Here is a 44,379-nt window from a genome sequence, read left to right on the forward strand (position 1 = left end):
ACATCAATATCAAACTGAACATCACCTAATCGGAATTTTATCTCTACATCCATATCAAGCTTTCCTGCAGTTTCTAACGTCACGTTTGAAATCTTATGCTGAGAATATGGATAACGATAAAGTGTGCGTTTTGAGGATGCAGCGCTTTGACCATCCACATGAATCAATGCTAAATTCGTAAAGCAATATTCATCAGCCTTTGTTTTGATTAAGAAGTAAATTCTTTCATTATCCTCATGCATAACGTAATCGTCAGCATCTGTCTTGTCAAAATCCTTTGGGTCAATGATCTTACCAATATCCGATAATCCTAAAGCATCAGCAGCTATTTTTTTAAACAACCTCATCATCCTCCTGGAAATTATGTACTATTCCATTTTAATTCCAAATGTAGGAATTATGAATACTTTTTCAATGTAAATACTAAAAACCAGACCCAAAATGAGTCTGGTTAGAATAAGTTAAAATTTTTTCTTTCCTGCTAAAAACATCAATCCATGATAGATAAGAGCTAAAGCAAAAATAAGGACAGTTAAAACTCCAATGCCATCGATTAGTGGATCAAGAGGCGCTAAGAAACCGCTTACAGGAACGCGTAACAATCCAAAACCAGCAAGCATAGCAGCTAAGAATAATAATGGATAACTATTCAACATAAATCCCTCCTTTCAATATTATGTATATTCTTGTAGTGGGACATATGTTAAAAGAGTTCACAAAATTTTGCTGAATACGAGGAATAAAGACAAGCATAGTTGAATAGCGAGAAGAGTACTATTAAGAAATAAAAGCCTAATGCGAAGTAGAAAAATCAATCTGAATTGTTACTTGAAGACATTGCCTGTGACCGAAAGCTAATGGCTTTTAAAATAAAGATTTTGTCTTGAGCAGTAAGCATCTTCCAGCTTTTGACCTTAATCTTCATAACACCACTCCTTAATATTTGTCACTTCAACCTAGGTATCAAGTACTCATTATTTACCACCCTTCATGTATAAATAAACAAACAAAACTTCTACAAAGTCCGACAATAAGACAAGTTATCGCCACAATACCGTATATATAAAATCCGCATTTGCCTAGTTTACTTTCACACCATGCAAGGGAAAAGTAAACTATAAACTGTTGAGGTGATATATATGGTTAAGATTTTTATTGATCCAGGTCATGGGGGAGTAGATCCTGGTGCAGTAGGAAATGGTATTCAAGAAAAAAATATTACTCTACAAATCTCCAATAACCTAAGAGAGATTCTCGTTAATGAATATGAAGGTGTATCTGTTAGGATGAGTAGGTCTGGAGATGAAACTCTTACCTTAAATCAAAGAACAAATATAGCCAACCAATGGGGAGCAGATTTTCTTTACTCAATCCATATTAATTCAGGTGGTGGAACAGGTTATGAGGACTATATATACAGTGGCTTATCTGGCAGTTCTCGTACTGCTCAAATGCAACGGACGATACACTCGGAAATTATGGCAAGAAATAATATGATCGACAGAGGCATGAAGAAAGCTGATTTTCATATGCTTCGTGAAACCAATATGGATGCAGTACTAACAGAAAATGGGTTTATTGACAATCCGAGTGATGCCGCAAAAATGAAGAGTGCTACTTGGATTGAGTCTGTAGCCAGAGGACATGCAGTTGGTTTAGAGAAAGTTTATAACCTAACTAAGAAATCAGGGGTTCAATCTCAACCCCAAACAACAGTAGCATCTGGATTAATAAGATATATCTATACCGGAGGCTTTGCTCATCAACCCTTACAGGATGTACACACCTACCTATTTACAACAGGACATAACTTTGATTGTAAAAGGGGTGCGGATGGCTCAATTGTCTTTTTAATTGGTCCCTTTGATACTTCACAACAAAACTATAGAGACTGTAAATACTTCCTTGATAAAGCTGGCCACTATAACAAATTATTAACAAGAGAAGAGGCCGCTAACTTTAGATGATTTCAAACAAGCTATTCCAAGAGTTAGAATGTAAGACATTCCCTAATAAAGTAAAAAGCCCTTCCATCTTATTTATATGAAGGGCTTTTCTCATTTTAGGGATCATGGTGAAACTTACTGTCCATTCCACACGGACAAATTATTAAAAGTGTCCACGAGCGGTGACAGACACCCTAAAAAGACAAATCACCTAAAAGTGTCCACGGAGGGTGTCTGACACCGAGCATCTCAGTCTTGAGACCTAGATGTAAATACAAAGGAAGTCCATTTTGAATATGGTCAATTTCGGTTATATTGGTTATAGAGAGAAATTTAGTTGGGTCAAAAACTAGATTCACGCAAACTTGAAACTTTTTTTACAATTGGTTCGTATTACTTAACATAGAAATCCCGAGAGGTCAGGAGTCGATTACAGTGAACTTCTTAATTGCATTGCTTATATTTTTCTTTATCTCCCTGCCAGCGACCATTACGACATGGCTTGTTAGCTTTTTTGCTTTGAATAATGGGTTCCTTACAGCTTCAGGAATCTCACTTGTAGCTGGTGTCGTAGCTTATTTGATCGCCAATGGAATCGTAAAGGCAAAAACATTCAAGAAATATAACATCTCACGTAAAGAGTATGTATACATTAGAAAGAACCTAAAAGAAGCTAAGCCAAAGCTCCAGCGTTTGAGAAAAGCTTTCTTCCAAGTAAGAGACGTCGCTGCTTTTAAGCAACAGCTTGATACACTTAGAGTAGCAAATAAGATCTATTCCATTACAAAAAAAGAACCAAAGCGTTTTTACCAAGCGGAACCGTTCTACTATTCACACTTGGATTCAATGGTGGAGCTAGCAGAAAAATATGCCTTCCTATCTAGCCAACCAAAAAAGAACTCTGAATTACTTATTTCTCTTCAAGATACAAAAATTGCTCTACGTGACCTTTCACGTGTGATTGAAGAGGATTTAAACCAAGTCCTATCGAATGATATAGATAAACTGAACTTTGAGCTTGATGTAGTGAAGAAGATTACCCTCAAGCCGAAGAATCTAGACCCGAATGAAGAAAGTAGGAGAATTAAATGACAGATCGTAACACAGAGCCGCAATTGCAACGAGCAGCATCTAGCAGCAATATGTTAGACGATTTGCTCGGAAATCCATTTGCTGATCCGATGTCAGCACAAGACCAACTCATCCTAGCTACACAACAATCGGATAAGCCGTTAAAGCTAATTGATGTGATCCCACCGGAGAACAGGGAAAAGGCATTCCAGCTGGCGCAACAAATTGACCCGAAAAATCATCAAGCAATCATCACGTACGGAACACAAGCACAATCAAAGCTAATGACTTTCTCGAACTCAATGATCGAGCATGTTAAAAAAGAAGACATTGGGGAAGTAGGGGAGATTCTCTCTGACCTGATGAAGAAATTTAATGAGGTAAATCCAGACGAATTAAAGCCGGAGAAACGCTCGATGTTTTCAAGGATGTTTGGGAAAATCCAAAATTCACTACAAGAGGTGCTCTCAAAATACCAAAAAACAGGTGCGCAGATTGATAGAATCAGTGTAAAGCTAGAGCGTTCAAAAAACACACTCATGAGCGACGTGGTGTTTCTAGAAAAACTTTACGAACACAATAAAGAGTACTTCCATGCTCTGAACGTATACATTGCAGCGGGAGAACTAAAGCTCGACGAACTGAATCAATCGACCATTCCAAAGCTTAAACAAAAGGCAGAACAGACTCAAGACCAAATGGCATTCCAGGAAGTCAACGACATAATGCAGTTTGCGGACCGTCTAGACAAGCGTATCTACGATTTAAAGCTCAGCCGTGAAATCACCGTTCAAAGTGCACCACAAATACGCTTGATCCAAAACACGAACCAAGCGCTGATTGAAAAAATTCAATCATCTATCATGACAGCCATTCCATTATGGAAAAACCAAGTAGCCATCGCTCTGACATTGATCCGCCAACGAAATGCCGTAGAAGCTCAAAAGCAAGTCTCAAAAACAACAAATGAGCTATTACTTAAAAACGCTGAAATGTTAAAAACGAACACAATTGAAACAGCAAAAGAAAACGAACGTGGTTTAGTTGACATCGAGACGCTCAAGAAAACTCAAGAAAATCTTATCCAAACTCTAGAGGAAACCATCCGCATTCAACAAGAAGGTCGCGTCAAGCGCCGTCAAGCCGAGCATGAACTAGCTCAAATGGAAGACGAACTCAAACAAAAGCTTCTTGATTGGGGTACCAACCCAAGATAATAGGTGACAGACACCACCAAAAAACAAAACTACCAAAACTGTCCACGAAGGGTGTCTGACACCCTTCGTGGACAGTTTGCTCTATTTTGTACGTGTGGAGTGGACACTGAATAATACCTTAAGAGGATTTGCCACCTCCACGTCGGAAGTGGTCTTTTTTTGTCGATTCCGTTTCCAAAATATATCAAATCAAGTAAAATAAATTGTAAGATTATCAAAGTATATGGAAGATATTGGAGGAAAAACATGATTTATCGTGTACAGTTGTTCCGTGGATTAAAAGAACCATACATCATCGGACACCAGTTAACAAAAGCTGAAAAAATGGAAGGAACCTGGAAGTATACGATCATCCTTACCTTTGCTAGTTTCCTACTCTATTCAATTAGTGCATACCTAGGTATAGGGAGCGAGGGCTTATCAAAACAAATCTATCAACTAACCAGTTCCGAGTACGAAGCAACGAAGCTTCTCTTTGCTGCTGGACAAGTACTTATAGGGGTTCTCGGTACCCTTCTCTTTATCTATATCCCTGCACTTGTCTTCTGGCTCTGTTCAGACAGCTACTATATCAAACTAGTGAATATCCAACTTATCGTCACGACCATTATTTTACTCGAGAAAGCGATCAGCATCCCGTTTCATTTCTATCTCGGCCTTGATGCGGTTTCACTTCCCTACTCATTAGGAATCATTGCTCAATATATAACAGAATATCAATATATAATTCTGTTTTTAGCGCAAATTACTTTCTTTCAAATATGGGTTATCACTCTACAATATACATACGTAAAAAACATAATTGAGCTGAACAAAAGAATTGTATTAGCAATTGTCATCTCAACAAACATCTTTATATGGCTAGTACTTGCGCTATTTGCCTACATCGACTTTGAAAAAATACTATAAAGGAGTTGCTAGATTTATGAGCTGGAAAAAGTGGACAGTCATCCTTGTTAGCGCTCTATTCATGATCGGCAATCTTTATCTAATATACAAAAAGGATAGTGAAATCAAGAGGCTTAGCTATGTGGATTCATGGACAACCGTCAAGGAGCAGAACTTAGTAGAATCACATACGGATAAAGGTTTAATGAAACCAGTAGAAGAGGAATATATTTATTATGAAGAGCACACAGGTGATTTTGAGGCCTTCCTAGTAAAAGAGGGAGATCAGGTTGAAGAGAATACGCCTATCTTAGAACTTTCTTCTGTCAATATCAATGCGGCAATATCCCAAAAAGAATTAGAAATTTCTAAGCTCGAAGACGAGATCACAGCACTAGAAGACAATATTGACAGCTTGGATGATTTATTAAGCGACATAGAGAGTTCAACAACCGAGGAAAATCAATCCTCTAACACTATTATGGCGAACTCTTTAGAAATTGAAATTTATGAAAAGGAACTACAGTTAAGTAGGCTAGAAGCGGAACTTAACAAGCAAGAAACAACACTAGCAAGTTTTGATGGAAACTTATCGAGTCTTACCATAAATAGCAAAATTTCTGGTACTGTCAAGGAAATTCGTCACGATTTAAATAACCCACTTGTTACGATCACATCTAATGACGTACAGGTAGAAGCGACACTCATGGAAAAAGAAATGGCTACTATTGATGAGGGAATGAAGGTGTTTGTAACTTCTAAACTACAAAAAGACAAAATAGAAGGAACAATCGCAAGCATATCACCTCTTCCAAAGAACGAACCAAAGGAAGGGAAAGAAACAGAGTACACATACCAGATTCAACTGAACGAGCAACCACAGATTCCCCTTGGTTCAAACGTTGACCTGAAAATAATCACAAATGAAGTAATTGATGCCCTTACTGTAACAACACAAGCTATAAAAGAAAAACAAGCACAATCATACATGTATGTGATGAGGGCAAACGGTACGATTGAACGACGCCAGATTGAAACGGGATTACAACTCAACCATGTAAAAGAAGTCAAAGCAAATGCTGAAGAGGGGGAAAAAGTGGTTCTCAATGCGAACACGCTTAAAAACAAATCCAAGTTCTTTACCTCACTTCAGCCAAAGCAATTAAAGAAAAAGGATTTCAAGGAAATGGGAAAGAGAAAGGCACTGAAAACAGCACTAAAGGGATTTGTTAGTTAAAGGGAGGGGAAGGCTAAGCTTTCCTCCAAAAAAATAGCCCCGTATCAATCGAGGCAACACAGACTATCTAATAACGGCACCCGTGCTAGGATGTCCATAAATCTTCACTCTTCCAAAGTCAGCGGTATCAATAATATAGGTGTCCGGTTCATTTCCGTTGGCCACAATTTGATACGATAGTCCACCAAACTTAGATGGTCTCAGTTGACCGATGGCATTTGCCCTAACAGGTGCATCATTTACACGATAGATTCTCCAAGTATCTGCTGATGCTGGGAGATTTATCGTTCTGCCTGTTGAAGTGGAAGGGGCTGGTGATGGCGCCGCAGCAAAAGTAGAGTCTGCTAGAGCATTCCCGGTTCTTGTCAGATTATAGATTCTTTCCAAGCCGACCACATGACCTCTAGCTACTTGCTCAATCCAAGCTGGATCCTTCATTTTTGTTGCATCACCGGCATTATCAATGAACCCGTTTTCTGTTAAAACAGCATCCATATTGGTTTCACGGAGCATATGGAAATCAGCTTTCTTCATGCCTCTGTCATTCATATTGTTTCTAGCCATAATTTCTGAGTGTATGGTCCGTTGCATTTGAGCAGTACGAGAACTGCTAGATAAGCGGCTGTATATATAATCTTCGTAGCCCATTCCTCCACCTGAGTTCACATGAACCGAATAGAGAAAGTCTGCACCCCAAGAATTTGCAGCATTTGATCTTTGATTTAATGATACAGTTGTATCTCCCGTACGACTCATTCTTATCGACACATTTGAATACTCTCGTTCAAGAATGTCTCTCATTTTTAGACCGATTTGCAGGGTCACATTCTTTTCTCGAATTCCATTACCCACAGCTCCAGAATCAGACCCACCATGTCCAGGATCAATAAATATTTTGACCATTCATTTCACCTCTTCTTTTTTATAGTGTTCTTTTCCCTTTCAAAGGGTGTTCACAAACTAGACAAGCGCGGATTTATAAGTGAAATTTACAGGAATATGGTAAAATAGAATAATGAGGTTTAAAGGAGGAGAATCATGAAGAAGTCACTATGGCTCCTAGCCATAATAGTACTATTTGTCCTAACGAGCTGTAACAAAGAGCCACAGCCGGAGGATCGTTTTGTAACGTATGTAAAGCTTTGGAATGATCAAAAGTTTGAGGATATGTATAGCTATCTTTCAGCTGAAGCAAAGGACAGCATTAAAGAGGATGAGTTCGTTGAGCGTTACAAGAAAATATACAATGACCTTGGTATCACCAACTTAAAAGTTTCATATGAAAAACCAACAGAAGAAAAGGAACGTGACAAAAAGGTCACAGAAGCAAGTCTTCCTTTTACCGTTAGCATGGATAGCGTTGCCGGTGAGATTTCCTTTGAGCAGGATGCTCGGTTAACAAAGGAAGAGCGTGAAGATAACACAAACTGGTACCTTAACTGGGATACTACATATATATTTCCTGACCTAAAAGACGGTGACAAGGTCGGAATTAACACCACCACACCGAAGCGGGGAGACATTCTGGATCGTAACGGACTTGAGTTAGCAACAACCGGAACAGCACTCGAGATGGGGGTAGTACCAAAAGAGATTGAAGGACAGGAAGCAGCAGTTATTGATCAACTTGCGACCGTTCTCGGTATGACGAAAGAAAGCATAGAAAAAGCTTTGAATGCTAGCTGGGTTCAACCCGATTATTTTGTACCACTAAAAACGATTTCTGAAAATGATACGGAGCTCAGAGCGCAGCTTGGTCAAATTCCCGGTGTTCAGAGAAAAACAGTCGAAGCCCGTGTGTATCCATTCGGTGACGCAGCTGCCCATCTGATTGGGTATGTAGGAGCGATCACAGCTGAAGAATTGGAAAAGCAAGATCCAGGCACATACTCTTCGAATGATGTGATCGGTAAAAGAGGACTCGAACAGGTATTGGAAAAACGTCTAAAAGGGGAGTCAGGAGTACAGATTCTAATTCAAAAAGAAGATGGAACAGAAACAGTACTAGCTGAAAAGCCTGTCAAAGAAGGCGAAAATGTAAAGCTAACAATTGATGGGGCAGTTCAAAAGGATATGTATATAGAACTCCAAGGAGAGGCGGGAATGGGTACGGCCATTCATCCAACAACAGGAGAAACGCTCGCACTTGTGAGTAGTCCGAGCTTTGACCCTAACAAACTATCCCTTGGAGCAACAGCAGCTGATTGGAAAGCACTAGAGGAAGATCCAAAACAGCCACTGCTCAATCGTTTTAAAGCAAATTATGCACCGGGATCTGTCATAAAGCCAGTTACAGCAGCCATTGCCCTTCAAGCAGGAACAACCGATTGGGAAAAAACAATGCAGCTGAGTGGGAAGCAATGGCAAAAGGATTCCTCATGGGGAAGCTATTATGTCACAAGAGTGACCGATCCGAACGCACCAGTCAAATTAGCTGATGCACTTCTCTTCTCGGATAATGTGTACTTTGCTCAAACCTCACTAGACCTAGGGAAAGATAAATTCGAGGAAGGCTTAAAGGCATTTGGATTTGAAGAAGAATCGGGATTCCTATTCCCATTAGAAACCTCCACCTATGGAGACATGAGTTCTGAAGTGACATTAGCGGACTCAGGATACGGCCAAGGTCAAGTCGAAATGAGTGTACTTCACCTAGCAAGCACGTACACCACGCTAGTGAACAACGGAAATATGATTAAGCCAACCCTACTACTAGATGATGAAGACAGTCAGGTGTGGAAGTCAGGTCTACTCGACCAAGAGAATGTAACTAGATTAAATGAAGCACTAAAGCAAGTGGTCGACAATCCAAGAGGGACAGCAAATGCTGCCAAGATGGAAGGCTACCCTCTAGCAGGGAAAACAGGCACAGCTGAATTTAAAGAAAAGCAAAACGAAGCCGGCAAAGAAAACGGCTGGTTCGTAGCCTATAACACTGACAACCCAAGCCTACTCGTTGCAATGATGATTGAGAACGTGGAGGGAAGAGGCGGTTCGAAGGTAGTCGTTGAAAAGGTAAAACGAGTGTTTCAAACAGAATAACTAAAATGGCCCCTCTGAAAAAAGGAGGGGCCGAAATTTTGAAGAGGTAGGGACAAGATATGAAACTAAACAAAATTCATCACATTGCAATCATTTGCAGCAACTACGAAAAATCAAAGAGATTTTATATCGAAATTCTCGGTCTAACGCCGAAAAACGAAGTGTACAGGAAAGAGAGAGACTCCTACAAGCTTGACTTAGAGGTGAATGGCCACTACCAAATTGAACTCTTTTCATTTCCAAAACCCCCAGATAGACCGAGCTTTCCAGAAGCAGCTGGGTTGAGACATTTGGCATTTGAAGTTGAGAACATTGAAGAAGCAGTAGAAGAATTAGGCGCGAAGGGAATGGAAGTAGAACCGATAAGAGTGGACGAATTTACGGAGAAGAAGTTCACTTTTTTTGCCGATCCGGATGGTTTGCCAATTGAGTTGTATGAGAGATAAATTATCAACAGACCCTTTCCAAATAATTCTCAGGGTGTTCAATAAAGATGTTAAGCCATATAATAATTACTAGATTTAGAGAATTATATATTTGGGAGAGAAGAATACGTGAAAAAGCAAAGGTGGTCTACATTTTTTCTACTTCTAATCTTTATTCTTTCTGGTTGTGGGAAACAAGCAGTTAACGAAAAAGTTGTAGAAGATGAAAATAGAATAATAGAAGCTGAGGAAAAACAATCTGTATTAGCTGATATCCCTCAAGTCGCACATGGTCTCGGTTTTATAGACGGTCATTATGTAACAAATACAATGGAGGCGTTTGAAGAAAATTACAAACGCGGGTTTCGAGTGTTTGAAGTAGATTTGATTATGACATCGGATAACCGTCTAATTGCCCGTCATGATTGGACACTAGGTCATTATGGCTGGCTAGGACAAGAGGCACCAGTTGTTGAAGAACCTCTTTCATTTGATGAGGTAATGGACCTTAAAATACATGGAGAGTACAACGCACCTTCATGGGAGCAACTCTTGGAGGTCATGCAGAAATATCCAGATGTTTATTTTGTAACAGATACTAAAAATAAAGATGAGGCAAATGTACGAAAAAGTTTCTCATATATAGTAGAAACAACTAAAGAGGTTGATCCATCCTTGCTAGATAGAATTATCCCACAAATCTATGACCAGCCAATGTTAGGGTATATTAATTCGTATCATGTCTTTAATGAGGTCATCTATACGCTGTATCATCATACAAATGAGGATATACCAACTCCAGCAGAGCTGTCTGAGTGGTGTGTTCAGAATCATGTAACAGCGGTTGCAGGACTTCCTTTCCGTCTCACGGAAGAAATGCAATCTGCATTAAATGAGAAAAATATTGTCATGTATACACATACGATTAACGATCCTGAAGAAGCAGAAGCTTTTAGAACTAGGGGTATTGGGGTATATACGGATTATTTATTTTATAATGGAGAAGAATTTTTAACTCCGTAATAAATGAAAAGCTGACTAACAGAGAGATTAGTCAGCTTTTTCCTTGTGATTAAATTAATACAATCGGGGGATCAATTCCTAATACAGGTTGTCCATTTACTGTTAACCAAATATAGTAGTGATCAATTTCTTTATTAATAATTGTCTCAATTTTAGCAATCATCGCTTCTTGTACTTCAAACGAAATTCTAGCAGTTTCCTCACCTAGCGGAACATCCTTTAAGCCTAGTAAATCGGCAATAGCACGAGCTTCTTCATAAGAAACTTCTACATATTGATCATATTCTGGTAAATAAGCTGCCTTCGCAGGTGAAACAGCAACACTAATTGCCAAAATCAATACAGCTACCATTGATAATAATACTTTTTTCACTGTTCTTTCACTCCTAAAATAGTATCTTTTAATTCTATAAACTTATCAACAACATCAGGGTGATACATGGTGCCACGACATTGTAATAATTCGTTAAATGCATAATCAGGAGATCTACGTTCCTGATAGACTCGGTCGGTTGTCATTGCATCATAAGAGTCCACTACGGAAATGATGGATGCTTCAAGAGATATTTCATCACCAGCCAGTCCATGTGGATAACCCTTGCCATCAAATCTTTCATGATGCTGTTCAACGATTAGACCTGCAGATCCAACAACTGGAATAGTACATTCCTCTAATATAGTCCTTCCGTAAGTCGGATGTTTTTTCATGATTGACCATTCCTCAGGTGTGAGCTTTCCAGGTTTTTTTAATATTTCATCCGGAATTTTCACCTTCCCAATGTCATGGAAAAAAGAGCCAAGATTTAACCTCAGTATTTGCTCGGAATCCAAGCCGAGTGACTCACCAAGGATCATGGATAACCTTGTAATTCTTGTACAGTGATTCATCGTATAACCATCTTTTGCTTCAATCGAGCGAACCAATTCAACCATATCTGTAACAGTTTTGCTATATCTATGAAAGATAGGTTGAGAAGAAACATATATAAACTCAGTAGTACCAACTGCCTGAAAGGTATAATGATCTCTAACTGGATGCCTTAGAAAAGAATCTCCAGCTTTAATAGAGCTGTATTTTTCATATTGAGGGAATGTCTTAAGTTCACCTTTAAGTACTAAGAAGTATTCTAATGCATTCCACCCTTCTTCTGGCCCTAAAGCCCAATTAGCACCATGTTCAAGTCTATGGTGAATAATCTCTGCGGTGTTACTAGAGGCTACCAATGAAACCTGTAAACCTTTCATTTGTACAGTCTCAATAAAATCCTTTTCATTTATAGTAATCATTGAGAATCCTCATTTCTAGTAAAAATACTTATGCTACTATATTACATCGGAGAAGATTCCTATTTTTTAATAGTATAACTTTAAAAAACTTCCAATCTACTAGGGAAAAACAATCACAAATCCATTATATAGAAAAAAAATCATGTAGGAAAGTAGGAATATAATTCCTTTTTAAAAAGTTTGTGAATATTCATATAATTGATCGTATAGAAAAACACCTCCGTTATATATAGGAGGTGCTTTCTGAAGCTTCTAGTAAAATCTCTTAAACCCATCAAATCGTTGCTTATAATACGAGTTGTCAAGGCTAGTAATCATAACACCCTTCGTACCATCTGCATGAATAAACTCATTGTTTCCTAGGTAAATTCCCATATGGGAGATACCAGCTTTGTATGTATTTTCAAAGAATACTAGGTCACCAACTTGAGGTTGGTCTACATAATAGGAGCGACTATAGTAACCTTCGGTAGAATAGCGTCCAATCTTCGTTCCAGTCTGATTGAAAACATAATGAATAAAGCCGCTGCAGTCAAAGCCAGAAGGAGTGCTTCCTCCCCAAACATAAGGAATTCCCATCAGAGTTTTTGCAAAATCAACCACTGGTGTAGCCGTAGGTGTTGGAGTTGTTACCGCTTCTGTAGGTGGGGTTGAAGCACCCGCCTTACTTACTAGTAATTTTTGACCAACATAAATCCGATCAGAAGTTAGTCCATTAAGTGTTTTTAATTCTTGGACCGTTAGCCCGAACTGTGGAGCAATTTTCCCTAAATAGTCACCGCTTCTTACAATATATTCGCTTACAGATGGAGTAGTTGTTGGGGTCGTAACAACTGGTGTAACTGGCGCTGGTGTAGAAACAACAGGTGCAGTAACAGGTGAACTTACTGTACTAGAAGGGGCTGATACCACAAACTTCTGTCCAGGATAAATTAAATTATTTGTTAGGTTATTCCATTTTCTGAGATCATTTAAAGAAATATTATAGATTCGAGCAATCTTGCTTAAACTATCTCCAGCTACAACAGTATGGGTTTTTACTTCAGTTGTGGTTGGTGTAACAACTGGAGTCTGTACGGTTTGAGTAGGAGATGAAGCTTCGACCACCTTTAAAACCTGGTTAATATAAATCATATCAGTAGATAACTGATTTAAGGATTTTAATGACGAGACAGTGGTATTGTGTTTCACTGCAATACGAGTCAAGGTATCTCCTTTTTGGACAGTATAGGTGCTAGCAAGTGCTTGAGTGGCAAAGGTAGAAGTTAGTAGAACAGCGGACGTAAGAGATACGACTTTTTTCTTCATTTTTTGACAAATCCTCCTAATCTATGAAAAATAACTACTTCTATCTTACCATATATAAGAGAAAATAGAGGATTTTGTTGGATAAACAGGATAAATGTTCTAGAAATATAGAAGTATACAAAAAAAGACAGCAGATACCATTATCTACTGTCTATCTATTTATCGGCTAATAAACCGCCCGAGTAAATAATCTGCCCATACGCGATGTCCTTTTTCGTTCGGTTGATTGTATTCATTTAAGTACTCCCGTATCTGCTCAGACATAGGATCAGGCCAACTTGTCCAGTGATCAAGATAAGGTATTCCTTGTGCCTCAGCGAATGCTTTTAACTCCTCTACTTGTGTTTTATATAGCTTTGGTTGGTACAAGGGATTTGGAGGCTGGAGAATAAATGTTGTATTCGGATTCGATTCTTTTACCTCATTAATCACAGATGAGATATTCTCTAGGGTCGCTTCAATCGGAACTACCGCATTATCACTTAAGATAAAAGGCTCCCAGATAATCAGGTCTGCTTGATTCGCAATAAATTCTGCTTGCTTTCCAGATTCAACAAACTCTGATGTAGTTTCTGTGTAGGTCCTTGATTCAATAGAAATAACATTTTCTCCATATGTAGCTACCACTTCATTCTGAAATAAAATAGGCCAAGAAGATTCACCTTCACCTAGTTGTTCTGATCCAACAATAAGAATATGATAGGGACGATTTTCAGATAGAGCAGTTTGGAAATGCATTTTTTCTTGCTCAGACCAATTGTTTGTGTAATCTAGGACTGGCTCCACTTGCGCGAATGCTTCCGAACCTTCCTCTGAAACAGTAGCTTGTTGACTTGAACCACTTCCTGTTACTTCGATTTTCTTTTGCCAATGTAAGTTCCCGAGAATAAGTAAAATCAAACATAAAAGTCCAATCATAGTAGTAAAAAAGGCTCGCAAAGTTAATCACTCCTATTGATTTGTTAATTGCTGTCAATTTAAAAAGAGTACTAGGATTTTATAAAAAAATCGTTATGATTAAGAAAGACGAAAAAATGATTCAACAAAATCATATAAAGTATGACAAAAAACACCAGATTTTACAACAATATATGATATAATACTATGAGTTTTTCATTTTAGGAGGATATGATGGAAGAGACAATAAGTTTAAAAGAACTATTTCTAACGTTAAAAAAACGTCTTAGTTTAATAGCTTTAATTACGATTCTATTTGCAACGATAAGTGGATTAATTAGCTTTTTTTACCTTACTCCGATTTACCAAGCTTCAACGCAAATTCTTGTCAACCAGTCAAAGGATGATCAAGCCGCTTATAATGTAGGAGAAGTGCAAACGAACCTGCAGCTAATCAATACGTACACGGTTATTATTAAAAGCCCAGCGATACTAGATTTAGTTATTAAAGAATTAGATTTGAATATGACAACAGGCCAGTTAAATGGAAAGATTACCGTACAAAGTGAGCAAAACTCACAAGTTGTAAACATTTCTGTACAAGATTCAGATCCTAATCTTGCGGCAGATATTGCGAATATGACAGCATCTGTTTTCCAAAAAGAAATTAAAAACATCATGAATGTCGATAACGTGAGTATTCTGGCAAAAGCAGTGGTAATAGATAATCAATCTCCGATTAAGCCCCAGCCTTTAATGAATATCGCTATTGCCCTTGTCGTAGGGTTAATGATCGGTGTTGGGCTAGCGTTTCTAATGGAATACCTTGATAACACAATCAAGACAGAACAGGATATTGAGCAAACACTAGGACTACCAGTACTTGGTGCCATCCCAACGATTCAAGAAACAGTGCCAGAAACAAGCCGTTCGAGTAAAACACGTACAAGAGGTGAGAGAGTTGGCGTTTAAAAAAGAGAAAAAAACAAAGGTGTCGGACTTTAAACGTAAGCTCGTGGTAAAGAACGATCCGAAGTCACCTGTATCAGAGCAATATCGTACAATTCGTACCAATATTCAATTTTCACAAATAGATAATGAAATCCGAACGTTAATGGTTACTTCATCTGGACCTGGAGAAGGGAAATCTACGACTGTAGCCAATTTAGCAACTGTGTTCGCACAACAGGGAAATAAAGTCCTGCTGGTCGACGCGGATATGAGAAAACCAACCGTTCACTATACTTTTAGCATTACGAATACATTCGGGCTAACAACTGTACTAACCAAGCAATCCGACTTAAATGATGCCGTAACACAAATTGATACATCAAATTTATATGTGTTACCTTGTGGGCCAATTCCCCCGAATCCATCCGAACTACTTAGCTCACGTTCCATGGATGAGTTTTTGGAGACAGCTTTAAAAGTGTATGATCTGGTAATATTTGATACACCACCTGTATTAGTCGTAACAGACGCTCAGCTATTAGCGAATAAGTGTGATGGAACGGTTCTAGTTGTTTCATCAGGTTTCACAGAAAAAGAAAATGCGGTAAAAGCGAAAGAACAGCTAACCACATCAAAAGCCAAGTTATTAGGGGTTATATTAAACAATAAGAAGCAAGACCAATCTCAATACTATTACTATTATGGTGGCAAATAGGAGTTAATTGCCAGTTTATTAGGTACATGGTATGATGTGTATCGGTATTGGGAAATCTCAGATTAAAATATTCGGAGAGTAGTGAATGATATGATTGATATCCATTGTCACATCCTCCCATCACTTGATGATGGAGCAAAGGATATAAGCGAGTCCGTTGCAATGGCAAGAGAAGCGGTAAAAGAAGGTATTGATACAATTATCGCTACTCCCCATCATAAAAATGGGCGATACGATAACAATAAGCAAACGATTTTCGAAGAGGTAACCGATTTGAATGAGGTGCTTCAGAAGCAACAAATTCCCTTAACTATTCTCCCTGGCCAGGAAACGAGAATCTTTGGTGAATTTTTAGAAGAAGATGAGCTTATTCATATTCTCCCTTTAAATCAAACTCAATATGTATTCGTGGAGCTCCCTTCAGGTCATGTTCCTAGATATACCGATCGATTACTATTTGATATTCAGCTAAAAGGATTAATACCGATTATCGTCCATCCAGAACGTAACACAGAAATCATCACGAATCCGGATATTTTATACAACCTCGTCAAGAAAGGGGCTCTTACTCAAGTAACAGCTTCAAGTGTAGCAGGATATTTCGGGAAGAAAATACAGAAGTTTTCTATACAGCTGATCGAGGCGAATCTTACTCATTTTCTAGCATCGGATGCACATAATGTGAACAATCGAACATTTAAGATGATGGATGCCCTTGATATCGTGGAGTCTAAGTTCGGAAACGATATGGTCTACTTCTATACGGAAAATGCTGAACTATTAATTGAAGGAAAGAATGTGATGAAAGAGATTCCTGAAAAAGTGAAAGTGAAGAAATTTCTAGGAATCTTTTAATTGGAAGCCAAATATCTAAGAAAAAATATATGGAATATATGTCTTTTCTTAGATATTTTTATGCTCATAACACTTTAAAGCGGTGCTTCGAGCAAATATTTAGAAAGGGGAGGGTACGATTGTCTTTTCAAAAAAGGTTAACGTTTTTAACCATGCTAGACTCACTCATCGTTTTAACAGCCATCTATATAAGCTATATCATACTCCATCCGACAGTCCAGGTCTTTACATACAAGACCCTATTGATCAGTTCCGTTACCTTACTGGTTAGCCATCATATCTTTGCATCATATTATCGTTTATATCAAAAGGCCTGGCAGTATGCGAGTGTCGGAGAACTAGTAGCTATTGTAAAAGCCGTGAGCTTTGCGGTGATGTCAGCAGCAGTTGTTCAATTAATCTTATTTCAGGACGTCTATGTAAGGGCGTTATCTCTTGCATGGATGATGCATGTATTACTAATCGGTGGCTCAAGGTTTTCATGGAGAGTATACCGAGATCGTTATATTAAGCCGAAAAATGAACAAGAAAGAGCGCTCATCGTTGGCGCAGGAGCAGCGGGGACTCTACTTGCACGTCAATTATTAAATAATCAAGATGCTGGAATTGTTCCAGTAGCTTTTATTGATGATAATACCCACCTACTAAAGCTTGATATACATGGAATACCTGTTGTTGGGACATCAGTGAATATTCAAGAAGCAGTAGAAGAGTGGAATATTGATAAAGTGATCATTGCCATTCCATCTCTTAGTAAAAAAGAAATGAATAGCATTTTCCAGGAATGTGCAAAAACCAAGGCAAAAACAGTAATTATGCCTAAAGTGGAAGATGTTATGATCGGACGAGTTTCTGTAAAACAATTCCGTGATGTAGAAGTGGAAGATTTACTTGGTCGTGACCCAGTCGAGCTTGATATGGAAAGTATCTCGAAAAAGATTACAGGCAATACCATTCTAGTCACAGGAGCTGGCGGATCAATTGGTTCAGAGATTTGCCGACAAGTAAGTAAATTTCAGCCAAAAAAGCTTTTGTTATTAGGACACGGAGAAAACTCCATTTATCAGATTGATATGGAACTTCGAAACAAAAACCAAAATGAGTTTGAAATCATTCCGATTATCGCAGATATTCAAGATCGTCATCGTATCTTCGAAGTGATGGAACTACACCGACCAGATGTGGTATATCATGCAGCAGCACATAAGCATGTTCCATTAATGGAGTACAATCCAAAGGAATCTGTGAAAAACAATGTCATTGGTACAAAAAATGTGGCTGAAGCAGCAGATACGTTTTTAGTTGGAACGTTTGTGCTTGTTTCTTCTGATAAAGCAGTAAATCCAACTAATGTGATGGGCTCCACGAAGCGGATTGCAGAAATGGTCATACAACATTTGGCACAACATAGCGAGACAAAATTTGTGGCTGTGCGATTTGGGAATGTACTCGGTAGTCGTGGAAGCGTGATTCCGTTATTTAAAAAGCAGATTCAAGCTGGTGGCCCGGTGACAGTGACTCATCCTGATATGACTCGTTATTTTATGACGATTCCTGAGGCTTCGAGACTGGTGATGCAAGCAGGTGCCTTAGCTCGTGGTGGAGAGATTTTTGTTCTTGATATGGGTGAACCGGTGAAGATTGTTGATCTGGCGAAAAACCTTATTAAATTATCGGGATATAGAATAGAAGAAATCGGGATTCAATACTCAGGAATTCGCCCAGGAGAGAAGATGTATGAAGAGCTTCTTGGGGAGAATGAAGTTCATAGTGAAGCGGTGTTTCCGAAGATTTTTATTGGTAAGGCTGTTTTGGGTGGATATGATGAGGTTGATTATTTGATTAATGGGTTTGTTCAGATGACTTCTTTGGAGATTCAGGAGTATGTTTTGGGGTTGGCGAATAAGAAGAGTGTTCAAGAGAGTGTGTTTGTGAGTTAGAATGATTCTTTATTCTAGATATACCGAATTTGCTGGTGTATCTAGAATATTTTTGTGAAAAATATTTTGGTGATGTCTCCTTACCGTTATCAATGGAGGCACTCGGCTATGCTGTGGGTGGAAACACCTTAGACACGATTGTTGTCATGGGTATGGTGTGAGGTGGGGTTTGATGCCCTTGAAATATTTATTTGGAAAAGCTTAATTTGTATTAGTGCATGGAGGTGTTTTTATATGACCTCTAAGAAGAAGACAACCATGAATTTGTTGAAAGAAAAAGGACTTACATTGATTGAATTACTGGTCACCATTGTAATATTAGGAATTGTTGCAATGATTGCAGTTCCAAGTATAGTTGAGTTGTTAGAGAAGGCTAAAGAAGAGGTTTGCATAGCTAATCGTTTAGAGTTGAGGAATAATTATACAACTTATATTCAGCTAGAGGGGATTCCAGACTCATTGGTTGTGTTTACTGAATATGTTAATAATTATGATGTTGAGATATGTCCTGAACATGGAGTTGTTATCTATAAAGATGGTGAGATATTATGTAGCATTCATTCTGGTGGAGAGAATGAAGATGGGGATGTTCCGTTTTTATAGAAGTAATAACTTCTTTGATGAAGTTAGAGGATTATCTTTGTTAATTTGTTTTGTAGTATGATCGAGTGCTTGATTTTAAGGAATTGGATAGGTGTTTAGACCTGTACCAGCTAAAGTATGCATAATCTTTGAGGTTCAGAGAATTCTACTATATACGAGGTTATTTATTTGCGTATAATGGTCATGTTTTTTTTGTAATAGATAACCTGATCGTTTTTATAAAAATGAGCTCTGGAAAGATTGAGTTTGTCGGGGTTTTTTAATACCTGAAATATGGAAAAATATTGAATGAAGTTATGGGAGTCAGAATGGTTAAGAGATAACCACAACATATTGCGTTGAAATCAGCGAAAAATCATGAAAACATACAATATATAGGATTTATCTATGGAACATACTGCCATTTTGTTAGTATATAAAGATAAAACGGGTAAAATCAGATGTTTTGAATTTGGAAAACGTTGGTTTGACGGGCTTTTCAGCAACCTAAAATATGGGGAAACATTGAATGGAGTTAAGGAACTGAGTATCGTACTTAGATTGAGTGCTAGATACCTTGCGGGATAAGGGTTTGAGGCGCTTTTAGTGAGATTTATAGATTGATTGAATGGTATATATAATAGGAAGAAACTCGGATTGTAGCGCTAAAACAGTGAATATCTATTTCGTATTTGCTTGGTAGATTGAATAGATATTACGAGGTGGCTATCAGATATAGATAAGTTTTAGTGGTTTAGTAGTTGGTTGGAATTCAGGAATAAGAGATTCTAATTAAGTCCTAATCTACTAAAGAACAAAACTTTAAGGAGTGTAGCTGGATGTATATGAAGGTTAAAAGATTGATAGATATTATTCTTTCCTTAATAGGACTTATTGTCTTATCCCCCATTTTTTTGATTCTAATAATTGCTATTAAGATGGATTCAAGAGGCCCCGTTTTGTTTAAGCAAAAACGTGTAGGAATCAACAAGACTCATTTTAACATATTAAAATTCCGTACTATGAGAATAGATACACCGAAGGACACTCCAACTCACTTATTAGGTAATCCAGAACAGTATATCACAAAGATGGGTAAATTCCTGAGAAAAACCTCACTTGATGAGCTTCCACAGATTTGGAATATTTTTGTGGGACAGATGAGTATTATTGGGCCAAGACCAGCACTATGGAATCAGTATGATCTGATTGCTGAACGGGATAAGTATGGTGCTAATGATGTACCACCTGGATTAACTGGTTGGGCACAGATTAATGGTAGAGACGAGCTTCCTATTGAAGTGAAGGCGAAGTTGGATGGGGATTACGTTGAGAAGATTAGCCTCTGGATGGATGTAAAGTGCTTCTTCGGGACCATAGTTAGTGTAGTGAAGAGTGACGGGGTTGTTGAAGGTGGAACTGGTGTTAAGAAGGAAGTTGCGAGTACTAAGGAGACAGAAACTTCATGAGAGTAAATAGAGTAATAGAGGTGTTGAAATGCTTTTAGTCACCGGAATCACTGGTCATACGGGGAAATACTTTTTACAAGAACTTATTAATAATAAATATGAAGGTTCTATACGCTGTATTGTTAGGGAAACATCCGATACTTCTCTTTTGGATAAGAGCGGCTTAAACATAGAAAAGGTTGTAGGAAATTTAGATAATCTAGACTTTATTGATAGTGTGATGAATGGTATTGAAACGGTAATGCACATCTATAATATTCACCATTCACCAATGATAGTTCAATCTGCTATTAGGAATGAAGTAAAGAGGACTATATTAGTACACACCACAGGAATTTATTCGGAATTTAAGTATGCCTCGGAAGGATATAAAAAAATAGAACAAAAGATTCAAGAGCTAAAAAGTGATCCTGAGTGTCCAACAAATATTACAATTCTGAGACCTTCTATGATATATGGAGATCTTTGTGATAGAAACATGAGTAAGTTTATTAAGATGGTAGATAAACTTAGAATTATGCCTGTCTTCAATGGTGGAAATAGTTTAATCCAGCCAGTCAATGCTAGAGACTTAGGTAAGGCATTTTTCACTGTATTAATTTCTCCGCAAGAAACTGATGGTAAAGCTTATGATCTATCAGGAGAAAGGCCAATTAAAATGATTGATGCATTCAAATTAATAAGTAAAGAACTTAATAAAAAGACAATCTACATCAATATACCCTTGAATCTAGGTGTGTTGATGGCGAGGGTTCTTAAAACTATGACATTAGGAAAAATTGATTATATCGAGAGAGTCCAGAGAATGGGGGAAGACAGAAGTTATTCACATAATAGCGCTACAAATGATTTTGGATATAACCCTATGAAATTTGAAGAGGGGATAAAAATAGAGGTACTAGAATATATTCGAAAGTCTAAATTAGAGAGATAATTCCATCAGCATAGAATCTAATAGGAGATTTTAAAATGAAAAATACTAAAGGGAATTTTAAAAAGAAAGCTTTAGTGGTAACAACTGTAGCTTCGACTTTGGATCAATTCTGTATGAACGATATTAATATACTACAGAAATCATATAACGTTCATATTGCTGCAAATTTTGAAACAGGAAATAATACTTCGAAAGAAAGGGTAAAGGAATTTAAATCCGAGTTACAGAGAAAGGATATTATAGTCAATGAAGTGAATTTCAATAGAAATCCATTCAGTAGGAGTAATTTAAATGCATACAAAAAAATTAAAAGACTGATAGAGTGCAGTTCATTCGAAATAATTCATTGCCATACTCCTATAGCAGCTATGCTTGTTAGATTAGCGGCACGCAAAGTTAGAAAAAAAGGAACAAAGGTATTTTATACTGCTCATGGATTTCATTTTTTTAAGGGGGCTCCTTTAAAAAACTGGTTGGTATATTATCCAGTTGAACGATGGTTAGCGAGATATACAGATGTACTTATCACTATTAATAATGAGGATTACAACAGGGCTAAGAATTCATTTAAGGCGCTAAGAATTGAATATATTCCAGGGGTAGGGATTAATACTAATAAATTTAGTGATTTGACCTTTGACCGAATAAATAAACGTGACGAATTAGACATCCCTGAGAACGCTTTTGTTGTTCTATCAGTTGGGGAGTTAAATAGGAATAAAAATCATGAGACAATTATAAGGGCTATCTCAAAGTTAAATAATTCAAATGTTTATTATGTTATATGTGGCCAGGGAAAGTTGGAAAATTATTTAAGGAATTTATCACAAGAAGTTGGTTTAGAAAAACAAATAAAGCTTTTAGGTTTTAGAAATGATATAGCTGAGATTTGTAAGACTTCCGATGTATTTGCTTTTCCTTCGAAACGTGAAGGGCTTGGCTTGGCAGCATTGGAAGCTATGGCTTCTGGTCTGCCCATGGTAACGTCAAATATTCATGGGATTGTAGACTATTCTGATGATACCGTAACTGGTTATACATGTAACCCAACAGATGTAGAGAGCTTTGCTTTTGCGTTGAAAAAACTGATTGAAAATCCGAATTTAAGAAAAAAAATGGGCCAACAGAATTTAGAAATTGTAAAAGATTATGATGTTAGTAATGTAAATAGAATAATGACCAATATATATGAAAGTGTTAGGGAGAAATCTAATTAATTTTTAGTACAAGATAATTTCCGGTACACAATAGAAATATAAACTTCAGGTTATCTTCAAAATTATTATATTGCTATTTACTTCTGCGTTTAAGGTATCGGTAAAATTATCTGAAATATATTCTAAGAACATAATAGCAAAACTTTATATTATCAAACAATATTTAAGATACCTGAAAATACCAAAGGGAAAAATAGGAGTTAGTAATGACACAAATAAGAGTTTTACACATTTTGGATGGTTTAAAAAGTGGTGGCGCAGAATCTTTTATCATGAATGTATATAGGGAAATAAATAGAGATAATATACAGTTTGATTTTTTAATAAGGACTTCGGAAGATAATATTTATATTGATGAGATTAGAAAGTTGGGTGGTAGAGTCTACTATTTGCCCTCGTTTCCGAAGGAGTTTTTCAAGAATTTAAAAGCTCTAAATTCCTTTTTTAAAGAACATACAGAATATAGGACCATACATGTACATGCAAATTCTTTAATATACATCTTTCCTCTAATTTTTGCTAAGAATCATGGTATAAAGAATCGAATTATTCATTCCCATAATACACATGCTAGTACTAAACTTGCTTCAATATTACATTATATTTTCAGGCCATATGCTAATGAAATTGCTACTCAGAAGTTAGCTTGTTCAAAATTAGCAGGTAAATGGATGTATGCTAACAGACAGTTTGAAGTTATAAATAACGCAATAGAAACTAAGAAATTTAGATTTGATAAAAATATAAGACAAACAGTAAGAAATGAACTAAAAGTAGACAATAAACTTGTAATAGGACATATAGGGAGATTTGTTGCACAAAAGAATCACAAGTTTTTACTAGAAATATTTAAAGGTATGCATGAAGCAAATAAGGATACTATTTTGGTACTTGTAGGAGATGGGCCATTACAAAAAGAAATTAAAGAAGAAATTGCAAGATATGATTTACAAGATGCTGTTTATTTATTAGGTGTAAGAACAGATATCCCTAAATTATTACAGGCGTTTGATTTATTTTTATTTCCTTCATTATTTGAAGGGTTACCCTTCACTTTAATTGAGGCGCAGGCAGCTGGAGTGCCATGTGTTATATCGGAATCAATTACAAATGAAGTAGTTTTAATAAATAATGTCAAGAAATTGCCTTTATCTTTAAATGCGAAGGAGTGGGCAATTGAATCGGTTGATATGTTGAAGGATTCTAAGCACTATGATACTTTTGACGAAATTTCCAATTCTGGATTTGATATTCATAATACAGTTAGGGAATTGGAGAAAATTTACTACGGTGAATATTAGGATAAATTAGGGGAATGACTAATGAACATTAGATTAAGATATAACAATAAATTTATCACTATATTTTTCCTTGTCTTACTTATGCTTACATTCCAATCAGTAACTAAAGTGAGTAGCTTCTTTATCGCTATTATATGTATATGCATAATGTACGCGCAGTCAAGTAAAAAATATGATAAAAAAACGTTGAGTTTTGCACTTTACTTTTTGTATGCAATTTTATTTATCTTTATACTTCAATATATCTTAATAGAAAATTTTAATTTGGTATCTAATATATATATATATTTCAATATTTATATAGGTCTATTTTGTTATTTATTGCTGAAAGATTCCTTATCTAATAAAAACGCATATTATGTTGCTTTAATAGTAGTATTACTTTATTACAATTTAAGTACTTTTTATCAATATACTCAATTGGGATATTTAAGAGGTATTTCAAGCACAGGAAGTTCAATTAACTATATAGCAGCACTAAACATATTAACTTTACCCTATATAGTTTACCAAATAATAACTTTTGGGAGAAAAAAGAAAATTATCACAGTTCTAAATTTTCTTTTTTTGGGGATTATGTTGCTCGGAATTTTTCTTTCTGGATCAAGAATTGCATTTGCCGTATTAATAATAGAAGCTCTAGTAATGATATTGATTACAATACGATACAGGCTAGTAAACTATAAATCTTTATACTATGTACCTATTATAATTCTATTAGCTTTGTTATTTTTTAATTTTAGCAAGGATTTTGGAAATGGTTGGATAAGTAGTGGGTGGGAAAGGGCGTTGACAATATTTGATGGTGGTTATAAAGATAGCGCTCGAGAAACGTTGATTGATTATGGGATTGAAGTTTTTAATAGATCTAACATTTTAATCGGAAAGGGTGATAGTTTTTTATATGAAATAAATGTCTCCACAGAAGTTTTCGCAAGAACGTATCCACATAACTTTATTTTAGAAATACTCTTGCATTCTGGTTTATTGGGGTTGTTAAATTTTTTATTATATTTCTTCTTTTTTATTAGTGTGATTTTTATTAAGCTAAGAAATTCTAGAATAGAATTATATATATCTCTTTTGATAATTGGTTCAGGATTTGCTATAGCATATACGCAACCTTTTATGACTTCAGGTGTACTATTTAACTTTATTATTTTTAGTAATGTATTCTCAATTATAAGCGAGGTGAAAAATAATGAAAAACTTATTTCTAGTCGGCACTCCGTATAATTTATTTAATACTATAAATTTAATTCAAACTAATTATGTTAATTCTGTTAATGATATTTTTATTTTTAACTTTTCTAATTTAGATCAATATATTAATAGATTAGAGACACTAAGTGGTGTTAGTAATATTTATTATATCAATTGTAATAATAGATATAGTAGAAAAAATAAAAATAAATTTGTTGGCCATTTATTGCTCTCATATGATTTATTTTTTAGTAATTCGTTGAAAAAGGAATTACCGAATATAAAGTATGACCAATTATTCATACCTTCAGATAATCTGGCTTATCGAATAATTTATGATGAGTATCTTAAGAAAAATAACCAAGTAAGATTGTCATTTTATGAAGATGGATTATTTACGTATTACAATGTATTTAGAGACAGGAATAAACTTGGGGAAATCTTATTTAAATTGAAGTTTTCTTATAATTTTATTGATAATATAGATGAAATTTTTATATATAAAACACAATTAATTAGAAATTATAATAAAAATATTCATTTGAAACCGATACTTAGCATGACGAATAATGAATCCATTAACTACATTTTTAAAATTGATCCATCGCTCAAAGAGATTACAGATATAAATAATGCAGGATTAATTTTTTTCGACCAAAATTTACACAAATTAAGATCTAATAACATATTCATGAATGATGTTATGAATCTTTTTACTGGTATAGATAAATTGGGTGAGTTACTCGTGAAAATGCATCCACTAAATAAAGATAAGGATACTAAAAATAATGTTAATTATATGTATTCTTCTCTACCGTTTGAAGTGATTATTAATAATATAGAAAATATAGATAATAAAATTTTAGTATCTGTCTATTCTACTGCCTGCTTAACTCCTAAGATAGTATATGATAAAGAGCCATACGTGATCCTGCTATTTGCATTGTTTAAAGAGTCATTACCTAAAATCAATTATGAATTCTTTACAAATGTAAAATCATTGTATCGAGATAAAGATAAGGTTTGTATTCCAAAAAGTATTGAGGAGCTTGAAAACTTTTTGAAACAAATAAACTGAGTATAACTGTTTAGGAATAGCAACTATAACTGCTCAACAGAATAAAACTAAAAATGGATTGTTGAAAAAAACCTTTATATATTTCAAATGTAGATTACTTTAATGTCAAAACCTATTTTAATTTAGGAGAGAGTTATACTAGGGAAGTTACAAAAAATTAATAATTTAAATAAGAGAGGTAAGTCCATGTCTAAAAAAGTATTAGTAACAGGGGCCGATGGTTTCATCGGTAGTCATTTAACAGAAGAACTTATAAAGAAAGGCCATAAGGTTAAAGCATTTGCATATTACAATTCATTTAATTCGTGGGGATGGTTAGATACAATTCCAAAGGAAATTATGAAAGACGTTGAAGTATTTACAGGAGATATTAGAGATCCTAATGGGGTAAAAGAGGCGGTTAAAGGAATGGATGAAGTATATCACCTAGCAGCTCTTATCGCTATTCCTTTTAGCTATCATTCACCAGATACTTATGTTGATACAAATATTAAAGGTACGTTAAATGTATTACAGGCAGCGAGAGAATTAGAAACATCTAGATTACTTATTACATCAACCTCTGAAGTTTATGGAACAGCTCAATACGTTCCGATTGATGAGAATCATCCATATCAAGGACAGTCTCCATATTCTGCCACAAAAATAGGTGCAGATCGGTTAGCAGAATCTTTTTATAGAAGCTTTAATATGCCAATTACAATAGTAAGACCATTTAATACTTATGGACCACGTCAATCTGCACGAGCGGTGATTCCAACTATTATTACTCAATTACTTGCAGGAAAAGAAGAAATTGAACTTGGCTCTTTAACTCCAACTAGGGATTTTAACTTTGTAAAAGATACGGCTAATGGATTTATTGAAATTGCAAAATCAGAAAAAACAATTGGTGAAGAAATTAATATTGCTACACAACAGGAGATTTCAATAGGTCAACTTGCAGAAGAATTAATTAGGCAAATTAATCCAAATGCAAAAATCATTTGTGATGAGCAACGTTTAAGACCAGAAAATAGCGAGGTAAACAGATTGTTAGGATCAAATGAGAAAATTAAACGCCTGACAAATTGGACACCACAATATACTTTTGAGCAAGGTCTTGCAGAAACAATTGAATTTTTTAAACATAATTTAGATAAATATAAAACAGACATTTATAACATTTAGGAGCGGAATATATGAGCCAAAAATTTATCCCTCTATCTGTACCAAATCTAAAGGGAAAAGAATTAGAATATGTGACTCACGCTGTGGAGACAGAGTGGGTATCAACGGGTGGACCCTATGTTAATGAGTTTGAAGAAAAAACTGCTAAATATGTGAAAGCAAAGGGGGCTGTTTCTGTTCAAAACGGTACCTCCGGCTTACACATAGCACTTCAAGTTTGTGGTGTAACGAAGGAAGATGAAGTAATTGTACCAACACTAACCTTCATCGCTGCAGTGAATCCAGTCAAATATATTGGTGCCGAACCTATTTTTATGGACTGTGATGATTCTCTTTGTATGGATGCGGACAAGCTTATAGAATTTTGCCAGGAACAATGCAGTTTTATTGATGGTAAGCTTATCAATAATAAGACAAAGAAACATATTAAAGCACTTATCGTTGTCCATGTATTCGGTAATATGGCTGATATGGAAAAAATAATGGAGACTGCGGCAAAATTTAATCTAAAGGTTATTGAAGATGCTACAGAAGCTATTGGAACATATTACACTGAAGGGAAATATAGGAATAAATTTGCTGGGACGATAGGTACAGTGGGTGTTTACTCCTTCAATGGAAATAAGATCATAACCACCGGCGGTGGTGGGATGATTGTTTCCACTGATGAAGAGTTATTAAGAAGTGCAAAGCATCTTACAACCCAAGCTAAAAGCGATGAGCTATATTATACACATGATGAAATTGGTTATAACTATCGTATGACAAATCTTCAGGCTGCACTTGGATTAGCTCAATTAGAGCAACTGGAGACATTTATTCAAACAAAGGCAGATAATTATAAACAATACAAAGAGATGATAGAAGAAATACCGGGACTTTCGATACTCGATTTCAATAAAGATATAAGAAGCAATCATTGGTTCTACGCTTTATATGTTGATGGAAATTATCCGTTGAATAGAGATGAAATTATTACCTATTTATCTACAAAAAAGGTTCAAGTAAGACCAATTTGGGGCCTAATCAGTGAACAGAAACCTTATTTAGGCGATCAGACATACAAAATAGAAAAAGCAAAGACCTACTTAAAACATGTTGTGAATATTCCATGCAGTTCTAATTTAAGCATAGATGATGTTCGATATGTGGTAGATTGCTTAAAGAATTCAGCGAAATAATCATAAAGAGTTTTATTAAGAGGTGAATAGGTTGGATGTTAAAGATTTCTTAATTGACGAAGAAGCCACAATGCTAGAAGCAATGGAATTACTTGATAGAGTAGCCAAGAAAGTGCTGTTTGTTGTGAGACAAGGACAATTTGTTGCAGCAATTACTGATGGTGATATTAGAAGGTGGATCCTAAAAAAGGGTGATCTTGATGCAAGGGTTAAAGAAATTGCCAACTATAACCCAAAATTTTTAAATGAAAAAGATAAGTTAGCTGCAAAAGAAATTATGCGTGAGCTATCTATAGAAGCATTGCCTGTTCTAAACGAGTACAAGGATATTGTATCTATAGTGTTTCGAAATGAAGAGGAAATCAGCGACTCTAAAAACCTATATGTTCCTGTCGTGGTTATGGCAGGAGGGTTAGGTACAAGATTATACCCGTATACAAAGATTCTCCCTAAACCTCTGATACCTATAGGGGATTTACCTATTGTAGAACATATTATTAACCGTTTTAACAAATATGGAGCAGATCAATTCTTTCTAATTGTAAATCATAAAAAGAATATGATTAAAGCATATTTCAACGAGATTGATAAAAATTATGAGGTGAATTATGCTGATGAAGATCAGCCGCTAGGTACGGGTGGGGGGTTAAGCCTACTGAAAGGTAAAATTAATACCACATTTATCTTAACAAACTGCGATATCCTTATTGAAGAAGATTACGAAAAGATTTATGAGTATCATAAAAAAGAAAACAATCTAATTACAATGGTATGTTCGCTAAAAAATATTAAAATCCCATATGGTGTAATTGAAATAAGTGAAAATGGTGAAATAGAAGAAATGAGGGAAAAACCCGAATTCTCTTTTTTTACAAACACCGGTATGTATATTGTGGAACCAAAAGTAATTGATGAGTTAGAAGAAAATACATCAATAGGTTTTCCAGACATTATTGAAAAGTATAAGAAAGCTGGTGAGAAAATCGGTGTGTATCCCATCAGCGAACATTCATGGCTTGATATGGGGCAGTTGGATGAAATGGAAAAAATGAGAAGAAGGTTAGAATAATTAGTATATGGGGACCAACGTATTGAAAAAAGACTACAAACTGAAGAAGGTTTATCATAATTAAATTTTATAAACTCCAAACGACGCTACATTCAAAACATGCTTATGTAATTCGGTTTTAAAGGGGCTCAAATGTGAAAAATATTAGGATTTTGATTATTTACAGTCGAGATATTGAAATAAATGATTCAGGAGCATCTAGAACAACTATACAATTGGCTGATTATATATCTAAAAAAGAGGGATTTGAGTGTTATTGTTTCTTTAGGATTATCAATGGTCAGAATAAAAATATTACTGAAATCACTGATAGAAAGTTATCAATAGACAACTTAAATAAAGTTATTAAGGAAAAGGATATTGATATATTACTAGTGCCAGAAGCGTATAGATTTGCAAAATTAGCACATGATGCAGTAAAGGGAACAAATTGTAAAGTTGTATCTGCACTGCATAGTAAGCCTGGTTATGAAAGAATCGGAGTATTTACTCTTTTGAAAGAGTCAATGCTTTACAATGAGCATTTTATTAGAAGAATAAAAGCTTTAATGTTAATTATGATTTACCCAATTACTTATTTTCTTTATACAAGAAGTATTGGTTATCATTTTCGAAAGGCCTACGAGTACTCAGATTATTTAGTGTTATTATCTGAAAGCTATTTTAAACAGTTTCAAAATATATACAAAATAATAAATACCGATAAGTTTATATCTATCGGAAATTCTTTGTCGTTTGATTATTTCGCTACAGAACCTGATATCTTAAAAAAGAAAAAGAAAATATTAGTTGTTTCAAGGTTAGACGAAAGAACAAAGCGTTTGTCATTAATATTAAAGGCTTGGAAAAAGATACAGGGAGAATATCCTGATTGGAGTTTGGACATTGTTGGGTTTGGACGGAGCCTAAGATCCTATTTGAAATTGGTAAAAAAGTTGGATTTAAAAAGAATTCAGTTTTTGGGTAAAAGGCAACCGGAAGTTTTCTATAAAGAGTCTTCAATTTTCTTAATGACTTCTGCTTTTGAGGGCTGGGGAATGACAATAACAGAGGCACAACAATATGGTTGCGTACCAATAGTTATGGAAAGTTTTTCAGCTGTACATGATATCATTGAGTCTGATGTAAATGGGATTATTTCTCCAAATTCTGATTTAGACTCCTTTATTTCAAATATAAAAAAGATAATTGAGAATGAAGAGTTAAGGATACAAATGGCATTAAATGGAATTGAGGGATCGAAAAGGTTTACAAAAGATATTGTTTGTGAAAAATGGATAGAATTGTTCTTGAAAATAGTTTATGACGAAGATTCATCTAAAATAAATGATAAAGAAACGAACTTGGAGTGTTAAGTATTTTGATTAGTAAATAGAGGTAAATTCTACTCGAAAGTTTATTCATTTATATTTTTTTGTGAAAATTATATATTTCAATTATTTGGTATATATGGATTGGTTCAAAAGTTAACGGGAATAACATGAAGAAGGTTGAATGTGATGGCAAAAAGGATTCTCTTGGTTGGCGGTGGCGGGCATTGTAAGTCTGTTCTAGACAGTCTCCTTGAACTAGATGAGTACTCTGAAATAGGTATAATTGATGTGAAAGAAAATGTAGGGAAAGAAATTATGAATACCCCTGTTATTGGTTGTGATGAAGATCTTTTTGAGTTGTTTGCCAAGGGATATAAACATGCCTTCGTGACAATTGGGAGTATTGGGGATCCGAAGCTTAGAATAAAAATTTTTAATCTCTTAATTGAAATAGGGTTTGAAATCCCTAATATTATAGATCATTCTGCTACTGTAAGTCGTCATGTGAAAATGGGAAATGGAATTTATATAGGTAAGAATGCAGTAATTAATGCTGGTTCCTTTATTTATGATGGTGCCATTATTAATTCGCTCGCACTAATAGAGCATGATTGCGTGATAGAAGAGTTTGCTCATATTGCTCCTGGTTCCATTCTTTGTGGTGAGGTTCAAATTGGGAAAGAAACGCATATTGGAGCCAAAAGCGTCATAAAGCAGCAAATAAGGATAGGATCAAAAACAGTAATTGGAATGGGCAGTATTGTGTTAAATGATATTAGGGATAATATCATTGCATTTGGTAATCCGTGTAAGGAGGTCAAATCGAAATGAGTGTATACATTATTGCGGAAGCCGGCGTAAATCATAACGGGAGCTTAGAGCTTGCAAAAAAATTAGTAGATAGCGCCAAGGATGCTGGTGTTAATTGTATAAAATTTCAAACATTTGTAGCGAAAAATATTGCTTCTAAAAATGCTGGTAAAGCAGAATACCAAAAACAACTGACAAAATCTGATGAAAGTCAATTGGAAATGCTGAAAAAGTTAGAGTTGTCCTTTGATGAATTCATTGAATTGAATAATTATTGCAAGTCAAAAGAAATTGAATTCCTTTCAACCGGTTTTGATTTTGATAGTATCGATTTTTTAAATAGTTTAGGAATGAATACATGGAAGATTCCATCAGGAGATATAACAAATCTTCCTTACTTAATGAAAATTGCTAAATTAAACAAACCTGTAATCCTATCAACAGGGATGAGTACGATGGAAGATATTCGTGCAGCGTTAGATGTATTAATAGAAAATGGAGCAGGAGAAATAACCGTGCTTCATTGTACAACAGAGTATCCTACTCCTTTTGAGGATGTCAATTTAACTGCTATGAAAACAATCCATACAGAGTTTGAAGTACCCATTGGTTATTCTGATCATACAAGAGGGATTGAAATTCCAATTGCTGCTGTTGCTATGGGAGCAACTGTGATCGAGAAACACTTTACCCTTGATAGAAATATGGAAGGGCCGGATCATAAGGCGAGTTTAGAGCCAGATGAGTTGAAAGAAATGGTAAGTGCAATTCGGAATGTGGAAAAGGCAATAGGTAATGGTGAAAAAAAACCGGCATTTTCTGAAACAAAAAATATGGCGATAGCTAGAAAAAGTATAATTGCAAACCGCACCATCAAAAAAGGTGAAATTTTTACAGAAGAAAATCTTACGGTTAAACGCCCTGGTAATGGAATCAGTCCAATGAAATGGTTTGAGGTAATTGGAAAACAAGCTATTCGAGATTTTGAAGAAGATGAGCTGATTGAAATATGAAAAAGATAAGTATACTAACTGCTACTAGAGCGGAATATGGTCTTTTAAAACCAATCATTGAAAAATTATACGAGGTTGCAGATTTTGATGTGCGTGTAGTAGTTACGGGCGCACACCTTTCACCAGAATTTGGCTTAACCTATAAAGAAATTGAACAAGATGGTATAGTCATTGATGAAAAAATAGAGATGCTTTTAAGTGCAGATACACCCGCTGCCATTTCTAAATCAATGGGCTTAGCTTTGATAAGTTTTGCGGATTATTTTGAAAGGTTAAAGCCTGACATGCTAATCGTTCTTGGAGACCGTTATGAAACATTAGCGGTTTGTATGGCGGCTATGAATCAGAAAATTCCTATAGCTCATCTATATGGCGGAGAAACCACAGAAGGTGCTTTAGATGAGTCTATTCGTCATGCCATAACAAAGCTAAGTTATTTGCATTTTACAAGTACAGAAGAATATCGTAAGCGTGTTATTCAATTAGGAGAACAGCCTGACAGAGTATTCTCTGTCGGTGCTTTAGGAATAGAGAATATTCTTAATCAAAAGTTAATGACTAAGAGCGAGTTAGAGTCCTCTATCCAGTACTTATTAGATAAACCATATGCAATGATAACATTTCACCCAGTAACACTTGAAGATGAAAATTCTGAAGAGCAGTTTCAGGCTTTATTAGATGTTTGTAAAAGGTACCAGAATATGAAATTTATTTTTACAAAAGCTAATGCGGATGCAAACGGTCGGATTATCAATAAAATGATTGATGTCTATATAAAGGGAAATGACCATGCTATTGCGTTTACCTCATTAGGCATGACAAGATACTTAAGTGCTTTAAAATATTGTACTTTAGTTATAGGGAATTCTTCAAGTGGGCTACTAGAGGCACCGAGCTTTGGGATACCTACAATAAACATAGGTGATCGTCAAAGAGGTAGACTACAAGCAAATAGTGTCATCAATTGTAAACCTAATATAGACGATATCGAAAAGGCAATTAAGATTGCTTTATCAAGTGAGTTTCAAAGAAAAGTAAAAAATACAATTAATCCATATGGAAATGGCAACACTTCAGAGAAAGTAGTTTCTGTGGTAAAAGACTTTCTGTCAAACGGTAAAATTGAGCTTAAAAAGAAATTCTACGATTGTGAGGTGAGATAAGATGAAAGTTGCAGTAATTGGATTAGGTTCAATGGGGAAGAGACGAATTCGCTTGATCCAAATGTATGATAAAACAATTGAAATTATTGGTGTAGATACAAATGAGATACGTAGAAAAGAATGTAGTAAGGAATACAATATAGAAACTTATGAAAGCCTGACTGATTTGACTCTTGTAAACCAAGTGGATTGTTCTTTCATTTGTACATCACCATTATCTCATTATAAGATTATTTCTCTATGTCTTAAAAAAGAAATACATGTTTTCACTGAGTTGAATTTGGTGTCTGATGGCTATGATGAGAATATCGCTTTAGCAAAAGAACGAAATTTAGTTTTATTTCTCTCATCTACATTTTTGTATAGGGATGAAATAAAAAAAATAAAGTCTTCAGTTGAAAATGTAAATGGTTTATTGAATTATACTTACCATGTTGGACAATATTTGCCAGATTGGCATCCTTGGGAAAATTATAAAGACTTTTTTGTAGGGGACAAGCGCTCAAATGGATGTAGAGAAATTTTTGCTATTGAGCTCCCATGGTTAACAGATGTATTTGGAGATATCATAAACGTAAATGTAGTAAAAAACAAAATTAGTAATTTAAGTATTGATTATAACGATAACTATTTAGTTATTATTCAACATAATACAGGGCACAAGGGAACGCTTGCAGTGGATGTATTATCTAGAAAAGCAGTAAGAAACTTAGAAGTTTTCGGAGAACAGTTATATCTTAATTGGGATGGTTCACCAACAGGACTTAGAATTTATGATTATGATTTAAAAAAGGATATTGAAGTTCAATTGTATAAGGAAGTTGATCAATTGGATAATTACAGTAATTTCGTGGTGGAGAATGCCTATTTAAATGAAATAGTTTCTTTTTTTGAAACTATAAGAAATAAAGAAGTTCCATTGTATAGTTTTCAAAAAGATAAAGAAATATTAAAAATCATTGACGAGATTGAGGCCTGACATGAATAAAAACTATAAAATAGGCATAATTGGTCTTGGATCAATAGGAACAAGGCATCTGCATAATATTACACATGTATTAAAGGAAAAAGACTATTCTTATACGATTGACCTGATAAGAAGTGGTTCAGGTAAAAGCATGGACAAAGAAATTGAACAAACAATAAACGAAATATATTATTCCTTTGAGGATGTTCCTAATAATTATGATATTATCTTTGTTACGAATCCAACTTATTTACACTTTGAAACTGTAAAGCAGTTTGTTCCCAAGACGAAACACATGTTTATTGAGAAACCTGTGTTTGATAAAGAAGATAACTCTATAGATGATCTTTCTTTGAAAAAAGATGCAGTTTATTATGTTGCTTGTCCATTAAGGTATACCAATGTGATTCAATATTTAAAACAAAATTGTGACCTAACTAAGGTATACTGTGCAAGGGTAATATGTTCAAGCTATCTTCCAGACTGGAGACCGAATGTAGATTATAGGACAACTTACAGTGCACATAGGGATCAAGGTGGCGGAGTATCAATTGACCTAATCCATGAATGGGACTATTTATATTATTTGTTTGGACAACCCGAACAACTATATAATATTAGAGGTCAATTTTCTAATTTAGAAATAGATAGTGATGATTTATCTCTTTATTTGGCAAGATTTAAAAACATGGCTTTAGAGGTTCATTTAGATTATTTTGGCCGTAAACCTATTAGAGAAATTCAACTATTTACTGACGAAGATACCGTAGTTGGAGACTTGATAAATAGTGAAATACGTTATTTAAAAAGTGGTAGAACTTTATCATTTAAGGAATCGAGGGATGACTTTCAATATAAGGAAATGGTATATTTTTTCGATGTTTTGGAGGGAAAAGCAATAAATCATAATGATATACCAACTGCATTGAAGACTCTTAAGATAGTAAAGGATGGAAATTTGTAATGAATATATTATTTACTATATGTGGGCGGGCTGGATCAAAAGGAATCAAAAACAAGAATTTAAAAGAATTCTTAGGATATCCATTGGCTTTCTACACAGTTTCTGCAATTGATTTATATAAAAAGCATAATCCCGATTCACATTGTGATATTGTTTTAAATACAGATAGTGAAGATCTTATTAAATTATTTCAAGATAATTTGAAGGTTAAAGTATATGTTATCGAAAGAGATATATCATTAGGGTTGGACAATACACCCAAAGTCGAAGTGATTTTAAATAGTCTTGAGATAATGCAGAAAAGGAAATTAATTGCTTATGATACAGTTGTTGATTTGGACATTACTTCCCCATTAAGGACTGTACAAGATATTGATCGTCTGCTTAAACAAAAGAAAGCTTCGGAAGCGGATGTTGTATTTTCCGTCACTGAATCAAGAAGAAATCCTTACTTCAATATGGTGAAAAAAACGGGTGATGGTTATACAAGAGTTATTGAATCGTCATTTAATTCAAGACAAGAAGCTCCAGAAATTTTCGATATGAATGCATCTTTATATGCATACTCCCCTTCGTTTCTTGAGAGTGGTAAGGGAATATTTGAAGGAAAATGTGAAGTAATAACGATGACTGATACCGCAGTATTAGATATTGATCATGAAAAAGACCTTGAATATATGCAGGTTATTGGTAAGCATTTATTTGAAAGCAATAAAGACATGTTTAAAATAAGAGAAAATATTATTAATATTTTGAAATGAAAATGACAGAAGAATAAGCAGTCAAAATGGAAATAGCGTATGTTTTCCTCTTAAGAATGTGGAGAGTTTGATAAATAGATGAAGAAGATTACTTTACTATTAATGGTGATTACGGTTTTTTCAAAAATAATTGGATTTGGGCGGGATATAATACTTTCCTTTGTATATGGAGCTTCAAGTACCAGTGATGCTTACCTGATTTCAACTACTATTCCGAGCGTAATATTTGGATTTATAGCGGCGGGGTTAGGGGCTGGGTATATTCCTATATATACCAAAATAATAAAAGATGAAGGAGAAGTAGAAGCTAATAGGTTTACAAACAATCTTATAAATATATTGATTATACTATGCACTATAATAATTATTGTATGTTTTTTATTTACAGAGCAAATTGTAAAGATATTTGCTTCGGGATTTGAAGGAGAAACCTTAGCCTTAACAGTGCAGTTTACAAAAATTAGTTTATTTGCAATGTATTTTACGGTAATTGTATCAATATTTAGTGGATATCTTCAAATTAAGAATAATTATATTGCTCCTGCTTTGATAGGAGTACCACTTAACATTGTTGTAATAATATCAATTATATTGAGTTACAAGATTAATGTTTTATTCCTAGCGATAGGATTCGTAATTGCATCGGCTTCTCAAATTCCTATACTGATACATTATATAAAAAGAAATAAGTATAAATATAAATTAGTATTTGATCTAAAAGACAAGAATATAAAAAAAATGGCATTTATAGCTTTTCCAGTAATATTGGGAATATCGGTTAATCAGATTAATTTATTAGTTGATAGAACTATAGCATCGCAAATAGTTCAGGGGGGAGTTTCGGCCTTAAATTATGCTAGTAAGCTTAATGTATTTTTGCAAGGAATATTTGTAATGTCTATAGTTACGGTTTTATATCCCGTGATGTCAAGAATGGCAGCGGAGAAAAACTTAAATGGGTTAAAAAATTCTTTATCTAAAGCTATAATTGGAATTAGTTTGTTGGTTGTGCCAGCAACTTTACTTTCAATGATATTTTCTAAGCCTATAGTTATTTTTTTATTTGGGCGAGGTGCATTCGATATAGAAGCTATATCAATGACCTCATATGCATTATTTTTCTACTCTATTGGTATGGTTGGTTTTGGAATGCGAGAAGTCCTATCAAGAGTATTTTTTTCAATACAGGATACTAAAACACCGATGGTCAATGCAGCAATTGGAATGGTTATTAATATCATTTTGAATGTTCTTTTATCAAGGTACTTAGGTATAGGAGGCATAGCATTAGCAACAAGTATTGCAGCAATTGTTACGACTGTACTTCTATTTATTAGTTTAAGAAAGAAAATTGGTTCACTAGGAATGAAAAAGATCAGTATTTCATTGCTAAAGATTTCTTTAGCTTCATTAGTTATGGGCTTATTAGCCAAACTATCATTCGATTTTATGCTAACTACACAAAGCCCAATTTTGTCTCTATTAATTGCAGTTATTATAGGAATTATATCATACTTTTTGATTATCTATTTTATAAAGATTGATGAGGTTAATATAATTGTGAAAGCAGTTAAAAGGAAGTTTAAAAAAACAGTTGTGTAATAAACTTTTAAAGGGGTCAAATAAATGCAAGTACTTATAACCGGAGGGGCAGGCTATATTGGTTCCCATACAGTGAGACATTTTTTAGATCAGAATGAAGATATAGTTGTTGTCGATAATCTCCAGAGTGGTCATAGAGCTGCAATTGACTCAAAGCATTTTTATGAAATTGATCTCAGAGATAAAGAGACATTGGATAATGTCTTTAAGACTCATAATATCGAAGCTGTCATTCACTTTGCTGCTAACTCCCTAGTTGGCGAAAGCATGGAAAAGCCATATGAATATTATCATAACAATGTTTATGGCCTGATGTGTCTATTAGATGTAATGAGGGATAATAATGTTAACAGAATAGTATTCTCATCAACTGCAGCTACTTATGGTGAACCTAAGAACATACCAATTCTTGAAGAATATGAAACCAATCCTACAAACACTTATGGTGAGACAAAATTAGCAATGGAAAAGATGATGAAGTGGTTTGATCAAGGTTATGGGATTAAATATGTATCTTTAAGATATTTTAACGCTGCAGGAGCACATGAGAGCGGAAATATTGGAGAAGATCATGATCCAGAAACTCACCTTATTCCTTTAATTCTACAGGTGCCTCTAGGACAAAGGGAAAAGATTTATATGTTTGGTGATGATTATCCGACAGAAGATGGAACCTGTATTAGAGATTACATTCATGTAATGGACTTAGCCTCAGCACATTATCAAGCATTAGAATACTTAAGAAAAGATAATCCTAGTGAAACTTTTAATCTAGGTAACGGTAATGGTTATTCAGTCAAAGAAGTAATTGATGTGGCAAGAAAAGTAACAAATCACCCAATTCCAGCAGAAGTTAAAGAGAGAAGAGCGGGTGATCCAGCAGTCTTAATTGCTTCATCAGAGAAAGCAAAACGTATCTTAGGTTGGAGACCACAGTTTGATTCATTAGAGAAAATAATTACCGATGCATGGAATTGGCATAAGAATAATCCAGGGAGAAGCACGGGGACGGTTCTCGTGCTTCTTTATTTTTGCTATCTCAAGATGACCAAAAGTTGACGGTGTTGCCTGTCAAGAATAAGACGGTAAGTATTGCGGATAGATTAAACCACTGTATGCGGACATCTGAGCCAGTAAGTGCGGGGAAAAAAAGCCAGTGTTATCAAACTACAAAATAATTAAGAGCCATTAGAACAGAGTTTGTTCCAATGCCAGTTTTTATTATTTAAATCTTTTGTCTCCTATTTGCTCATCAATAATCTTAGTTGCCCAACTATAAATGCTAATTTAAGAATGTACAGAAGTGATCACATAAGTATGTACAGTTTTGATGGTTCAACTGCATAATATTCTCGAGGTAAATATTATGCATATGCGAATAAACATTAATACCGATATCGAAATTAATAGTCTTACAGATTTACCTAAATTAATAATGTTAATGGAGAGCTGTAACCGTCAAGTAGAAATCAACAGTTTTTCACAAATAAGTTTGAACAGTTTTCACCAAATAAGATTAAACACTTTGATTATCAAATAAGATTAAACACTTTGATTATCAAATAAGACCTTTCGATATTTCATTCTTATACTGTCTTGATCCTCTTTGAAGCTTAATATCTCACTTCGGTGTAAAAGACGATCCAGTATTGCCGTCGTAAGTGTTTGGTCCCCTAGGAATTTTCCCCATTCTGCTGGACCTTTATTTGATGTAAGGATGAATGCTGCCTTGTCATACATCTCGTAAATGAACTGAAAGAACAGATGAGCTTCTTCTGGTTCAAAAGCGACATACATTAAATCATCTATAATGATTAAGTCAGAAGACGTTATCCTTTTATACCTTGTTTTAGACTTACTTATATGCTCTTTAGACTTCAGCACATAAATGAGTCTCTCCATCGATATAAATGATACCTGGTACCCACGCTCAATGGCGTGGATACCGAGGGCTGTTGAAAGGAACGTCTTTCCGACACCTGTAGGGCCCATCATTATCAACGTAAAATATTCGTCAATCCAAGACAATTCCTTTAATACATTTAATTGCTTCTCTCCAATAGCTGATTGTTCTTCTATTCGGAAATCTTTGAATGTAACTATTTCCGGAAACTTGGAAGCACAGGGACGGTTCTCGTGCTTCCTTTTTACTTGGCTTGAATAGTAACCGGGTCATTTAATATTAATGTATTTGATCATTTAAATAGAGCCACTCCGACCGAGAAATCGTAAGCCACTCAATTTCCAGTTTGAACACTTCTTGATTTGGAGTGAGAGGTATGATAGGCTCGTTGCCTACTCGAAACACCTTGTTGTGTCGCCTTTCGAGCTAAATCATACCTCTGGAGGCTCCATGTCAAGACATTCCAGAATCTCCAGAATCAACGTGCCAAGTGGCTCACTTTTTGATGATCGGAGTGGCTCAAAGTGAAGTTAGCAAAAACAATTAAATACTAAAATTTACGCTAGTTCTAATTAGTATTTGTAAGTAATATATCTTTTGAAAATAAATCAGCAGTGTACAACATAATAGTCTAGGGTGGAAATTTGTTGTTTGCAAAGTGGAAAGGTGATATTTTTGAGTAAAGGAATTATTAAATGGAGGGGAATAATAGTGCTGGAAGTTAAGGAGTATTTTAAACCAAAGCTAGAAGAGATTCTGAGATTAGCTGAATCAGCCGAGGATAAATTAGAAGGATATTTAAAGACAACGACAGAAAAGCCAGAAGTGAGTGCTGAGTTATTAAAAATATTCTATCTTAGTGATGAGTTTGTTGAACTTTTTAATCCTTCTAAAGAAACCGGTGAAATCCATGGGTTGCCAAAAGAAAATGTCTTGGGAGCAAGATATGCAAAACAGATAACAACAAAAGGTGAAATGGACTTTACTCCATGGTTTACTGAAAAGACAAATAATATTAAAAAAGGGGTAAAAAAGACCATTAAGTCATTAGATCTAGACCCCTTAACTCTCAAGTTAACTGAAGATGCCCCTATGTCAGTTGAGGAATATATTCTTTATGGAATAGAGTCTGGGTTGCATGAAGTTAAATCTTATTCAAATACTATCTTAAAAATGTTAGAAAAGAGTGAGTAGCACGGGGACGGTTCTCGTGCTTCTTTGTTTTTGCTATCTCAAAATGACCAAAAGTTGACGGTGTTGCCTGTCCAGAATTAGACGGTGAGTATTGCGGATAGATTGAGCCACTGTATGCGGACATCTGAGCCAGTAAGTGCGGGGAAAAAAGCCAGTGTTATCAAACTACAAAATAATTAAGAGCCACGAGAAGCACGGGGACAGTTCACCTGCTTCCTAGAGTAATGAATATTACTTCACTTCACTCTTTAGTCAAAAAGAATATATTGATTTTTCAAGCTTGTAAGTTATGATAATGGTAAACCCTAAAACGTGCCCCAACCCTCATCTGAAAAACCAAACATCCATTTATCTTATTATTCAATCTATACCTTTCAAATCTCACACTCACAAACGATATAATAAGTAACATACAACATTTCCTAAGAATTATTACTATACGGTATTGGAGGACTGATAAGGTGTCAGCAAAGGTAATTAGTATTGGCTTAAAAGGCTTGGAGGGTTACCGTGTTCAAGTGGAGGTTCAGATCTATGAGGGTGTGGATTCCTTTGTTATTGTTGGGCTTCCGGATGCATCCGTAAAGGAATCGAAGGAACGGGTAACAGCCGCGTTACATAACATCGGATTTCCGTTAGTGGATCGGAAAGTAACTATTAATCTTTCCCCAACGGAACAAAAAAAGAATGGGCCTCTGTTTGATTTGGCTATTGCGCTTGGAATACTTAAGAGTGGTGAGTTTTTAAAAGATAAGATTCCCGTAGATGCTGGATTCATTGGTGCCTTATCGTTGGACGGTACGGTTCTTCCTGTGGAAGGAATGATAGCGGCTGTACTGGCCGCAAAAAAACTCCGATTAACGAAGCTTTTTCTCCCATTTGATCCCACCCTCCCTAAAGTGGAAATTGACGATTTAGACCTTGTTTATATTGGCTCGATACAAGAAGTCATTGACCATCTCGCCGGACAAGAGACCTTTTCCTTCATTCAACCAAAAACCATTTGTGAAGAAAAAGTTACCTTTGAACGGGACTTAAACCAAATTATTGGACATCTAACGGCAAAACGAGCTTTAGAGATTGCCGCTTCCGGTGAGCACTATGTGTTGATGGATGGTCCACCTGGGTGTGGAAAGAGCCTTTTAGCCGAAACATTTCCTTCTATTTTGCCACCATTGTCCAAAGAAGCACAGCTTGAAAAGATCAGCCTGTATCAGTTAGCTGGTACTTCTTATCCCGCTCTATCCCTACCTCCTTACCGTCATCCTCATCATTCCGCATCCGCTGTATCCATCATTGGTGGAGGAACCAATCCTAAACCTGGGGAAGTATCATTGGCTCACCGGGGAGTACTTTTTTTGGATGAGTTAGGTGAATTCTCAAAGAAAACATTAGATATGTTAAGGCAACCCCTAGAAAACGAGAAAGTCACCATTAGCCGCGTACATTCCACCGTAACTTATCCCGCACAGTTTATTTTTATTGCCGCTATGAATCCATGTCCATGTGGCTATTTGGGATCTAATCTGCAATATTGTACATGCTCTGAAAAACAGATAAAAGCCTATAAGACCCGTGTATCAGGCCCCATCTTAGACAGAATGGATATTATTTTATCGTTAGAACCTGTTAATCTTCAAACCCAAAATATTAGAGAAATAGAATCTTCTCAACGGGTAAAAGAGCGGGTGGTTGCAGCTAGAGAGCGACAATATCATCGCTATGGAAAAGAGATATGTAATGGTAGAGTTCCATTTGAACAGTTGATTTCCAACAGTCCACTAACTAATCAGCAACAGCAATTTCTCCAATCGTTATCTATTAAACAAGGCCTAAGTAACCGAGTGCAAATTAAAATCATCAGGTTAGCCAGAACAATTGCCGATCTGAGAGGGGAGACTAGTATATCAGATGGAGATCTCCATGAAGCAGTGACATTAAGGAAAAGTAATCGTGAATCACCGGTAATCTAACTTGGGAGTTGGTGAGGAAGTGCCAAGACATGCTCGGGAGAAAAGTAGGAGCAGGATTTACCACGTCATATGGAGGGGAGCGAATCGACAGGAGATTTTTCACGATGAAGAAGATTGTATGTTCTTTCTAGATGCACTTGAGAGATATAAAAAGAGAGCCGGGATGCTTGTATACGCATGGTGCCTAATGAGTAACCACATTCATCTACTCTTAAAAGAAGGCAAGGAACCTTTATCAGTTACAATGAAACGAGTGGGAGTAAGCTTTGTAGGATATTACAATTGGAAATACCATACCACAGGTCACTTATTTCAAGACCGATTTAAAAGCGAGAATGTTGAAACGTCCGCTTATCTGATTACCGTTGTTAGGTATATCCACCAAAACCCGGTTAAAGCAGGGATGGTCAGTCGTGTCGATGAGTGGAAATGGAGTAGTTGCCTTGGATACTACGATCAAGAAGTTTATCCCAAATACTTACTAGATCGTAAATGGATTCTCCGTTTATTCTCAAATGATAAAAAAGCGGCTATAGCCCGATTCAGAGAGTATAATGAGAGGGTTAATCATGACCAGTGCTTAGATGTTTATGGCAGAATAAAAATGTAGGGTTCGGCAGTTAATTTATGTAGTTCTTACGGAGCTAGATAAATAAAAAAGTCACTTGTCAACAACTTCTCATACTAGTAAACTCTCTGTGATTGGGCTA

Annotated in this window: 41 protein-coding genes and 1 pseudogene (1 of these 42 only partly in view); 34 read left to right on the plus strand and 8 right to left on the minus strand. The window is 35.4% G+C overall.

Translation table 11 applies throughout. The annotated features are described in order from the left end of the window. Window positions 1–341, minus strand: partial view of a PH domain-containing protein gene (locus tag ACVBAX_RS08855; protein WP_447116688.1) — the 5' portion only. Its footprint begins 274 nt before the window's first position; the window shows 341 of its 615 coding nt (coding positions 1–341); it begins with the start codon at window positions 339–341; the stop codon falls past the left edge of the window. 120 nt (window positions 342–461) lie between these two features. Beyond that, complete coding sequence (locus ACVBAX_RS08860; RefSeq protein WP_160545808.1) at window positions 462–656, minus strand: hypothetical protein; 195 nt, start codon at window positions 654–656, stop codon at window positions 462–464. A gap of 483 nt (window positions 657–1,139) precedes the next feature. On the opposite strand from ACVBAX_RS08860, the gene ACVBAX_RS08865 reads away from it, so the two are divergent. The 5 genes from ACVBAX_RS08865 (at window position 1,140) to ACVBAX_RS08885 (ending at window position 6,359) form a co-directional block, all read left to right on the plus strand. Next, the gene (locus ACVBAX_RS08865; protein ID WP_447116689.1) at window positions 1,140–1,967 is read left to right on the plus strand and encodes an N-acetylmuramoyl-L-alanine amidase family protein; all 828 of its coding nucleotides are present in this window, start codon (window positions 1,140–1,142) and stop codon (window positions 1,965–1,967) included. 414 nt (window positions 1,968–2,381) lie between these two features. After that, entirely contained in the window at window positions 2,382–3,038 is a 657-nt protein-coding gene (locus ACVBAX_RS08870; RefSeq protein ID WP_447116690.1) for a 5-bromo-4-chloroindolyl phosphate hydrolysis family protein, read from the plus strand. Continuing rightward, on the plus strand, window positions 3,035–4,234 hold the full coding sequence (locus ACVBAX_RS08875; protein ID WP_447116691.1) for a toxic anion resistance protein: 1,200 nt from the start codon (window positions 3,035–3,037) through the stop codon (window positions 4,232–4,234). Before ACVBAX_RS08870 ends, ACVBAX_RS08875 begins: the two co-directional genes overlap by 4 nt. Before the next feature lie 246 nt (window positions 4,235–4,480). Next, complete coding sequence (locus tag ACVBAX_RS08880) at window positions 4,481–5,143, plus strand: hypothetical protein (protein WP_447116692.1); 663 nt, start codon at window positions 4,481–4,483, stop codon at window positions 5,141–5,143. Window positions 5,144–5,159: 16 nt separating this feature from the next. Continuing rightward, entirely contained in the window at window positions 5,160–6,359 is a 1,200-nt protein-coding gene (locus ACVBAX_RS08885) for an efflux RND transporter periplasmic adaptor subunit (RefSeq protein ID WP_447116693.1), read from the plus strand. Window positions 6,360–6,422: 63 nt separating this feature from the next. Here ACVBAX_RS08885 and ACVBAX_RS08890 read toward each other — a convergent pair whose 3' ends face one another. Beyond that, the gene (locus ACVBAX_RS08890) at window positions 6,423–7,262 is read right to left on the minus strand and encodes an N-acetylmuramoyl-L-alanine amidase family protein (protein ID WP_447116694.1); all 840 of its coding nucleotides are present in this window, start codon (window positions 7,260–7,262) and stop codon (window positions 6,423–6,425) included. Between the two features lie 135 nt (window positions 7,263–7,397). On the opposite strand from ACVBAX_RS08890, the gene ACVBAX_RS08895 reads away from it, so the two are divergent. The 3 genes from ACVBAX_RS08895 to ACVBAX_RS08905 all read left to right on the plus strand — a co-directional run bounded on the left by ACVBAX_RS08895 (window position 7,398) and on the right by ACVBAX_RS08905 (window position 10,849). After that, window positions 7,398–9,401 (plus strand): penicillin-binding transpeptidase domain-containing protein, encoded by a 2,004-nt coding sequence (locus ACVBAX_RS08895; RefSeq protein ID WP_447116695.1) that lies wholly within the window; start codon window positions 7,398–7,400, stop codon window positions 9,399–9,401. A 59-nt stretch (window positions 9,402–9,460) separates the two neighbouring features. Beyond that, window positions 9,461–9,847, plus strand: coding sequence for an SMU1112c/YaeR family gloxylase I-like metalloprotein (gloA2, locus tag ACVBAX_RS08900; RefSeq protein ID WP_447116696.1), 387 nt, complete (start codon window positions 9,461–9,463; stop codon window positions 9,845–9,847). Between the two features lie 108 nt (window positions 9,848–9,955). Continuing rightward, on the plus strand, window positions 9,956–10,849 hold the full coding sequence (locus ACVBAX_RS08905; protein WP_447116697.1) for a phosphatidylinositol-specific phospholipase C/glycerophosphodiester phosphodiesterase family protein: 894 nt from the start codon (window positions 9,956–9,958) through the stop codon (window positions 10,847–10,849). Between the two features lie 49 nt (window positions 10,850–10,898). Here the strand turns inward: ACVBAX_RS08905 and ACVBAX_RS08910 are convergent, their stop codons facing one another. The 4 genes from ACVBAX_RS08910 to ACVBAX_RS08925 form a co-directional block, all read right to left on the minus strand. Continuing rightward, the gene (locus ACVBAX_RS08910; RefSeq protein ID WP_447116698.1) at window positions 10,899–11,222 is read right to left on the minus strand and encodes an 8-amino-7-oxononanoate synthase; all 324 of its coding nucleotides are present in this window, start codon (window positions 11,220–11,222) and stop codon (window positions 10,899–10,901) included. After that, on the minus strand, window positions 11,219–12,136 hold the full coding sequence (locus tag ACVBAX_RS08915) for an HD-GYP domain-containing protein (RefSeq protein WP_447116699.1): 918 nt from the start codon (window positions 12,134–12,136) through the stop codon (window positions 11,219–11,221). Before ACVBAX_RS08915 ends, ACVBAX_RS08910 begins: the two co-directional genes overlap by 4 nt. 252 nt (window positions 12,137–12,388) lie before the next feature. Next, window positions 12,389–13,444 carry a LysM peptidoglycan-binding domain-containing protein gene (locus ACVBAX_RS08920; RefSeq protein WP_447116700.1) on the minus strand — a complete coding sequence of 352 codons (1,056 nt, stop codon included), beginning with the start codon at window positions 13,442–13,444 and terminating at the stop codon, window positions 12,389–12,391. Window positions 13,445–13,603: 159 nt separating this feature from the next. Next, window positions 13,604–14,383 (minus strand): SGNH/GDSL hydrolase family protein, encoded by a 780-nt coding sequence (locus ACVBAX_RS08925; RefSeq protein ID WP_447116701.1) that lies wholly within the window; start codon window positions 14,381–14,383, stop codon window positions 13,604–13,606. A 192-nt stretch (window positions 14,384–14,575) separates the two neighbouring features. Here ACVBAX_RS08925 and ACVBAX_RS08930 point away from each other — a divergent pair, with 192 nt between their 5' ends. From ACVBAX_RS08930 to galE, 23 genes are all read left to right on the plus strand, one after another. Further along, window positions 14,576–15,313, plus strand: coding sequence for a YveK family protein (locus tag ACVBAX_RS08930; RefSeq protein ID WP_447116739.1), 738 nt, complete (start codon window positions 14,576–14,578; stop codon window positions 15,311–15,313). After that, window positions 15,303–16,007, plus strand: coding sequence for a CpsD/CapB family tyrosine-protein kinase (locus ACVBAX_RS08935; RefSeq protein ID WP_447116702.1), 705 nt, complete (start codon window positions 15,303–15,305; stop codon window positions 16,005–16,007). The genes ACVBAX_RS08930 and ACVBAX_RS08935 overlap by 11 nt, the downstream gene beginning before the upstream one ends. 90 nt (window positions 16,008–16,097) lie before the next feature. Continuing rightward, the gene (locus ACVBAX_RS08940) at window positions 16,098–16,862 is read left to right on the plus strand and encodes a tyrosine-protein phosphatase (protein WP_447116703.1); all 765 of its coding nucleotides are present in this window, start codon (window positions 16,098–16,100) and stop codon (window positions 16,860–16,862) included. Between the two features lie 119 nt (window positions 16,863–16,981). Then, complete coding sequence (locus tag ACVBAX_RS08945) at window positions 16,982–18,802, plus strand: polysaccharide biosynthesis protein (RefSeq protein WP_447116704.1); 1,821 nt, start codon at window positions 16,982–16,984, stop codon at window positions 18,800–18,802. Window positions 18,803–19,036: 234 nt separating this feature from the next. After that, window positions 19,037–19,405 carry a type II secretion system protein gene (locus ACVBAX_RS08950; RefSeq protein WP_447116705.1) on the plus strand — a complete coding sequence of 123 codons (369 nt, stop codon included), beginning with the start codon at window positions 19,037–19,039 and terminating at the stop codon, window positions 19,403–19,405. Between the two features lie 818 nt (window positions 19,406–20,223). Continuing rightward, a complete protein-coding gene (locus ACVBAX_RS08955; RefSeq protein WP_447116706.1) occupies window positions 20,224–20,853 on the plus strand; it encodes a sugar transferase in 630 nt (209 codons plus the stop codon). Window positions 20,854–20,881: 28 nt separating this feature from the next. Continuing rightward, window positions 20,882–21,787 (plus strand): SDR family oxidoreductase, encoded by a 906-nt coding sequence (locus tag ACVBAX_RS08960; RefSeq protein ID WP_447116707.1) that lies wholly within the window; start codon window positions 20,882–20,884, stop codon window positions 21,785–21,787. Window positions 21,788–21,822: 35 nt separating this feature from the next. After that, window positions 21,823–23,004, plus strand: a complete 1,182-nt coding sequence (locus tag ACVBAX_RS08965; RefSeq protein ID WP_447116708.1) for a glycosyltransferase family 4 protein — start codon at window positions 21,823–21,825, stop codon at window positions 23,002–23,004. Between the two features lie 206 nt (window positions 23,005–23,210). Continuing rightward, window positions 23,211–24,305 (plus strand): glycosyltransferase family 1 protein, encoded by a 1,095-nt coding sequence (locus ACVBAX_RS08970; RefSeq protein ID WP_447116709.1) that lies wholly within the window; start codon window positions 23,211–23,213, stop codon window positions 24,303–24,305. A 21-nt stretch (window positions 24,306–24,326) separates the two neighbouring features. Beyond that, window positions 24,327–25,541 (plus strand): O-antigen ligase family protein, encoded by a 1,215-nt coding sequence (locus ACVBAX_RS08975; protein ID WP_447116710.1) that lies wholly within the window; start codon window positions 24,327–24,329, stop codon window positions 25,539–25,541. Beyond that, entirely contained in the window at window positions 25,507–26,586 is a 1,080-nt protein-coding gene (locus ACVBAX_RS08980) for a hypothetical protein (protein WP_447116711.1), read from the plus strand. Before ACVBAX_RS08975 ends, ACVBAX_RS08980 begins: the two co-directional genes overlap by 35 nt. A gap of 186 nt (window positions 26,587–26,772) precedes the next feature. Continuing rightward, entirely contained in the window at window positions 26,773–27,756 is a 984-nt protein-coding gene (locus ACVBAX_RS08985) for an NAD-dependent 4,6-dehydratase LegB (RefSeq protein WP_447116712.1), read from the plus strand. A gap of 11 nt (window positions 27,757–27,767) precedes the next feature. After that, window positions 27,768–28,937: a LegC family aminotransferase gene (locus ACVBAX_RS08990; RefSeq protein ID WP_447116713.1), complete on the plus strand. Its 1,170-nt coding sequence runs from the start codon at window positions 27,768–27,770 to the stop codon at window positions 28,935–28,937. A 31-nt stretch (window positions 28,938–28,968) separates the two neighbouring features. Then, the gene (locus tag ACVBAX_RS08995) at window positions 28,969–30,006 is read left to right on the plus strand and encodes a sugar phosphate nucleotidyltransferase (protein ID WP_447116714.1); all 1,038 of its coding nucleotides are present in this window, start codon (window positions 28,969–28,971) and stop codon (window positions 30,004–30,006) included. Between the two features lie 134 nt (window positions 30,007–30,140). Next, window positions 30,141–31,361, plus strand: coding sequence for a glycosyltransferase (locus ACVBAX_RS09000; RefSeq protein ID WP_447116715.1), 1,221 nt, complete (start codon window positions 30,141–30,143; stop codon window positions 31,359–31,361). A gap of 144 nt (window positions 31,362–31,505) precedes the next feature. Continuing rightward, window positions 31,506–32,150, plus strand: coding sequence for an acetyltransferase (locus tag ACVBAX_RS09005; RefSeq protein ID WP_447116716.1), 645 nt, complete (start codon window positions 31,506–31,508; stop codon window positions 32,148–32,150). Further along, on the plus strand, window positions 32,147–33,142 hold the full coding sequence (neuB, locus tag ACVBAX_RS09010; RefSeq protein ID WP_447116717.1) for an N-acetylneuraminate synthase: 996 nt from the start codon (window positions 32,147–32,149) through the stop codon (window positions 33,140–33,142). The genes ACVBAX_RS09005 and neuB overlap by 4 nt, the downstream gene beginning before the upstream one ends. After that, window positions 33,139–34,305 carry a UDP-N-acetylglucosamine 2-epimerase gene (neuC, locus tag ACVBAX_RS09015; protein ID WP_447116718.1) on the plus strand — a complete coding sequence of 389 codons (1,167 nt, stop codon included), beginning with the start codon at window positions 33,139–33,141 and terminating at the stop codon, window positions 34,303–34,305. Before neuB ends, neuC begins: the two co-directional genes overlap by 4 nt. A 1-nt stretch (window position 34,306) precedes the next feature. Next, window positions 34,307–35,284 (plus strand): Gfo/Idh/MocA family protein, encoded by a 978-nt coding sequence (locus ACVBAX_RS09020; protein WP_447116719.1) that lies wholly within the window; start codon window positions 34,307–34,309, stop codon window positions 35,282–35,284. A gap of 1 nt (window position 35,285) precedes the next feature. Then, entirely contained in the window at window positions 35,286–36,236 is a 951-nt protein-coding gene (locus ACVBAX_RS09025; protein WP_447116720.1) for a Gfo/Idh/MocA family oxidoreductase, read from the plus strand. Beyond that, window positions 36,236–36,997, plus strand: coding sequence for an acylneuraminate cytidylyltransferase family protein (locus tag ACVBAX_RS09030; RefSeq protein WP_447116721.1), 762 nt, complete (start codon window positions 36,236–36,238; stop codon window positions 36,995–36,997). Before ACVBAX_RS09025 ends, ACVBAX_RS09030 begins: the two co-directional genes overlap by 1 nt. Window positions 36,998–37,075: 78 nt before the next feature. Beyond that, window positions 37,076–38,599 (plus strand): murein biosynthesis integral membrane protein MurJ, encoded by a 1,524-nt coding sequence (murJ, locus tag ACVBAX_RS09035; protein WP_447116722.1) that lies wholly within the window; start codon window positions 37,076–37,078, stop codon window positions 38,597–38,599. Window positions 38,600–38,623: 24 nt separating this feature from the next. Next, a complete protein-coding gene (gene galE / locus ACVBAX_RS09040) occupies window positions 38,624–39,658 on the plus strand; it encodes a UDP-glucose 4-epimerase GalE (protein ID WP_447116723.1) in 1,035 nt (344 codons plus the stop codon). Between the two features lie 483 nt (window positions 39,659–40,141). Here the strand turns inward: galE and ACVBAX_RS09045 are convergent. After that, a pseudogene (locus tag ACVBAX_RS09045) lies at window positions 40,142–40,738 on the minus strand (ATP-binding protein); the annotation flags it as partial. Between the two features lie 439 nt (window positions 40,739–41,177). Between ACVBAX_RS09045 and ACVBAX_RS09050 the strand changes: the two are divergent. From ACVBAX_RS09050 to ACVBAX_RS09060, 3 genes are all read left to right on the plus strand, one after another. After that, a complete protein-coding gene (locus tag ACVBAX_RS09050) occupies window positions 41,178–41,696 on the plus strand; it encodes a hypothetical protein (RefSeq protein WP_447116724.1) in 519 nt (172 codons plus the stop codon). Window positions 41,697–42,157: 461 nt separating this feature from the next. Continuing rightward, window positions 42,158–43,669, plus strand: coding sequence for a YifB family Mg chelatase-like AAA ATPase (locus ACVBAX_RS09055; RefSeq protein WP_447116725.1), 1,512 nt, complete (start codon window positions 42,158–42,160; stop codon window positions 43,667–43,669). Between the two features lie 19 nt (window positions 43,670–43,688). Continuing rightward, window positions 43,689–44,279 carry a transposase gene (locus ACVBAX_RS09060; protein ID WP_447116726.1) on the plus strand — a complete coding sequence of 197 codons (591 nt, stop codon included), beginning with the start codon at window positions 43,689–43,691 and terminating at the stop codon, window positions 44,277–44,279. Window positions 44,280–44,379: the final 100 nt, after the last annotated feature.

The organism is Robertmurraya sp. GLU-23 (assembly GCF_052983275.1).

Excerpts from the sequence above, each read along its gene's own strand:
- ACVBAX_RS08860 (WP_160545808.1), bottom strand. The coding sequence starts at position 656 with ATGTTGAATAGTTATCCATTATTATTCTTAGCTGCTATGCTTGCTGGT.
- ACVBAX_RS08865 (WP_447116689.1), top strand. The coding sequence starts at position 1,140 with ATGGTTAAGATTTTTATTGATCCAGGTCATGGGGGAGTAGATCCTGGT.
- ACVBAX_RS08875 (WP_447116691.1), top strand. The coding sequence starts at position 3,035 with ATGACAGATCGTAACACAGAGCCGCAATTGCAACGAGCAGCATCTAGC.
- ACVBAX_RS08880 (WP_447116692.1), top strand. The coding sequence starts at position 4,481 with ATGATTTATCGTGTACAGTTGTTCCGTGGATTAAAAGAACCATACATC.
- ACVBAX_RS08885 (WP_447116693.1), top strand. The coding sequence starts at position 5,160 with ATGAGCTGGAAAAAGTGGACAGTCATCCTTGTTAGCGCTCTATTCATG.
- ACVBAX_RS08890 (WP_447116694.1), bottom strand. The coding sequence starts at position 7,262 with ATGGTCAAAATATTTATTGATCCTGGACATGGTGGGTCTGATTCTGGA.
- ACVBAX_RS08895 (WP_447116695.1), top strand. The coding sequence starts at position 7,398 with ATGAAGAAGTCACTATGGCTCCTAGCCATAATAGTACTATTTGTCCTA.
- gloA2 (WP_447116696.1), top strand. The coding sequence starts at position 9,461 with ATGAAACTAAACAAAATTCATCACATTGCAATCATTTGCAGCAACTAC.
- ACVBAX_RS08915 (WP_447116699.1), bottom strand. The coding sequence starts at position 12,136 with ATGATTACTATAAATGAAAAGGATTTTATTGAGACTGTACAAATGAAA.
- ACVBAX_RS08920 (WP_447116700.1), bottom strand. The coding sequence starts at position 13,444 with ATGAAGAAAAAAGTCGTATCTCTTACGTCCGCTGTTCTACTAACTTCT.
- ACVBAX_RS08930 (WP_447116739.1), top strand. The coding sequence starts at position 14,576 with ATGGAAGAGACAATAAGTTTAAAAGAACTATTTCTAACGTTAAAAAAA.
- ACVBAX_RS08940 (WP_447116703.1), top strand. The coding sequence starts at position 16,098 with ATGATTGATATCCATTGTCACATCCTCCCATCACTTGATGATGGAGCA.
- ACVBAX_RS08950 (WP_447116705.1), top strand. The coding sequence starts at position 19,037 with ATGACCTCTAAGAAGAAGACAACCATGAATTTGTTGAAAGAAAAAGGA.
- ACVBAX_RS08955 (WP_447116706.1), top strand. The coding sequence starts at position 20,224 with ATGTATATGAAGGTTAAAAGATTGATAGATATTATTCTTTCCTTAATA.
- ACVBAX_RS08960 (WP_447116707.1), top strand. The coding sequence starts at position 20,882 with ATGCTTTTAGTCACCGGAATCACTGGTCATACGGGGAAATACTTTTTA.
- ACVBAX_RS08965 (WP_447116708.1), top strand. The coding sequence starts at position 21,823 with ATGAAAAATACTAAAGGGAATTTTAAAAAGAAAGCTTTAGTGGTAACA.
- ACVBAX_RS08970 (WP_447116709.1), top strand. The coding sequence starts at position 23,211 with ATGACACAAATAAGAGTTTTACACATTTTGGATGGTTTAAAAAGTGGT.
- ACVBAX_RS08975 (WP_447116710.1), top strand. The coding sequence starts at position 24,327 with ATGAACATTAGATTAAGATATAACAATAAATTTATCACTATATTTTTC.
- ACVBAX_RS08980 (WP_447116711.1), top strand. The coding sequence starts at position 25,507 with ATGAAAAACTTATTTCTAGTCGGCACTCCGTATAATTTATTTAATACT.
- ACVBAX_RS08985 (WP_447116712.1), top strand. The coding sequence starts at position 26,773 with ATGTCTAAAAAAGTATTAGTAACAGGGGCCGATGGTTTCATCGGTAGT.
- ACVBAX_RS08990 (WP_447116713.1), top strand. The coding sequence starts at position 27,768 with ATGAGCCAAAAATTTATCCCTCTATCTGTACCAAATCTAAAGGGAAAA.
- ACVBAX_RS09005 (WP_447116716.1), top strand. The coding sequence starts at position 31,506 with ATGGCAAAAAGGATTCTCTTGGTTGGCGGTGGCGGGCATTGTAAGTCT.
- neuB (WP_447116717.1), top strand. The coding sequence starts at position 32,147 with ATGAGTGTATACATTATTGCGGAAGCCGGCGTAAATCATAACGGGAGC.
- neuC (WP_447116718.1), top strand. The coding sequence starts at position 33,139 with ATGAAAAAGATAAGTATACTAACTGCTACTAGAGCGGAATATGGTCTT.
- ACVBAX_RS09020 (WP_447116719.1), top strand. The coding sequence starts at position 34,307 with ATGAAAGTTGCAGTAATTGGATTAGGTTCAATGGGGAAGAGACGAATT.
- ACVBAX_RS09025 (WP_447116720.1), top strand. The coding sequence starts at position 35,286 with ATGAATAAAAACTATAAAATAGGCATAATTGGTCTTGGATCAATAGGA.
- ACVBAX_RS09030 (WP_447116721.1), top strand. The coding sequence starts at position 36,236 with ATGAATATATTATTTACTATATGTGGGCGGGCTGGATCAAAAGGAATC.
- murJ (WP_447116722.1), top strand. The coding sequence starts at position 37,076 with ATGAAGAAGATTACTTTACTATTAATGGTGATTACGGTTTTTTCAAAA.
- galE (WP_447116723.1), top strand. The coding sequence starts at position 38,624 with ATGCAAGTACTTATAACCGGAGGGGCAGGCTATATTGGTTCCCATACA.